At 54.8% G+C, this 57671-nt stretch carries 50 protein-coding genes and 1 riboswitch (1 of these 51 running past the window's edge); of the genes, 28 read left to right on the top strand and 22 right to left on the bottom strand.

The window, feature by feature from the left end; all coding sequences use genetic code 11:
- From CX651_RS01035 to CX651_RS01005, 7 genes are all read right to left on the bottom strand, one after another.
- A protein-coding gene (locus tag CX651_RS01035) for a cobyric acid synthase (protein ID WP_101052903.1) crosses the window boundary here: on the bottom strand, positions 1-546 show its beginning. 1128 nt of this gene lie to the left of the window's left edge; only the first 546 of its 1674 coding nucleotides appear in the window; its start codon is at positions 544-546; its stop codon lies off the left edge, out of view.
- A gap of 74 nt (positions 547-620) precedes the next feature.
- Positions 621-1217 carry a bifunctional adenosylcobinamide kinase/adenosylcobinamide-phosphate guanylyltransferase gene (cobU, locus tag CX651_RS01030; RefSeq protein WP_101052785.1) on the bottom strand — a complete coding sequence of 199 codons (597 nt, stop codon included), beginning with the start codon at positions 1215-1217 and terminating at the stop codon, positions 621-623.
- The gene (locus CX651_RS01025) at positions 1214-1990 is read right to left on the bottom strand and encodes an adenosylcobinamide-GDP ribazoletransferase (RefSeq protein WP_101052783.1); all 777 of its coding nucleotides are present in this window, start codon (positions 1988-1990) and stop codon (positions 1214-1216) included. The genes cobU and CX651_RS01025 overlap by 4 nt, the downstream gene beginning before the upstream one ends.
- Positions 1990-3054, bottom strand: coding sequence for a nicotinate-nucleotide--dimethylbenzimidazole phosphoribosyltransferase (gene cobT / locus CX651_RS01020; protein WP_101052781.1), 1065 nt, complete (start codon positions 3052-3054; stop codon positions 1990-1992). The genes CX651_RS01025 and cobT overlap by 1 nt, the downstream gene beginning before the upstream one ends.
- 17 nt (positions 3055-3071) lie before the next feature.
- Positions 3072-4142 carry a FecCD family ABC transporter permease gene (locus CX651_RS01015; protein WP_101052779.1) on the bottom strand — a complete coding sequence of 357 codons (1071 nt, stop codon included), beginning with the start codon at positions 4140-4142 and terminating at the stop codon, positions 3072-3074.
- Positions 4139-5080, bottom strand: a complete 942-nt coding sequence (locus CX651_RS01010) for an ABC transporter ATP-binding protein (RefSeq protein WP_101052777.1) — start codon at positions 5078-5080, stop codon at positions 4139-4141. The genes CX651_RS01015 and CX651_RS01010 overlap by 4 nt, the downstream gene beginning before the upstream one ends.
- 99 nt (positions 5081-5179) lie before the next feature.
- Positions 5180-5316: riboswitch (cobalamin riboswitch) on the bottom strand.
- A 95-nt stretch (positions 5317-5411) separates the two neighbouring features.
- Entirely contained in the window at positions 5412-6140 is a 729-nt protein-coding gene (locus tag CX651_RS01005) for a histidine phosphatase family protein (RefSeq protein WP_101052775.1), read from the bottom strand.
- A gap of 241 nt (positions 6141-6381) precedes the next feature.
- On the opposite strand from CX651_RS01005, the gene metH reads away from it, so the two are divergent.
- Both metH and CX651_RS00995 read left to right on the top strand, forming a co-directional pair.
- The gene (gene metH / locus CX651_RS01000; protein ID WP_101052901.1) at positions 6382-10101 is read left to right on the top strand and encodes a methionine synthase; all 3720 of its coding nucleotides are present in this window, start codon (positions 6382-6384) and stop codon (positions 10099-10101) included.
- A gap of 678 nt (positions 10102-10779) precedes the next feature.
- Positions 10780-11322: an outer membrane beta-barrel protein gene (locus CX651_RS00995; protein WP_224866062.1), complete on the top strand. Its 543-nt coding sequence runs from the start codon at positions 10780-10782 to the stop codon at positions 11320-11322.
- A gap of 396 nt (positions 11323-11718) precedes the next feature.
- On the opposite strand, the gene CX651_RS00990 is transcribed toward CX651_RS00995, so the two are convergent.
- Positions 11719-16272 (bottom strand): ATP-binding protein, encoded by a 4554-nt coding sequence (locus CX651_RS00990; RefSeq protein ID WP_101052773.1) that lies wholly within the window; start codon positions 16270-16272, stop codon positions 11719-11721.
- A gap of 121 nt (positions 16273-16393) precedes the next feature.
- Here CX651_RS00990 and CX651_RS00985 point away from each other — a divergent pair, with 121 nt between their 5' ends.
- Entirely contained in the window at positions 16394-17305 is a 912-nt protein-coding gene (locus tag CX651_RS00985; protein ID WP_025008920.1) for a LysR family transcriptional regulator, read from the top strand.
- Positions 17306-17409: 104 nt separating this feature from the next.
- Here the strand turns inward: CX651_RS00985 and blaOXA are convergent, their stop codons facing one another.
- A complete protein-coding gene (blaOXA, locus tag CX651_RS00980) occupies positions 17410-18279 on the bottom strand; it encodes an OXA-55 family carbapenem-hydrolyzing class D beta-lactamase (RefSeq protein ID WP_146225971.1) in 870 nt (289 codons plus the stop codon).
- Positions 18280-18469: 190 nt separating this feature from the next.
- Here blaOXA and CX651_RS00975 point away from each other — a divergent pair, with 190 nt between their 5' ends.
- The 10 genes from CX651_RS00975 to CX651_RS00930 all read left to right on the top strand — a co-directional run bounded on the left by CX651_RS00975 (position 18470) and on the right by CX651_RS00930 (position 28936).
- Positions 18470-19618, top strand: coding sequence for a pyroglutamyl-peptidase I family protein (locus tag CX651_RS00975; RefSeq protein ID WP_101052771.1), 1149 nt, complete (start codon positions 18470-18472; stop codon positions 19616-19618).
- Between the two features lie 71 nt (positions 19619-19689).
- On the top strand, positions 19690-20259 hold the full coding sequence (locus CX651_RS00970) for a SprT family zinc-dependent metalloprotease (RefSeq protein WP_101052768.1): 570 nt from the start codon (positions 19690-19692) through the stop codon (positions 20257-20259).
- A 95-nt stretch (positions 20260-20354) separates the two neighbouring features.
- Positions 20355-21110 (top strand): endonuclease, encoded by a 756-nt coding sequence (locus CX651_RS00965; protein ID WP_373296779.1) that lies wholly within the window; start codon positions 20355-20357, stop codon positions 21108-21110.
- A gap of 18 nt (positions 21111-21128) precedes the next feature.
- Positions 21129-21860, top strand: coding sequence for a 16S rRNA (uracil(1498)-N(3))-methyltransferase (gene rsmE / locus CX651_RS00960; RefSeq protein WP_101052764.1), 732 nt, complete (start codon positions 21129-21131; stop codon positions 21858-21860).
- A gap of 43 nt (positions 21861-21903) precedes the next feature.
- Positions 21904-22863, top strand: a complete 960-nt coding sequence (gene gshB, locus CX651_RS00955; protein ID WP_101052762.1) for a glutathione synthase — start codon at positions 21904-21906, stop codon at positions 22861-22863.
- 7 nt (positions 22864-22870) lie between these two features.
- The gene (locus CX651_RS00950) at positions 22871-24187 is read left to right on the top strand and encodes an alkaline phosphatase (protein WP_101052898.1); all 1317 of its coding nucleotides are present in this window, start codon (positions 22871-22873) and stop codon (positions 24185-24187) included.
- A gap of 123 nt (positions 24188-24310) precedes the next feature.
- On the top strand, positions 24311-25345 hold the full coding sequence (locus CX651_RS00945) for a class I SAM-dependent methyltransferase (protein ID WP_101052897.1): 1035 nt from the start codon (positions 24311-24313) through the stop codon (positions 25343-25345).
- A gap of 311 nt (positions 25346-25656) precedes the next feature.
- Positions 25657-27327, top strand: a complete 1671-nt coding sequence (locus CX651_RS00940) for a DUF342 domain-containing protein (protein WP_101052760.1) — start codon at positions 25657-25659, stop codon at positions 27325-27327.
- A gap of 103 nt (positions 27328-27430) precedes the next feature.
- Positions 27431-27793 carry a DUF4144 domain-containing protein gene (locus CX651_RS00935; protein WP_224866057.1) on the top strand — a complete coding sequence of 121 codons (363 nt, stop codon included), beginning with the start codon at positions 27431-27433 and terminating at the stop codon, positions 27791-27793.
- A gap of 111 nt (positions 27794-27904) precedes the next feature.
- Positions 27905-28936 carry a site-2 protease family protein gene (locus CX651_RS00930; RefSeq protein WP_224866056.1) on the top strand — a complete coding sequence of 344 codons (1032 nt, stop codon included), beginning with the start codon at positions 27905-27907 and terminating at the stop codon, positions 28934-28936.
- A gap of 51 nt (positions 28937-28987) precedes the next feature.
- Here the strand turns inward: CX651_RS00930 and CX651_RS00925 are convergent, their stop codons facing one another.
- The 7 genes from CX651_RS00925 to CX651_RS00895 form a co-directional block, all read right to left on the bottom strand.
- Complete coding sequence (locus tag CX651_RS00925; RefSeq protein ID WP_101052754.1) at positions 28988-29845, bottom strand: pirin family protein; 858 nt, start codon at positions 29843-29845, stop codon at positions 28988-28990.
- 99 nt (positions 29846-29944) lie between these two features.
- Positions 29945-30868, bottom strand: coding sequence for a phosphatidate cytidylyltransferase (locus tag CX651_RS00920; protein ID WP_101052752.1), 924 nt, complete (start codon positions 30866-30868; stop codon positions 29945-29947).
- Entirely contained in the window at positions 30865-31503 is a 639-nt protein-coding gene (locus CX651_RS00915; RefSeq protein WP_025889733.1) for a lysophospholipid acyltransferase family protein, read from the bottom strand. The genes CX651_RS00920 and CX651_RS00915 overlap by 4 nt, the downstream gene beginning before the upstream one ends.
- 19 nt (positions 31504-31522) lie before the next feature.
- Positions 31523-31951: a hypothetical protein gene (locus tag CX651_RS00910; RefSeq protein ID WP_101052750.1), complete on the bottom strand. Its 429-nt coding sequence runs from the start codon at positions 31949-31951 to the stop codon at positions 31523-31525.
- Positions 31944-33329, bottom strand: coding sequence for a phosphatase PAP2/dual specificity phosphatase family protein (locus tag CX651_RS00905; RefSeq protein ID WP_101052748.1), 1386 nt, complete (start codon positions 33327-33329; stop codon positions 31944-31946). The genes CX651_RS00910 and CX651_RS00905 overlap by 8 nt, the downstream gene beginning before the upstream one ends.
- Positions 33329-35098, bottom strand: coding sequence for a bifunctional alpha/beta hydrolase/class I SAM-dependent methyltransferase (locus tag CX651_RS00900; protein ID WP_101052746.1), 1770 nt, complete (start codon positions 35096-35098; stop codon positions 33329-33331). The genes CX651_RS00905 and CX651_RS00900 overlap by 1 nt, the downstream gene beginning before the upstream one ends.
- A 25-nt stretch (positions 35099-35123) precedes the next feature.
- Positions 35124-35738, bottom strand: coding sequence for a CDP-alcohol phosphatidyltransferase family protein (locus tag CX651_RS00895; RefSeq protein ID WP_101052744.1), 615 nt, complete (start codon positions 35736-35738; stop codon positions 35124-35126).
- Between the two features lie 546 nt (positions 35739-36284).
- On the opposite strand from CX651_RS00895, the gene CX651_RS00890 reads away from it, so the two are divergent.
- Both CX651_RS00890 and CX651_RS00885 read left to right on the top strand, forming a co-directional pair.
- The gene (locus CX651_RS00890; RefSeq protein WP_101052742.1) at positions 36285-37883 is read left to right on the top strand and encodes a TerC family protein; all 1599 of its coding nucleotides are present in this window, start codon (positions 36285-36287) and stop codon (positions 37881-37883) included.
- Between the two features lie 273 nt (positions 37884-38156).
- Positions 38157-40100 (top strand): GGDEF domain-containing protein, encoded by a 1944-nt coding sequence (locus CX651_RS00885; RefSeq protein ID WP_157822653.1) that lies wholly within the window; start codon positions 38157-38159, stop codon positions 40098-40100.
- A gap of 2 nt (positions 40101-40102) precedes the next feature.
- On the opposite strand, the gene CX651_RS00880 is transcribed toward CX651_RS00885, so the two are convergent.
- On the bottom strand, positions 40103-40834 hold the full coding sequence (locus CX651_RS00880) for a DUF3581 domain-containing protein (protein WP_101052737.1): 732 nt from the start codon (positions 40832-40834) through the stop codon (positions 40103-40105).
- 400 nt (positions 40835-41234) lie between these two features.
- Between CX651_RS00880 and CX651_RS00875 the strand changes: the two genes are divergently transcribed.
- From CX651_RS00875 to CX651_RS00865, 3 genes are read left to right on the top strand one after another with little or no spacing between them, the layout of a single operon-like run.
- Positions 41235-42455, top strand: a complete 1221-nt coding sequence (locus CX651_RS00875; RefSeq protein WP_101052735.1) for a porin — start codon at positions 41235-41237, stop codon at positions 42453-42455.
- A gap of 42 nt (positions 42456-42497) precedes the next feature.
- Complete coding sequence (locus CX651_RS00870) at positions 42498-43049, top strand: FMN-binding protein (RefSeq protein ID WP_101052733.1); 552 nt, start codon at positions 42498-42500, stop codon at positions 43047-43049.
- Positions 43039-43788, top strand: a complete 750-nt coding sequence (locus CX651_RS00865) for a PepSY-associated TM helix domain-containing protein (RefSeq protein ID WP_101052731.1) — start codon at positions 43039-43041, stop codon at positions 43786-43788. The genes CX651_RS00870 and CX651_RS00865 overlap by 11 nt, the downstream gene beginning before the upstream one ends.
- 11 nt (positions 43789-43799) lie before the next feature.
- Here the strand turns inward: CX651_RS00865 and CX651_RS00860 are convergent, their stop codons facing one another.
- The 4 genes from CX651_RS00860 to CX651_RS00845 form a co-directional block, all read right to left on the bottom strand.
- Positions 43800-45593, bottom strand: a complete 1794-nt coding sequence (locus tag CX651_RS00860; RefSeq protein ID WP_373296777.1) for an ABC transporter transmembrane domain-containing protein — start codon at positions 45591-45593, stop codon at positions 43800-43802.
- A gap of 62 nt (positions 45594-45655) precedes the next feature.
- Positions 45656-46189: a heme utilization protein HutZ gene (gene hutZ / locus CX651_RS00855; protein WP_101052727.1), complete on the bottom strand. Its 534-nt coding sequence runs from the start codon at positions 46187-46189 to the stop codon at positions 45656-45658.
- A complete protein-coding gene (hutX, locus tag CX651_RS00850) occupies positions 46186-46734 on the bottom strand; it encodes a heme utilization cystosolic carrier protein HutX (protein ID WP_373296776.1) in 549 nt (182 codons plus the stop codon). The genes hutZ and hutX overlap by 4 nt, the downstream gene beginning before the upstream one ends.
- An 11-nt stretch (positions 46735-46745) precedes the next feature.
- A complete protein-coding gene (locus CX651_RS00845; protein ID WP_101052895.1) occupies positions 46746-48797 on the bottom strand; it encodes a TonB-dependent hemoglobin/transferrin/lactoferrin family receptor in 2052 nt (683 codons plus the stop codon).
- 451 nt (positions 48798-49248) lie between these two features.
- Here CX651_RS00845 and CX651_RS00840 point away from each other — a divergent pair, with 451 nt between their 5' ends.
- The 7 genes from CX651_RS00840 to CX651_RS00810 all read left to right on the top strand — a co-directional run bounded on the left by CX651_RS00840 (position 49249) and on the right by CX651_RS00810 (position 54490).
- Entirely contained in the window at positions 49249-50070 is an 822-nt protein-coding gene (locus CX651_RS00840) for an energy transducer TonB (RefSeq protein ID WP_101052723.1), read from the top strand.
- A gap of 14 nt (positions 50071-50084) precedes the next feature.
- Positions 50085-50801, top strand: coding sequence for a MotA/TolQ/ExbB proton channel family protein (locus CX651_RS00835; protein WP_101052721.1), 717 nt, complete (start codon positions 50085-50087; stop codon positions 50799-50801).
- Positions 50798-51205 (top strand): ExbD/TolR family protein, encoded by a 408-nt coding sequence (locus tag CX651_RS00830; protein WP_101052719.1) that lies wholly within the window; start codon positions 50798-50800, stop codon positions 51203-51205. The genes CX651_RS00835 and CX651_RS00830 overlap by 4 nt, the downstream gene beginning before the upstream one ends.
- A gap of 64 nt (positions 51206-51269) precedes the next feature.
- Positions 51270-52109, top strand: coding sequence for a heme/hemin ABC transporter substrate-binding protein (locus CX651_RS00825; RefSeq protein ID WP_157822652.1), 840 nt, complete (start codon positions 51270-51272; stop codon positions 52107-52109).
- 2 nt (positions 52110-52111) lie between these two features.
- Positions 52112-53131 carry a FecCD family ABC transporter permease gene (locus CX651_RS00820; protein ID WP_283103214.1) on the top strand — a complete coding sequence of 340 codons (1020 nt, stop codon included), beginning with the start codon at positions 52112-52114 and terminating at the stop codon, positions 53129-53131.
- A gap of 8 nt (positions 53132-53139) precedes the next feature.
- The gene (locus CX651_RS00815) at positions 53140-53985 is read left to right on the top strand and encodes a heme ABC transporter ATP-binding protein (protein WP_101052715.1); all 846 of its coding nucleotides are present in this window, start codon (positions 53140-53142) and stop codon (positions 53983-53985) included.
- Positions 53986-54154: 169 nt separating this feature from the next.
- Complete coding sequence (locus tag CX651_RS00810) at positions 54155-54490, top strand: DUF2956 domain-containing protein (RefSeq protein ID WP_101052713.1); 336 nt, start codon at positions 54155-54157, stop codon at positions 54488-54490.
- A gap of 151 nt (positions 54491-54641) precedes the next feature.
- Here CX651_RS00810 and CX651_RS00805 read toward each other — a convergent pair whose 3' ends face one another.
- Entirely contained in the window at positions 54642-54947 is a 306-nt protein-coding gene (locus CX651_RS00805) for a winged helix-turn-helix domain-containing protein (protein WP_039034136.1), read from the bottom strand.
- Between the two features lie 226 nt (positions 54948-55173).
- Here CX651_RS00805 and CX651_RS00800 point away from each other — a divergent pair, with 226 nt between their 5' ends.
- From CX651_RS00800 to CX651_RS00790, 3 genes are all read left to right on the top strand, one after another.
- Positions 55174-55722, top strand: coding sequence for a PH domain-containing protein (locus tag CX651_RS00800; protein WP_101052709.1), 549 nt, complete (start codon positions 55174-55176; stop codon positions 55720-55722).
- A 5-nt stretch (positions 55723-55727) separates the two neighbouring features.
- Positions 55728-57206 (top strand): PH domain-containing protein, encoded by a 1479-nt coding sequence (locus CX651_RS00795; protein WP_229839732.1) that lies wholly within the window; start codon positions 55728-55730, stop codon positions 57204-57206.
- 25 nt (positions 57207-57231) lie between these two features.
- The coding region (locus CX651_RS00790; protein ID WP_101052891.1) for a DUF924 family protein at positions 57232-57671 on the top strand (440 nt) is incomplete at its 3' end.

Here is a 57671-nt window from a genome sequence, read left to right as displayed (position 1 = left end):
CAGCAGGGCCAAGGTACCGACCAGGTGGGCAAATACCCCGCCCTTGTCGATATCGGCGATGAGGATCACCGGGCAGTCCACCGTTTCGGCAAAGCCCATATTGGCAATATCGCCCTGGCGCAAGTTGATTTCGGCCGGGCTACCGGCGCCTTCTATCAGCAGCCAGTCAAACTCCTGCTGCAACCTGTGCCAGGATGCCAACACCGCCTGCATGGCAGCGGCTTTATAGTCACGACTCTCGGGGCCGAAAAAGGCGGCCGCTTCCAGGCTGGTCAGCGCCTTGCCCTGAATAATCACCTGCGCCTTGGTATCCGAGCTGGGTTTAAGCAATACCGGGTTGAAATCGATTCTCGGCTCAAGACCGGCGGCCACCGCCTGCAGCGCCTGGGCCCGGCCAATTTCACCGCCATCCCGGGTGACGGCGCTGTTGAGCGCCATATTTTGCGGCTTGAAGGGCGCCACCCGCTGACCATGACGATGAAACACCCGGCAGAGTCCGGCTACCAAGGTGCTCTTACCGGCATCCGAAGTGGTGCCCTGCACCATAAGGCTGCGGCCAGGCCGGGCCAGAGCCGAAAATTCAGCTTTAAGTTCTGCGCCATTATGGGGTACTGGATTACTCACACCTTACCCCGCTGATCCGGGCTTGTACCCGAAGCGCTCAAGCCCAGGGAGCCACTGCTATCAGAGTTCACAGGCTTTAACGCCAGCGGTAAACCGGCGACAACCAGAGTGACTCTGTCGGCCTTGGCGGCCAGCGCCTGATTGAGCCAACCGGCCTCATCGACAAAACGCCGACTCAGCTCCCCAAGCGGCACTATGCCGGAGCCGACTTCGTTGCTCACCAACAGCAGATCGCCGTCAAACTCGGCTACCGCCTGCAGCAAGGCCGCGCGTTCGCTAGCCATATCGGCACCAAAGCAGAGCTGGTTACTGAGCCAAAGCGTCAGGCAGTCTACCAATACCGGCGCTCCAGAGCCTGAGCGCTGCACAAGCGCCTTGGCCAAATCGAGCGGCACCTCGGCCAACTGCCATTCGAGGCTGCCGCCTTGGCGCGCAGTTTGATGGTGGGCGATACGCCGGGCCATCTCCTCATCGGCGGCCTCGGCCGTTGCCAGATACCAGGGGCGGACATTGGCCGGGCACAAGTCGGCCAGTTGCCGCTCGGCGTAACCACTCTTGCCGCTGCGGGCACCACCCAGAATAAGATGGATCATGCCGGGCTGCCCCCCAATGCCAGCAACAGCATATAAACCGCCAGCTCACTCACCTGCTGCGCCGCTCCCAGGGTATCGCCGGTGTAACCGCCAATCTGGCGCCGGAACCAGAACACCAGGGCCCAACGCAGTAACAACATGGTCGGCAGTAGCCAGAACAGCAGCGTGGTGGACAGCACTGCCGTCAGCACAATTCCAGTCAGCAGCAAAATACCCAGCTCATTGAGCCCCTGCTGCTGCGCCAGAGGTTTGCTCTTGCCCTCGTCGCGAACATAGGTTTCGCTGAAGATAATGCTGGCCGCCGTCACCCGGCTGACACAGTGCGCCAATACCAGGGCCAGCGCCGCCTGGTTGATGTCGTAAAGTGCCAACTCCAGCAGTAACTGGTACTTGAGCAGCAACACCAACACCAATGCCAAGGCGCCATAGCTGCCAAGGCGGCTGTCTTTCATGATTTTCAGTTTGTCTTCTACCCGCCAACCGCCGCCGAAACCATCTGCGGTATCGGCCAGGCCATCTTCATGAAAACCGCCGGTAACCAGCACACTGCTAATCATCGCCAGCACTATGGCGATAGAGCTTGGCAATATGCCGGCGGCCAGCAGTAACACCAAGGCGGAGATCAAGCCCACCACAACGCCCACCAGGCCAAAGTAGCGGCTAGCCTTGTTGAGGCTGTCGCTATCCACCGTCAGGGCGCTGGGTACAGGAATACGGGTGAAAAAACCTATTGCGATCAAAAACAGCCGCAGTTGCCCGAGCCAGAATCCCATCAGAACACCTCTTGGGTAGCTGGCCCTACCACCTTGTCGACCCCGGCTTCACCAAAGCTGGCCATCTGGTTGTAGAAGTTGGCCGCCGCCTGCACCAAGGGTAGCGCCAGCGCCGCGCCCGAGCCTTCACCCAATCTAAGCCCAAGCCGCAGCAAAGGCTTGGCGGACATGGCCTCGAGCAGCAACTTGTGGCCGCGCTCTTCAGACTCATGGGCAAAAATAAGATAATCCCTCACCCCCGGCGCCAAACGCACAGCCGCCAGCGCCGCTGTCGACGCGATAAAACCGTCCACCAGCACAGGCACGCCAAATTCGGCCGCCGCCAACATGGCCCCTGTCATCTGCACTATTTCAAAGCCTCCGAGGCAGGCGAGGATACTGAGCGGCTCGGTCAGCTCGCAGTGGTGCAGCAGCAGAGCCTGCTCTATCAGCAGGCATTTGCGCTTAAGCGTCGCGACATCTATGCCGGTGCCGCGGCCGACACATTCACTCACAGGAAGGCCGGTCAGGGCGGCCATCACGGCGGCGGCAGAAGAGGTGTTGCCTATTCCCATCTCCCCCAGCGCCAGCAGGTTGCTGCCGGCATCGATATGGCGTTTTACCAAGGTGCGCGCCATGGCAAACCCTTGATGCACAGCGCCCAGAGTCATGGCGGCGCGTTTGTGGATAGGCCCGGTACCGGCGCCCAGACGCTGCTCTGTAACCTCGGGGATCCCCAAGGGGCTGAGAATGCCGCAGTCAATCACCTCCAGCTCGAAGCCGGTCTGGCGACAAAACACATTGATGGCGGCGCCGCCGGCAACAAAGTTGAGCACCATTTGGGTGGTCACCTCGCTGGGAGCAATCGACACCCCGGCCGCGGCAATACCATGGTCGGCGGCAAACACCAGCATCACGGGGCGGCGGATGACCAACTCATCAGTGGCGGAACCGAGCTGAATGCGCCCCAATTGCAGCGCCAAAGCCTCCAGCTCACCCAAAGCGCCCAGGGGTTTGGTCTTGTTGTCTATGCGGGCCTGAATCGCGTCATCCAGCGCGTGATTGATTGCTGCAACCTGGTACATCCTTCCCTCTCTTATCGTTATTGGCCGCGTTTACGCAGCACCATCAGGAAAAACAGACTGCCGATGGCCGAGGTGATCACCCCCACCGGCAGCTCTTGGGTGGGCAGTATGCTGCGAGCCAGCACATCGACCCAAACCATAAACAGGCCGCCCGCCAGTGCCGTCAGCACCATGGGATGCTGCCCCGGCAGCAACAACCTGACAATATGAGGCACCATCAGCCCTACAAAACCTATCCCGCCGCAGTGGGCCACCAAAGTGGCGGTAATAAGCGAGCATAACAGCAGCATGGAAACCCTGAGCCTTTGCACCCTGATTCCCAGAGTGTGGGCGGTTTCATCACCGGCAAGCATCGCCAGCACCTGGCGCTTGAAGGCCAGGATCACCAGCAAGGCCGCCAGCACCACCAGAGTGGGCAGTGCTAGCCCATCCCAACTGGCACGGGCAAAACTGCCCAGGCTCCAAAACAGCAAGGAGGTAGTGGCCTGCGGGGTGGAAAAATACAAGATCAAGCTGGTGAGGGCGCTGAACATAAAGGAGATGGCAACCCCGGAGAGCAACATTCGCTCTATCTGGTTGCCGATATTCCTGCCCGCGAGCAGCAGTACCATAAGCACAGCCAAACTGGCACCGATAAAGGCTCCCAGCGGCAGCGATACCCCGGAGATGGCCGAACTCAGGCCAAGGCCGGTCGCCAGGGCGACCGAGACCACGGCGCCGAAGCTGGCGCCCGAGCTGATACCGAACAGGTAAGGATCGGCCAGCGGGTTGCGGGTCACCGCCTGCAATACATAACCCGACAGTGCCAGGCCGCTGCCGGCGATAAAGGCCAGCAAGATACGCGGCAGGCGCAGATCCCAGACGATACGCTCGCTGATGGCAGAAGGCTCCCCCACGCCCAGCAGGTGTTTGCCAATCACTCTTGCCACATCGAAGAGGCTGATATCGGCGGCGCCAAAACCGGCTGCGGCCAAGGGTGTCAACACAGTGCCGAGCAGCAACAGCAGCCAGCACCAGTAAAGTCTGGGCAAGGGCCTGAGAAACCAGCCGATAAGCGAGCGCCCCGGTGCGGCCACGGAAGTATTCATGCGCCACCTCCCACCGAGCCTGGGCGCCGATCAGTTTCCTTGTGGGCAACACAGGTTTCGGCCGAGGCAGGCCCTGCCATTGGCTCGACTATCGCAGCGCCGTGAACCTTACCACTGGCGAGCGCCGCCGAGCTTAGAGCCTTGCCGTGACCAGGCTCTGGCGACTGATAGCCGTAAAAGTAGTGGATCAGCGGCCGTCCCAACTGCGGATGCGTCCCCACCTGACAGCAAACACCGAAGACACCGGCAATTCTGTCTTCGGTCAATACGCTCTGGGGCGAGCCGTGGGCAATACGGCGGCCGTTATCCAGCAGCAAGAGTTCGTCACACAGGGCCGAGGCCAGATTGAGATCGTGAATCGAGGCGATCACCGTGACCCCCAGGCTGCGCACCAGCTCGAGGATCTGGATCTGATAGCGGATATCCAGATGATTGGTGGGCTCGTCCAGGATCAAAAGCTTGGGGCGCTGCACTATGGCGCGGGCAATCAAGGCCCTTTGCTTCTCACCGCCGGAAAGCTGCGCGAAAGGCTCTGCGGCCTTGTGCTGCAACCCGACCTGCGCCAATGCCGCCTGCACCTGGGCCTTGTCGGTCGCCGATGGCATATCAAACAACCCCTTGTGGGGAGTCAGTCCCATGGCCACTAATTGAGTCAGATCCAGTGCCAGTTGGGCCGGGGTATCCTGCAGCACCACGGCCACCTCTTTGGCGAAGGCTTTGGCTGACAAACTATTGATATCCTGCCCAAACAGCTGGATCTGGCCGCTATCCGGGCGGATATAACGATAGAGGCAGCGCAGCAGGCTCGACTTACCGGCACCATTGGGGCCTATGAGCCCGAGCATCTTGCCACTTGGCAGCTCAAAACCCACATCGGCCAATACGCTGTGACCACCGGGAAGCCAGCTAAGCTGTTGCACCTTGAGTGCCAGGCTCATAACCGCCCCCCGACATTGAGCCTGTGACCGGCAGAAGGCTCAGGCTGCAGTGGAAGAATCATCTATTCGCTCCCCCGGTTTACCCGCCCGGGTTTCTGGTTTGGTTTATCAGCCTGGGCAGGTCTCCTGACTCGTCGCCAACGGCGACTCACAGTTGCGGGCACAGTCCGGGCTTTCCCGGTTCCCTGGGTTGGTTCACCTGCAAAGGTGCCAACACCCTGGCTGCTGCCGCACTTGGCGGCCATTTGGGGTTATTATCCCGGTTTTATCGCCCGGCACAATTGCCTGGCGCAATAGCGCAGCACAATCACCACCGGACGCTTGGTCCGCACTATTGCGGCCAGTGGAGCTTGCTGAAACACTGCCATTCCTGGTCACTTTCACCGCTGGTATCACGGCTGGCATAGAGGGTTATTCTGACCCAGGCCGCATAAGGTAGCTCCAAGGCGTTGAACACTGCCGCAGGCGGCATTTGCCCCGGCAGCAAAATCTCGGCCAACAGCAGCCGGATAACCCCGCTGTGAGTCAGGATCAGCGCTGCATCGGCGCTTGCTGAAGAACCAGAGCCTTCGGAAGAACTAACCTCTCTCGCAAGCCAGCGCTGCACCATAGTCTGCCAGCCATCCAACACCCGGCTACGAAAGGCTGGCAGCGATTCCCCGCCCGGCGGAGTATTGGCCACAGGGTCACGCCAGAAGGCTTCGGCCGCCTCGCTATGCTGCTGATAGACACTCGCCACCTTCATGCCGTCCCAGTCACCGAAGTCCAGCTCCCAGAGCCAGTCATGCTGCTGCAGCGGCGCCGGGAAATAGTCAGGCATATCGGCCTTGAGCTCGGCGGCAAAGGCCTGGCAACGCTGGGCCGGAGAGCTCAGCAGCGCCAGGCTTTCGGGCGCTTTCGGCAACTGTTCCAACGCACTACTGATAGCCCGCCAGCTACGCCACATTTGCGCTTTGCCCTCATCGCTCAGGGCCACATCACTGCGGCCGCGGATAATCTCGCCGCCTTCACATTCGCCGTGCCGCAGCAGATAGATATTCAGTTGCCTATGTTCAGTCACACACTTCTCCCATCAGAGTCCGGTGGTTACCGGACCAATTTAACCTTGCCGCAGGCCGCCGGAATCCGTATATTATGGACGTCTATACGTATAAATGTCCAAAATAACTTTCCGCGCCCACACACGCCTTTGGCTATCATGCCAGATAGTGCCCCGGGCGTCAGGTCGGCAGAGATGATGTCGCGGATGCCAAGCGCCGCGAATGTAAAACAGCAATAAGACAGGTATGAAAGGTAACCCTATGGCGACTTCACAGCACTCCCAAAGCCAGACAGAGCTCAAGCTCAAACAGACCCTCAAAGAGCGGATCCTGATTTTAGATGGCGCCATGGGCACCATGATCCAGGACTACAAGCTGGAAGAAGCCGATTACCGCGGCGAGCGCTTCAAAGATTGGCATTGCGATGTCAAAGGCAACAATGATCTGCTGGTACTGACCCAGAGCGAGATCATCAAGACCATTCACAGGGAATACCTGCTGGCCGGTGCCGACATCATAGAAACCAACACCTTCAACGCCACCACCATTGCCATGGCCGACTACGAGATGCAGAGCCTGGCGGCGGAGATCAATTACCAAGGCGCCAGAATCGCCCGAGAAGTGGCCGATGAAGTGGCCGCCGCCAGCGGTATTCCCCGCTATGTGGCCGGGGTGCTCGGCCCCACCAACCGCACCTGTTCCATCAGCCCGGATGTGAATGACCCCGGTTTTCGCAACATACATTTCGACGATCTTGTGTTGGCCTACAGCGAATCCACCGAGGCGCTGATCGCCGGTGGCGCCGACATCATTCTGGTGGAAACCATCTTCGATACCCTCAATGCCAAGGCGGCGCTGTTTGCCATCGAAAATGTGTTCGAGAAACTGGACCAAAGGTTGCCGGTGATGATTTCCGGCACCATTACCGATGCCTCGGGCCGCACCCTGACAGGGCAAACCACAGAGGCCTTTTACCATTCACTCAGACATATCAAGCCGCTGAGCATAGGCCTCAACTGCGCCCTGGGCCCGAAAGAACTGCGGCCCTATGTCGAGGAGCTTTCCCGTATCAGCGAGTGCTTTGTCTCGGCGCACCCCAATGCCGGTCTGCCCAATGAATTCGGCGGCTATGACGAGACTCCGGCGGAGATGGCAAGCGTGATAGGCCCCTGGGCCGAAGAGGGGCTGCTCAATATTGTCGGCGGCTGCTGCGGCACCACGCCTGCGCATATCAAGGCGATTTCTGAAGCCGTTAGTCTTCATGCACCAAGGCCGCTGCCTGAGCTGCCGGTGGCATGTCGCCTCTCCGGACTGGAACCCCTGACCATAGATGCAAGCAGCCTGTTTGTGAATGTGGGCGAGCGCACCAATGTCACCGGCTCGGCCCGGTTTCTCAAGTTAATCAAAGAAGGCCAGTACGAAACCGCGCTGGAGGTGGCCCGTGACCAGGTGGAAAACGGCGCCCAGATCATAGATATCAACATGGATGAGGGCATGCTCGACGGGGTCGAGATGATGCAGAAATTCCTCAACCTTATCGCCTCCGAGCCGGATATCAGCAAGGTGCCTGTGATGATCGACTCCTCCAAGTGGGAGGTGATTGAGGCCGGGCTCAAGTGCATTCAGGGCAAGGGAATAGTCAACTCCATCTCCCTCAAAGAGGGCGAGGCCAAGTTTATTGAACAGGCCAAACTGGTGAAGCGCTACGGCGCCGCCGCCATCATCATGGCCTTTGATGAACAAGGCCAGGCCGACACCCGGGAGCGCAAAACCGAAATCTGTACCCGCGCCTACCGGGTGCTGGTGGATAAGGTGGGCTTCCCGCCGGAAGATATTATCTTCGACCCCAATATCTTCGCCATCGCCACCGGCATAGAGGAGCACGATAACTATGCGGTGGACTTTATCGGCGCCATTGAAGATATCAAGGCCAACCTGCCCCATGCGATGATTTCCGGCGGGGTGTCCAACGTTTCTTTCTCCTTCCGCGGCAACAACCCGGTGCGGGAAGCCATTCATGCCGTATTCCTCTATCACGCCATCAAGGCGGGTATGGATATGGGCATAGTCAACGCCGGTCAGTTGGCCATCTATGATGATATCGACCCTGAGCTGAAGCAGAAGGTAGAGGCCGTGGTGCTCAACCTGCCGTGCCCGGTTGCCGACTCCAGTAACACAGAGCAGCTGCTCGAAGTCGCCGAGAAGTATCGCGGTGGCCCGGGCGGCGCAGGCAAGAAAGAAGATCTCGAATGGCGCAAGTTGCCGGTCAACAAACGCCTGGAACACGCGCTGGTGAAAGGGATCACCGAATACATAGATGTCGACACAGAAGAAGCGCGCCTGCAGGCCAGGCGGCCGCTGGATGTGATTGAAGGCCCGCTGATGGACGGCATGAACGTGGTGGGCGATCTCTTTGGCGCCGGTAAGATGTTTCTGCCGCAGGTGGTCAAGTCCGCCCGGGTGATGAAAAAGGCGGTCGCCTATCTCAACCCCTATATCGAAGCCGAAAAAGTAGAAGGCCAGAGCAACGGCAAGGTGCTGATGGTCACGGTCAAGGGCGATGTTCACGACATAGGCAAGAACATAGTCGGGGTGGTGCTGGCCTGTAACGGCTACGAAGTGATAGATCTCGGTGTCATGGTGCCGGTGGAGAAAATCATCGAAGTCGCCAAGGCCGAGAAGGTCGACATCATAGGCATGTCCGGGCTCATTACCCCGAGCCTGGATGAGATGGTGCACAACGTTAAAACCTTCGAGCGCGAAGGTCTGACCCTGCCGGCGGTTATCGGTGGTGCCACCTGCTCCAAGATCCATACCGCTGTGAAGATAGCGCCTCATTACCCCCACGGCGCCATCTATATCGCCGATGCCTCGCGCGCCGTGCCCATGGTCAGCAAGCTCATCAACAATGAAACCCGCCAGGCCACCATAGACGAAACCTATCGCGAATATGAAATGATGCGCCAAAAGCGCCTGTCGCAGACCAAGCGCAAGCAGATAGTGCCCTTGCAGGTAGCACGGGATAACCGCTGCAGCCACGACTGGGCCAACTACCAAGCAGTGAAGCCCAACACCCCGGGGATCCAGGTGTTTGACGACTATCCGCTGGAGGACTTACTCGAGCGCATCGACTGGACGCCGTTTTTCCGCGCCTGGGAGTTGCACGGTCATTTCCCGCAAATACTGGATGATGAAGTCGTCGGTACTGAGGCTCGTAAAGTCTATGCCGACGGCAAGGCGATGCTGGAGCAAATCATCCAAGAGAAGTGGCTCACCGCCAAGGGCGTTATCGGCCTCTTTCCCGCCAACAGCGTCAACTTCGATGATATCGAGATCTACACAGATGACTCTCGCAACCAAGTGTTGTTGACCACCCATCATCTACGGATGCAGCTGGAGCGGGTGGGCAACCACAACTTCTGTCTCTCTGACTTTGTTGCTCCCAAAGAGAGCGGCGTGGCCGACTATATGGGGGGATTTGCGGTCACCGCCGGCCATGGCATCGATGCCCATATTGCCCGTTTCGAGGCGGCCCACGATGACTACAGCGCCATCATGCTCAAGTGTCTGGCCGACCGCCTGGCCGAAGCCTTCGCCGAGCGGATGCACGAGCGGGTGCGTAAGGAGTTCTGGGGTTATGCCAGCGAAGAAAACCTGGATAACGAGGCGCTTATTCGTGAAAAGTACAAGGGCATACGCCCGGCTCCTGGCTACCCTGCCTGCCCGGACCACACGGAAAAAGGTCTGCTTTGGCAGCTTCTTAAGCCAGATGAGTGTATCGACCTCGAGATCACCGAAAGCTTTGCCATGTACCCCACGGCGGCGGTCAGCGGCTGGTACTTTGCGCACCCGCAATCACGCTATTTTGGGGTAAGCAACATAGGCCGAGATCAGGTGGAAGACTACGCCCGCCGCAAAGGGATGACTGTGGCCGAAGCCGAGAAGTGGCTGGCGCCTGTGTTGGATTATGATCCTGAGTGATCTGACAGGCTCTTAAGCGAACAACTGAGCCGTTCAGGGGCTCTCATCTTTTCCCATCAGAGCCCCTGATTGCTGACCATTGTTCCGCTTTAAAACAAGCGCTCCCCAAAACCCGTTATTGTCTCCAATCACAGCCCTCTGGGCTTTCGTCCTGATGACTGGTGTAAAGGCGGCAAAAACATCAGCATCTATATCAGCGGTGTTGGATATCCCGAAGGATAATTGGCAATGAGTCAGCTTAGGTTCAGGAAGGATAAAAACATGCACTCCCCAACCAGCCAAACAAAACCTAACCAGCTGTTAAATAATAAAATTATAGAGATATGCTTGGGCCATCAACGGCTAGTAACGCCTTACATCCAAGCCGGTAAACTGACGCGGTGCACATATAGGACTTGTTCACAACTTGCCTAATAATTCCAACTTAGCCATTTTTAAATATATAGCATAATCAATCAGATATAGGCTTTTATAACGGTAATTCCTGCATCTTCCCCTCCCCTCATAGTTATCACACAAGATCTGAAGCTATCTCTGTGACAAGGCTCTTATTGTTCTATTTTTTGAGACAAAGAGACACACAGTTGCAGGCTTCTGCAAGCGCTTAACTTACCTTAAAGTATGACTCATCAACCCGATAAACATTCTGATAAAACGACTTAGCAGTCTTAGGAGTCTATGATGAAACTGAACAAAATAATGATGATGGCTGCAGGAGCAGCATTGGTATGTAGCAGTGCACAAGCAGTCGAAATAGAGTACTTCGCCGGGGCAGGCCTGGGCTACCAGGCTGATGAAATTGAGGGCGTAGTCAATAAAGACACCGAAGATATGAGCTATCAGGCACGTATAGGTATGCTGATTGAACAGCAACACCGTATTACCGGTACTTTTGGTTACATGGAAGATAAGTTCAGCGTTGCCGCCAACAACTACAAACAGGAGCAGTACAGCTGGCTGGTATCCTATGATTACCTGTTACCGGTACATAAAGATGTCAATCTGTTCGCCGGTGTCAGTATGGGCGCCAATGACAACAAGATTGCCGGCAAATCTTCAACTGATTTCGTCTGGGGTGGTCAAGTCGGTGTCCAGTACAAATGGAGTGAACATTTCTCCTCAGACCTTGGCTATCGTTACCTGGCCCAGGACTATGAAAAGAACGGCATCGAAATTAATGACAGCCAGCAAGTGTATTTGACCTTGGATTACAAGTTCTAAACTTTATTGACATGGTTTTCAAAGGGTACTGATAGTTTAAGTACCCGGGAATTTTAAACTCATTCTTCTTCATTCATCAATTATTGACCATTTGGCAAGTGCCAGTCAGCTTTAGGGCGACTGGCATTTTTTTTATCATGTTGATTTTTATCACATTGGTTGTTACTTAATGCCTATGCCCCACAGATAGGAGCTTAAACCAGCAGCAAATAGATTGATGGAAAGCAAGCGGATGGAAACAAGCTTTCAACAAGGCCGGATGCGATTATGTATATCGCTGAAAATTAAATAAAAAAATCCGATGACTGTTAGCCACCGGATTTTTAACTTTATAAATAAAACTGCAAACGCTCAGGCTAATAATTCACGCTTTACCTGAGCTGACTATCAGTAACCTCAGTCTTCCACTGGGGAAACTACAAACAGCAGATCGCCTTGGGAGACCTGTTGGCCATTGCTGTTGAGGATCCGCTCAATGCGATATTTCTTATCCTCTGGATACAGCTCGGCACCCTTGCGGTTGAAGCCTGCCAGTGTCACCTGAGAGAACATCTTCATCGCTTCGGTCAGTGCCAACGTCTGATCGACAGTCACTATGTCGCCTTCCTTGACGAAGTCGGCTTCGCCCGGTGCCGGAGAGGTATAGAAGATACCCGCGCCCTGAGCCAACACCTTGAGCTCGTTGGACTCACCCACACGCAGCGATTCAGTATCCACACCTTGAGTTTCGGCGGCGGCTTCCATTTCGGCGATCAGGGCTGGGATATCCAGCTCAGCCATCAGACGCGGCAGATAGTTGGTGTCATACACGCCTTCACGGAAGGTCTCGTCGGCCAGGATCCGCTTCAGCAGCGGGATGTTGGTGGCGATACCCTTGATGACCACCTGATCCAGATAGTCATACATCTTGGCAATCACATCGTCCCGGCTGTCACCGCGGATGATGATCTGGGCAATCAGGCTGTCGTAGTATGGCGATACTTCTTTGCCATCGGCCGCGATAGAGATGATTTCCACATCATCGCGCTCTGGCATCACGCACTCAGTGATAAGACCCGGGTTTGGCACCAGCTGCAGTATGCCCTGGCTGTCCAGAGCTGCCTTCTCGGCTGTCACCCGCACTTCCATCGCATAGCCGATTTCCTGCGGTTGCAGATCTTCAATGGAGCGACCGGCTGCCACATCGAATTGCGCGCTGACGATATCAATACCGGAAGTCGCTTCGGTTACCGGGTGCTCTACCTGCAGACGGGTATTCATCTCCATAAAGTAGACTTCGTTGGCATCCAGGTTATAGATGAACTCAACGGTACCTGCGCCCATATAGTCGGTGGCATCACCCAGAGCACGGGTGTATTCCATCACCTTCTGCTTGAGTTCTTCAGGCAGCATGGTGGAACCGGACTCTTCAATCACCTTCTGGTTGTTACGCTGCACCGAGCAGTCACGCAGACCCAGTACCTTGGTGTTGCCGAACTTGTCACGCAGCAGCTGAACTTCAATGTGACGCAGGGAAGTCACATATTTTTCCAGGTACAGATCACCGTTACCAAAGGCGGCAGCCGCTTCCGTGGAGGTTTTCTGGAACAGGCCAATCATATCCTCAGGGCGCTTAACCACTTGGATACCCTTACCGCCACCACCTTGTACCGCTTTGAGCAGTACTGGGTAGCCAATTTCATTGGCCACGTTCACCGCTTGTTCGGCGTTGGTCAAAATACCGTGAGAGCCAGGTACCACGGGCACATTCTGTGCCTGAGAGGTCTTGATGGCGTTGGACTTGTTACCCATGGTTGTCATCGAATGCACACTTGGGCCAACAAAGTTCACGCCGTTGTTCACACACAAGGCGGCGAATTGTGGGCTTTCCGACAGGAAGCCAATCCCGGGGTGCAACGCGTCTACCTGCTCATACTCGGCCACTTTCAGCACTGAGTAAGCGTTCAGGTAGGACTCGTCGGAAGTGTTACCACCGAGACAAACCAGCTTGTCGTTTTCCTTGAGCATGTCGGCAGGAACCGACGTCATATCAGGATCGGACGCCACCAGTACCACATTGATGCCATTGTCGTGCGCCTTGCGGATCAGTTTCACCGCTGTACAGCCTCGGGCGTGTACCAGCACCTTGTCGATAGGCTTCATCAGGGCACGAGGATCGTCCTGAACTATCTCTTCGCTGACCTCTTCTACTTCAACCACCAGAGTCGACAGCGCATTGGTCAGCACATCACTTATCTCGGCGCTTGGCATAGGCATCAGAGGATCTATGCTCTTGAGCTGTTCATCAAGTTGAGTGCTGAATGGGTTGTTGACCAGGCCATTCATCGCTCCGGGCACCTTGGACAGGTAGTTGGACAGAGTCGAAGTGGATGGCAGGTACGCTGGTACCACCATCTGACCGGCAAACGGCATATTGGTACCGGACAGATAATAAGTTTGCACCAGAGGGTGGGTCACGAAGGATGCCTGGGCTCCACCGGTACAGTCACCGAAACCAAACATCAGCACTGGCAGTTCGTTGTCACGCACGAAACGGGTAATACGGTCGTTCACCACAGCCATGGAGAACAGTGCAGCAGCCCCTTCTTTGGTCTGCATACCGCCGGAACTGATAAAGCAGATCACCGGCAGCCTGCGCTTGGCACACTCAATAAGCAGCGCAGAGAACTTCTCGGCGCTGGCCATATCGAAGGCACCGGCCTGGAAGGCGGTGTTGGATACGGCAACCCCGACACGCAGCGCCTTGCCGCCATGTTCAAAGTCCGCCAGACCCGTGATCAAACCACAGGGGCGAATGCCCTTGTCGAGAGCATCTTCAATAGAGAGACGGAAGCCAGGGAAATTAAGCAGGTTGGCCGACATCTTGTCGCCATTGATCTCATCGAAGTTCTTGAAGAACTTGGCGATGATATTTTCCCAGGTCATATTGCCGGCTTTCTTCTCGTCACGCAGCACCTTCTGGATCAGCAGATCCTGGTAACCCATGGTCAAACGGTTCCAGAAGTCCTTACGACGACCGATACGCACCGGGTTGATGGCACCTGTGTACTTGCCCTTATCCTCTTCGCTGTCGAAGTATTCCGGCAGCAGACGTTCAAAGAAGTAAGTCAGGATAACGAACAATGAATCGTTCAGCTGTGGGAAACCTACACTCTTCCACTGCTCTGTCTTGGTCAGCAGTTCGGCGCGGTTGGACTGTGACATGAAATACTTCAGCCACTTGTAGAACTTGCTCTTGTCGTTGGCGGTATCCTGAGTGGAAATCGCCCGGTCGATAGACTTGTGCAGCAAGCCATCAACAGACTGACGCGACAGGCTCTTGGCCATCATGGCTTCCTTGGCGATAGAGGCCAGGTTACCCACGACATTGTCGTACAGCGCGTTAAAGATCAGGATGTTGTAGCACTGCCAAATAAAGTCTTCACGCAGTTCTTCATTGACCACGACATCCAGTACTGTCAGTTGGTTCAGTTCAGGCCAAGGCGCCTGAGTCACTTCTGCCGGCAGAGTTTCCAGATAGTGGATAAGCCCCTTGAAGTTGTTGGCCGCATTACTCTTCCAACGGTGATACAAAGACCAACCAATGTTGAACAGCAGCGCCTTACGGGCCTTCTTGTAGTTCTCTTTCGGCTCACCCAGGATCAGACGGGTCAGCATGTTGCGCTCGGTGGAAACATCATCACGCTTGGAGATGAAGTTACTCCACAGCTTGTTGAGTTCTTCGTCGTAAACCAGCTTGTCCGGGCTGGACAGCCAAGCCTGGAACACCTTCTCCTGCTCCTTCTGGATCCTGGCCAACAGATCCCCTTCCGGCACACTCACCTTGGACAGGCGACCATACTGATCCATGGAGATGGAGTGAATACGGCTACGCAGAGTCAAATAACGCAGATAACGGTAGGCGCTGCCGAACAGGTTAAGGTGCATGGTCGGGCTGATGGCAACCGACATTTCCGAGTTGGATTCCAACGCCTTGAGGCTTTTGGAAGGCTCGAGGAAACGCTTGAGGCTGCGATCATAGTGTTCGCGCAGGTCATCGGATTCTTTTACAAACTGCACTGCGGCGCGTTCAATGGCTTCGATGGCGCTGATGATGGCGCGGCGCAGATTGTGCTGACGCTCGTCGCGATCATAAGGAGAGAAATCCACAATGCCGTCGATACAACCTGAGGTGTAGAGCTCTTCCGGGGACACGCCAACAGACTTGGCACACTCCTGCCATGAAAGGTTGTACTTGCGGGCAATGCTCTGCAGGCCCTGAGGCTGAATGGTGTTGAAAATACCATCGCGCAGCGACAACAGTATATTGGCCGCCGCCAGTGGAATAGCCCCGCCCGAATAACCGGCGCCAATCACTATCCCCAAAGTCGGTACATCGACGTTGGCACTTTCAGCAATCGCCTTGGAAATAGAATGCGCCTGGTTATGGCTATTGGCCACCTCACCAGCATCGGCTCCTGGGGTATCAATCAGGTAAACTATGGGCATGGACAATTCGGCAAAATGACGAATCGCCTCACAGGCCTGCAGGTGGTGCTCTGGCATCCAGGCACCGTTGGCCGTGGTGCGCTCCTGGGCAATAAAACCGATTCGGCGATTACGACCACCAAAGTTCAGCTCGATTTCGGCGCTGTAGAATGGGCCGTTGTGGCTCTCGGCGATCATCTTGCCTTTCAGATCAGCAATGATTCGCTTGGCACCTGGGCGGTTCTTGTCCTGGGTAGGCTGGATAACTTTGGCAACATAGCCATCCACATCCAACTGCGCCAATGACTTTAAGTTACTCTGGATGGCATCGTCATCCAACAGACCCTTTATCTCTTCTGAAAGGCTCTGTTTGCTGTGCTCTGGGAACAGCGAAAAATCCTTAGCCAAATGCTCCGCCTGCAAAAACAGGGGATCCGGAGTCTGGGCTTGAGTCGTGTTTGCGGGCTGCTTCTTGCTGGTCATCTATCGATCCTCTGCTAAGCCTCTGAAATTTTTTAGCCAGTAAATATACCTTTGTTATCCCGTCAAATGCCATTAAACTGCCTTAGACGCTATGTTCCATTTTTGAGACAGTAATAAAAACATGCCAGATTTGAATGGGATGCTCCTATTTGCAGCAGTGGTCAGAGCAGAAGGCTTCTCTCAGGCAGCCCGTGAAACCGGCCTGCCAAAGTCTACCATTAGCCGAAAAATCGCCCAACTGGAACAACAGCTTGGGGTCCGTCTGCTGCAACGAAATACCCGCTCAATAAGCCTCACTCAGGTGGGCGCGCTCTTTTATCAACACTGTGACAGCATCTGCAACGAAGTGGAAGCGGCAAAAGCCACAATCGAGAATACCCATAACGATGTTTCCGGTTCATTGCGGATTGCGATCCCGGTTTCATTCAGCCAAGAGTTAATCGCCAATCTCTGCAGCGGCTTTATGCGTCTCTATCCGGGGGTCGAACTGGATGTACAGTTTACCGATGCCGATGTGGGCTTGGTAGGCGAAGGCTATGATATCGCCATCAAGTATGGCCCACTGCAGCCTTCGGATCTTGTCGCCAGGCTCCTGTTTGAACGTCAGCCGATTCTGGTGGCAGGCCCCGGCTATCTCAAGTCCAAAGGAACGCCGGCAACCCCGAGAGATCTGGCCCGCCACGATGGTATCTTGCTGGGTACCTCCCGTTCGGCCCCCATCTGGCCGCTGGGCAAGGGTAGCCGCAAAACCATGGCCAGCTTCAGGCGCCGCACTCGGGTAAACAGTGCCATCATGGTCAAGCAACTGGCGCTGGATGACTTTGGCATCGCCATGTTGTCCCATTCGGTATGCAAGAACGAACTGGCCAGTGGCGCCCTGGTGCCGCTGCTGCAGGAGTGGCCCATAGAGCCCTTCAAGGTCTATGGCGTCTATTCCTCCCGTCGACAACTGGCGACCAATATCAGTGTATTTCTGGACTTCTTTACCAAGCGCTTCAACAGTCAGGAATCGCTGCAATCTTTGATGATGTAGCCAATCTTTGCAGATGAAAATAGGGCGAGGAATCAATAATACAGCACACAAGTTGGCCTTCTCTGACTTATTTTTTGGCTCTCTATATTCCAAGCCTGCCAAACTCAAGGCAGTAGCAGTTCCTGCTTGAGCACCTGTTTCACCAGTTGTTGGCGCAACGGTAACTGGCTTGCGGAGGTCAGATCCAGATTAATGGCGAAATAGACAGTATTGTCGTCCAACTCCAACCAACCGACCCACCAACCTATGGCCGGCGTTTGCTGTACACCATAGCCTGTCTTGGCGCGAATGATATAGTCAGTACTCGCTTCGGTCAGCATCATCTGTTTGACAATTCGCTGGCTGCGCTCAGACACAGGCAACTTGTTGTCATGCAGTTGCTGCAGAAAATCCACTTGTTGGAACGCCGTTATCCTAAGTTGACCGTCGAGCCAGAAGCTGTCCGCTTGGCCACCGATATTCTGATTACCATATTCCAGTTGCCGCACCATAGCTGCCATCACTTTGGGGCCTATCTCCCTGGCCAGCTGCTGATACACAGGCACCACGGAGTACTTCATTGCGGTGCGAAAACTCTGATCCCGGTTCCAGGCAGCAATTTCCCGAACTTTTCCGTCCCAGCTAAAACGACTGGTTTCATCGCGCACCGCCCCGGTTTGCAACGCAATCAGGCTAGAGGGGATCTTGAAGGTAGAAGCAGGAATAAAGCCTTCGGCGGCGCGACTTAGATTGTTGGATAGCCCCAAAGAACGCTTTTGATCCCAAAGCAGCAAACAGCCTTTAACACCTGCAGATTCAAACAACTTGTCCCAGCGGCGTACCTCTTGCCAACCCTCGACCGTGACCTCAGAGCCGACTTCACTGACCTTGGTCTGCGCCGCTGCCACTGCCTGCGTTTGCTGAGCCAATAAACACAGCAACATGGGCAGCAGCAAACGCTTACTCAGGCGCTTTCTGTGCAAACCTTTATTCATCTCATTCCCCTTTAATTCCCGGCGGTCAAAGCAACAAGCATACAATCCTGGAATGAATAATTATCTGGCAAAGCCCTGCTCAATTGTGGCAACAATCTGGCAAGGCAACAGATAGCTTTCCTGTTGCTGGCGAGTGTTGCATACTTAACAAACGCATTACTTTACAACTCTATAAGCGAAAGGAACTGCCATGTTTAAGCCCAGCCTGGCCATAACCCTGCTATCGGGTACTCTGGTTTCTCTGTCGGCTCAGGCCGGTGTCGAAGAGGATCGCCTGCCTGCCGCCAACGAAAAAATGCCTCAAGTGGTCCAGCGCTATCAGGCATTAACAGATGATTTGGTAACCAAATACCGCCAACATACCGATGAGCTCAAGGTGACCCAGATGGTGGCGCACCAGGGGCAACGCCTGTGGCAACAGGCGGTCAGAGATGTGCAGTCGGGTCACAGCGACGACCGCTCCCTTTACTGGAGCCGGTTGCAGATGCGAGCAGAGCTGGGCAAACAGTCGCCCAAGTTCAATATCGCCTCCTGGCAAAGAGAAATACTGACCAAGGCGGTGGAAAAGTCATCCCGAGGTTTCAGCGATATCGACTTTAAGGATGATGCCAGCATCAAGATACTGCTAACCGGATTCGACCCCTTCTTTCTCGATCGCAATATAGAGCAGAGCAACCCTTCAGGTCTGGTCGCCCTGGCATTGGATGGTTACCGCTTTTCGGTTAACGGCCGTCAGGCACAGATAGAGACAGTGATGATCCCGGTACGTTTCGCCGACTTTGATGAGGGCATCATAGAGTCGCTGTTGACCCCGGTTTACCGCGACAATAGTGTCGACATGGTGGTCACTGTCAGTATGGGGCGCAGCGACTTCGATCTGGAACGCTTTCCGGGCCGCAACCGCAGCGCCGAAGCTCCGGACAACCGCAATATTTTCACCGGCGCCAGTAAGCAGCGACCTCTGCCACCCAAACTGGAAAACGATACCCTCAATGGCCCAGCGTTTGTCGAATTCTCCCTGCCGGTAGCGGCCATGCAGAGTATAAACGACCGCTGGAAGGTCAACGACAACCATACTGTCAGCACCCTTTCCCGTGGCGAGTTTCAGGCAAGCAGCCTGAGCGAACTGCAAAACAGCACTTCGGTGGAGGGGTCTGGCGGCGGTTACCTGTCCAATGAGATCTCCTACCGGGCTATCCTGCTGCAAAACCAACTCGGCAGCCGTATTCCCACCGGGCATATTCATACCCCGAGCATTGCCGGTTTTGAAGCCGATACCGAAGCGGCAATTGTCGAGCAGGTCAAAGCCATGCTGACAGCGGCGGCCAAAAGTTTATAATCCCTGATTCAACAGAGGCGCAGTTGCGCCTCTGTCTATTCGCCGTCAATTCATGCCAATTCGAGTTTCTCATGCTGAGTCAGTTGTTCAGATCCCTTAAAAGCGCCAGCACTTCTGAATACCATCAAGTGTCTGAGCCGCAACCTCAACCGGCCGACAGTGAAGCGCAGCTAGCTGTGCTCGATGCAGTTGAGCTTTGCTATCTCAAGGCGGAGGCCGCGCTGGGGCATGCACTAAAGCGCCCTTCGGTCAGTTTTACCCTGCGAGGCCGCAGCGCCGGTACCGCTCATCCAACCGAGAACCGCTTGCGCTTCAATCCAGTGCTACTGGAGCAAAACCTGCACACCTTCACCCATGAGGTGGTTCCACACGAGATCTGCCACCTGCTCTGTTTCCAACTGCATGGCAAGACCCGACCTCATGGCAAGGAGTGGCAGAGCCTGATGCGGCGGATTTATGGCCTGGCGCCGCGTACCACTCACTCGATGGATATCAGTTCGGTCAAACCCAGGACCCTACCCTATCAGTGTGGCTGCGGCGAGGTGGAACTAAGCATCCGCCGTCACAACAAGGTCATGCGGGGTCAGGCTAAATATCAATGCCGCCGCTGCGGCAAACTGCTAAGCCCTCAGCCATCCTGAGCCAAGTTGCCAAGCCTGGCGGCTTCTTTTACTATCTGCAGCAACAATTTTAAGTCTGACACCTGAAGTATCGGCTGTCGGCATCCTTAGTTATGATTTTAGGGAACAGCGTGATTTCATTCCTTCAGCGGCCGCTTGTGGCCCTGTCGCTGCTTTTGGCAGCCTCTTCTGTGCTGGCATCGCCCAGCCATCCCAGCAGTTTTTCCGAAGCCAAAAAACGCGCCAGGACTATCTACAGCCAAAACCTGCCGGCAGTCAGTTTCTACTGTGGCTGCGCCATCAAAATGGAAGGCAAGAAATGGCAGCCTGACTTGGAAAGCTGCGGCTATCAAATCCGCAAACAGCAAACCCGCGCCAACCGCATAGAATGGGAGCACATAGTACCTGCCTGGGAGTTTGGCCATCAGTTGCTGTGCTGGCAAAACGGCGGTCGCAAGAACTGCAGCCGTAACGATGAAACCTTTAAGCGCATGGAGGCCGACCTGCACAATCTGGTGCCTGCCGTGGGTGAGGTCAATGGCGACAGATCCAACTTCAGATTCAGTCAGTGGAACGCCAAGCCAAACCAATATGGCCAGTGTCAGATGACCATCGACTTCAAGGGCCGTAAGGCAGAACCACCGGCGCAGGCAAGGGGCCGCATCGCCCGAACCTACCTTTATATGCAGCAAACCTATGGGCTCAAGATAGCCTCCAGCCAATTAAAGTTATTCAAGGCTTGGGACAAAAGCTATCCAGTTGATACTATTGAATGCCAACGAGATCAGGCGATTGCCGCCTCTCAGGGCAATCACAACCCATGGGTGCAGGCTGCCTGCAGCCAAAGTGCCTTCAGTGGCAGAACACATTAAGCCTAAGGAACACAGAGCATGAGAGTGCCGAGAATTTATCACCCAGGCCCGATAACCGCGGGGCAAGTCCTGTCATTGGATGATGATGCCAGCGCCCATGTCGGCCGAGTGCTGCGGATGTCCAGCGGCGAGCAGATAAGCCTGTTCAACGGTGATGGCAAAGACTATCCGGCCACTATCATCAGCGCCGGAAAGAAAGCCGTGGATGTACACGTGCTGTCTGCCATGGACAATCCCTCTGAGTCCCCCCTGGATCTGCACCTAGGGCAAGTGATCTCCCGCGGCGATCGCATGGACTTCACTTTACAAAAATCGGTAGAGTTGGGGGTTAACACCATCACACCACTGTTTTCAAAGCGTTGCGGCGTTAAACTCAGCGGCGACAGGTTGGAAAAGAAACTGCAGCAGTGGCAAAAAATTGTTATTAGCGCCTGTGAGCAATCCGGCCGTAGCCGGGTTCCTGAAGTGAGACCCGTCATGGAGCTGGCCGCTTGGTGCGCCGAGCCGACGACGGCATTAAAACTCAATCTGCATCCCAGAGCCGCTCACGGCATCAATGGCCTTGAGCTGCCAAACAACAAGGTGCGTCTCTTGATAGGTCCGGAAGGCGGCCTGTCGGAGCAGGAAATTACCATGACAGAAACCCAGGCATTTACCGAAGTTCTGCTCGGCCCCAGAGTACTGCGCACCGAAACCGCGGCACTAACCGCCATTACCGCATTGCAGCTCAGATTCGGCGATCTGGGTTAACCATTTTCCGCCCGGTGGGCGTAACGAATAAAGGAAAGGCATCATGATCAAGCTCGGCATAGTGATGGACCCCATCAAAGATATCAACATCAAGAAAGACTCCAGCTTCGCCATGTTGTTGGCGGCGCAGTCCCGCGGCTATGAGATCTTCTATATGGAGATGCAGGATCTGGCGCTGCTGCAGGGTGAAGCCTGGGCCAAGATGCGGCCACTCAAGGTTCAGGAAGATCCCACTGATTGGTATCAGTTGGGTGAAGCAACCGACACGCCGCTCAAGGAGCTGGATGTAATTCTGATGCGTAAGGACCCACCGTTCGATACCGAATATATCTATGCCACTTACATGCTGGAGCGCGCCGAAGAAGCCGGGGTATTAATAGTCAACAAGCCACAGAGCCTGCGTGATGCCAATGAAAAGCTGTTTACCGCCTGGTTCAGCCAATTTACCCCCACCACACTGGTCAGTAGCGACCCGCAGCGGTTACGCGCTTTCCATGCCCAGCATGGCGATGTGATCCTCAAGCCGCTTGACGGCATGGGCGGCACATCCATATTCAGGGTTAAGCAGGACGACCCCAACCTGGGGGTTATCATAGAAACCCTGACAGATTACGGCCAAAACTATGCCATGGCGCAGGTGTTTATTCCCGAAATCACCAAGGGCGATAAGCGGATTCTGGTCATCGACGGCGAGCCTGTGCCCTACTGTTTGGCGCGGATCCCCAAGAAAGGCGAAACCCGCGGCAACCTGGCGGCCGGTGGCAGCGGTGTTGCCCAGCCTCTGTCAGAAAGTGACTGGGCCATCGCCAGAGCCCTGGGCCCAGAGCTTAAAAAGCGCGGCCTGATCTTCGTCGGTCTGGATGTGATCGGGGATAAGCTCACCGAAATCAATGTCACCAGCCCCACTTGCATCAAAGAGATTGAAGCGGCTTTCGATGTCAATATCACCGGCATGCTGATGAATGCCATTGAGCAAAGACTGCAACAAAAACAACAAGGATGAGACTCTGATGAAACTGAGCCAACTCACGGGCGCATTGCTGGGTCTGGCATTGCTGCTGCCACTGGCAGCCGATGCCAATCAGTTGCCCAATCCCGCCCCTTCCAGACCCCAAAATATCGTGATCATGGTCGGTGATGGCATGGGGCCGGCTTATACCAGCGCCTACCGGTATTTCAATGACAACCCGGATACCGAAGAGATAGAACAGACGGTATTCGATCGCCTGTTGGTCGGTATGGCCAGTACCTACCCCGCCAGAGTCAGCGGCTATGTCACCGACTCGGCCGCCGCGGCAACTGCGCTGGCAACCGGGGTGAAAAGCTATAACGGCGCTATCTCGGTCGACACCCAAAAGCAACCCATCCCGACCATAATGGAAAAGGCCAAGCAGCGGGGAATGAGCACAGGAGTGGCGGTCACTTCCCAGATAAATCACGCCACGCCGGCGGCCTTTCTGTCTCACAGCGAAAGTCGAAAAAACTATGTCGAGCTGGCCAACAAGTATCTGGAGACGGATGCCGATGTGATGCTGGGGGGCGGCCAGAAATACTTCGATCAGGAGCTGCTGGCCAAGTTTGATGCCAAGGGCTATCAAATTTTGCAGGAGTTCAGCGCGCTTGAAAGTATCACACAGCCCAAGGTAATGGGCCTGTTTGCCGAAGTGCAATTGCCCTGGGTGCTGGATGACAAGAACGGCCATCGCCTCAGCGCCATGACAGGCAAGGCGCTGGAGCTCTTGTCACAAAACAACAACGGCTTTGTATTGCTGGTCGAAGGCAGCCTGATCGACTGGGCCGGTCACAATAACGACATCGCCGCTGCCATGGCGGAGATGGATGAATTTGCCCGTACCATGGAAGTGGTCGAGCAGTTCGTGCGCCAAAACCCCAATACCCTGATGGTGGCCACCGCAGATCACAATACCGGCGGTCTCTCCATCGGCAGCAAGGGCAAATATGCCTGGAATCCAGAGGTGCTCAAGGGGCTGTCTGCCAGTATTGATACCCTGGCCGCCGCGGCGTTGACCGCAGAAGACTGGCAAGCACCGCTGGCTCAAGGCCTGGGCTTTGAGCTGGAACCGGCGTTGCTGGAGCAGTTGACCAAGGCCAGAATGCAAGGCAAAGAGACGCTGGCCAGCGCTATCAAACAGGAAGTAGATCGCCGCTCCAATACAGGCTGGACCACTGGCGGCCATACCGGCACAGATGTGCAGGTGTTTGCCACAGGCCCGGGCGCCGAACTGTTTATCGGCAACCAGGACAACACGGATATCGCCTCCAAACTGATAAGCCTACTGCCCAAGGGGCAAAGGGCTGCTCAATAATGCTTAACCATAAAAAAGCGGCTGCGGCCGCTTTTTTATGTTTGCTGACTATAACGCTTGCCCGCTGCCACCACTGATTGGCTATAATGCGCAGCAGATTTTATCCTTGGAAGTTCTCCTATGTTGCTGACACCGCCATCGCAATTACTGCTGCGCAACAGTGCGCTTTTTGAAGGCCAAAGCCTGCTGCTGCTCAACCATGAAAGCGACAGCTGCGCCAGAGAGCTTTTGAACCTGTGCCCCAGAGTCGATGCCCTGGCGCTGGATTTCAATCACTTCCAACAGCTTAAGTCGCAAGCCAAGGCCGAGCTTCATTGTTACTTTGGCCACCAGTTGCCCCATACTGACAGGTTCGAGACAGTTGTGGTCTACTACCCTAAGGCCAAGCCGCTGCTTGCTTATCTGCTGGAACTGGCAGCGCTGCACCTGCAACCGGGAGGCCAGCTGCTGGTCATAGGGGAAAACAAAGGTGGGATAAAGTCGTTTGCCAAGCAGCAAAGTCACTGGTTCAGCAATCCGATCAAACTGGACAACGCCCGTCACTGCCTGCTGTTTGCCGCCGAGGCCATCGCCAGCCCAACTGCGCTGGATATTGAGACCTATGTCAGTCATTACAGCTTGCCCACTCCCCAAGGGGATGTGCAAATCTGCAATATGGCCGGAGTATTCAGTGAAAAACGTCTGGATCTGGGCACAGAGCTGTTGTTGTCCCATCTGCCCAAGCTTGAGGGCCGGGTATTGGACTTTGGCTGCGGCGCCGGAGTGATTGCGGCCGCCCTGCTCAAGGCCCAGCCGGAGCTGAGCCTGGAATGTGTCGACATCAATGCCATGGCGCTGCTGTCCTGTGAGCTGACCCTAAAGGCCAATGGCCTTAGCGCCAAGGTCTATCCATCAGATGGCTTGAGCGCCACCCAGGGCGAGTTCAATGCCATCATCTCCAACCCGCCGTTTCACGATGGTTTGGCGGCAACTACCCATATTGCCGAAAGCTTTATCACCGACAGCGCCAAAAAACTCACAGACAGAGGAGTATGGCAGATAGTGGCCAATCGTCACCTGCCATACAGCGACACAATAGCGGCCCATTTCGGCAAGGTGAATGTCATCGCCGAAAACAACAAATACAAGCTTTACCGGAATACCAGTGACAAAAAGTAACGCCGAAAAATTTTGGTAACTTTTCGCTAAGAGATCAAAGATTTTTATAAGTATTCAGGGCTATTATCTTTTGAATAACTGCTAATGGGATGTTAACAACAGGCTTCGTTTCGGCGAGCTTATGTTGTTATACTCAATAGCAGTCGGAAAAATAATAATAGTACCGTTCCGCACAGGAGTTGACTCAGTCGATAAGAGCCCCTGTTTTCCTGTTATGTCATGGCACACACCATGGACAAACAGTTTCTTACTCGAGTGGCAAACATATTCAAGCTCCAAAGGAAAGGTATAACTAACCTGGATACTCTAATATGCTGGCGCCGGATCTCGTTGAACTCAGCAGTAACATGCAATTTGCCGAGCTGAGGCTCATCCCCAAAACCCATGGTCCCGTTACCGAGGAAGCCATTCGTCATCTGCTGGCATTACCTGACTTTGCCAAGCTTTACCCCCTGGACAGTCAAATTGTTAAAGCCGTCAAAGAGATCAACAAGCTCTATGCCGAAGAAGATGGCCAATTCGAGCAATTTTTCCAGATAGCCGAGCGTCGTGACGGCCAGATATCACTCCAGCCGAGCAAGGATAAGATGCAAGCCGCCATGACCCTTACCGCCGCCTGGGGCGGTAAAGAGATCACCCTGCCGGACATTCTTCGCCGTCTCAAGGAAGATAAGATCTGCATGGGACTATCGAAAATCAAGATAGAAACCATGCTCAAACGCCTGAAGCAGAGTAAACCCGGTGAAACCATAGAAGGCATAATTGCCTGTGGCAAGGCCGCAGTGAACGGTAGCCATGCCAAATTGGATCGCAAAGTCCCCCTGGCCCGTGAACGCCTGTTGCACCCTCAGGAGCGGGAGGATGGCACTGTGGATATGCGTAACTTGGGCGCCGTCATCATGGTCAATAGCGGCGATATTTTGATGGAGAAGATCCCCGCCACCCAAGGTACCCCAGGCTACAATGTCTTCGGTGAAGTACTGCCGGCCAAGCCAGGTAAAGAGTTGGAGATGGTGGTAGGTAAAGGTACAGAACTCAGCGCCAAAGACAGCAATAAGCTTATCGCCACTGTAGCCGGTCAGCCGGTGGAGATCCGCAACGGCATGCAGGTGGACGATGTGCTGCAGATAAAAGATGTCGACGTAGGCTATGGCAACGTCGACTTCAAGGGCAGTATCCTTATCAGTGGCGACATCCATGAAGGGATGCAGGTCAAGAGTAGTGGAGATATCACTGTGATGGGCTTTGTCGACTCGGCGTCCCTGACGGCAGAGGGAGATATCACCGTCAGCAAGGGGATTATAGGTCGGCAGATCCGCACCAATGAGCTATCGACCCAAATAAGAGCCAAAGGGCAGATTTCGGCCCAGTTTGTGCAATATTCTGATCTTCAGTGCCAAGGCGATATTCTGGTAACCAAGCAGCTATTGCACAGCTACAGTTGCACCGATGGCAAACTGATAGTCAGCGATGCCAACGGCCGTCGCGGAGACCTGGTGGGCGGAATAGCCAAGGCAGAAAAAGGTATCAAGGCCGTCGCCATAGGCGCCACAGCCGATACCAAGACAGATCTCTTCTGCGCCATGCGTTTGGGGGAATACCGCCAAAACCTCAAAGAACTCGAAGAGAGTGTTAGGGTTCTGGTAGTAGCCGGGCTGGAGATGGAAGCCCGGCTGAGAAAACTGCCGCCCAAGAGTGAATGGCAAACAGATCCTACCATGGTCGAACAGATCAAAATGATGCTGCAGGAGAAACATCGTGTCGATGATGAGCGGCTGCGGGAAGAAACCGAACTCGATCTTCTGAAGGCGGAAACTGAAGGTTACTATCGCCATTACTTTGTCGAAGCCCTGAAGCATGTCTACTCCAATGTGGAAATTCACATAGGCCCGGCACAGCAGCGCACTCAAAGGGAACACGGCCCCTGCGTGATTGAAAACCAAAATGGAGAAATCCACTTCGATTACAGCAATCGCGGTTAACCTCAAAGCCGTACGGCTATGGCTCAATCTGACCGGGAAGAAATCATAGCAACACCAAGTCACTGTGTTATGGTATCGGGAACAGCTTATGCGTGGAGCCCCTATGACACAGCCCACCTGGCCCGCCATTCTAAAACCGGCAGATTCAGACGAACTCCTGTTCCTCGAGAATGAAAGAGACTGGTTGGAGTATATCTGCCTGCATCAACACCTGAGTTGCCAGGGCGACCAACTGATAGATTCCGGCGGCTTATGCTATCCCATACTTCCAGCCACTCGCAGCAACGAACCTGTGCTGGCCTCATTGCCGCAAATAGGCCCTAGCCAGTCTCGACTCGAACTCAAAGATCTCAAGCTGTTGGTGCAAAAGCACGCCGCCGCGCTCGGCAGCTGCTGCGTGGCCAAATTGGCCTTTATCACTTTTCCACAAGGGCTGGAGATGGTGCGTTATCTCGACAATCTCTGACAAAGCCCTGCGCCCACAGGTATAATCGGCGCGTTTTCTCTCACCGGAGTCATAGATTTGCAACTTCTGAAAATAGATTGCTTAGGGAAGCCTCTGAGGCTGGAAGGTTCCATGGCAGGTTGGCAGCAACTCTTTTGGGATAACCAATTGGTATCACAACAAGCCGCCAGCGCCAATGACCAAGACTGCGGCCGCCATGAGTTCAGTCTTAGTCGCACCGATGGCAGCAGCATCAAGGTACGCCTGGAAACCCAGCTCAACTGGCAACCCTTTGAGCTGAGCTATCGTTTGCTCATCGATGAACAAGTCACAATTGAAGGCAGGCGCAACAGCAAAGATATTGAGCGGCAAACACCGGACATAGCGCCGGTGAAACAGCAGAAACTGAGTCTGGTGGGGCTGGTGTCTCTGGGCTTCAAACTGCTCAAGAGCGCCAAGGTGATCAAGGTCGTACTGGCCGGGGCCAGTATTGCCGCTTATTCTTGGCTGTTTTCACTGCAGTTTGCCCTTGCCCTTATTGCCTGTCTGGTGTTTCACGAATACGGCCATATCCGGGCGATGAAGTATTTTGGTATGAAAACCAAAGGTATCTACCTCATTCCCTTTATGGGCGGCCTGGCCTTGTCCGATGAGAAGATCAACACCCGCTGGCAAGATGTGGTGATCTCCATCATGGGGCCAACCTTTGGCCTGTTAATGTCCCTGGCGGCACTCGTGGCCTACTGGATCACGGGCAATCCCTTCTTTGCCGGATTGGCGGCCTTTAACGCCTTACTCAATCTGTTCAACCTGTTGCCAATTCTGCCGCTGGACGGCGGACATATTCTCAAGAGCATCAGCTTTTCAATGAACAGCGCCATCGGCCTTATCGCCTGTATTCTCGGTGCCGCCATCGGAGTATTTATCAGCTACAGCCTGGGGCTAGCGCTGCTGGGGTTCCTGTTGCTGATAGGCAGCGCCGAGATTCTGTTTGAGTGGAAACAGCGTCATCAAAGCCATCTGTTGCCGCTGGACAGGTATGGGCAAGTGTTTTCCCTTATCTGGTATCTGTTAACCGTGGCGGCCCTGGTAGGGGTTATCTGGCATCTGGCGGGTAGCGGAGATGATATGCTGGGATTGCCACTCAAAATATTGCAGAGCTGATGCAATATGGCAAACGGCTGCAACAAAGCAGCCGTCTGTTGCCTATATCAGTTAAACGGAACCGGATGGGATCTCACCGAAATCACCGTTTTGGTAGTCACGAATGGCCTGCAAGATTTCCGCCTGGGTATTCATCACAAAAGGCCCCATCTGCACCACGGCCTCACCAATAGGGTTACCGGCCAGAATGAGCAGGCCTGCGCCCTTGAAACCGGCTTGCAGCTCGAGAGGATAACGACTGTCGAGCAGCAACATATTACCGGCGGCCAGTTGTTTGCCATCCGGCAGTTGCAATTCACCACTGTGCAAATAGAGCGCCAGCCGCCCCAGATGACTGAGTTCCAACTCGGCTTGGGCATCAGGCGCCAGCGTCAAATCGGCAATCGCCGCATCGCCGGCCAACCCGGTCAAGGGAGCACTGGCTTCAGTACCGGCGAAACGCCAGTCACCGGCCAGCAGTCTCAGGCTGGCGCCTTCAGTTTCAAGCTGTTGGTGTTCATCGGCAGCGCTGTCCTGATACCTGGGCGGCCGCATCTTGTCCTTGGCCGGCATATTGAGCCAGATCTGAAAGCCATGCAGCCCCTCTTTGGCATCGGCCAGCGGCATTTCGGAGTGGACCACACCGCGGCCGGTACTCATCCACTGCACCTTGCCTTCGCGGATGGCGCGGACATTGCCCAGTTGATCCCTGTGCTCAAAGCCGCCCTTGCGGATATAGGTAAAAGTTTCCATACCGCGGTGGGGATGCGGCGGAAAACCGCCGAGATAATCGCGTTCATCGTCGGAGCGGATCTCATCCAGCATCAGATAGGGATCCAACGCCAGAGCCTGAAAATCGGCGACCCGGCTGATATTGACCCCATCGCCGTCAGAGGTGGGTTGCGCCGGCAGTATTTGCAATATTTTCATCATTGGGCTCCTTCACTTTGGAATAGCCCCAGCTTACTGCCGACAAATAACAACAAAAAGCGCATTTATCCGCTATGAGTCTTCGACTTTATAGAAAGGTCACCCCCACCAATAGCGCACCACATGGAAGAAAACCGGCGCGGCAAAACAGACAGAATCCATGCGATCCAGCATGCCGCCGTGGCCCTCTATCATATGGCCCCAATCCTTGACGCCGCGGTCACGCTTGATAGCCGACATCACCAGTCCCCCGGCAAAGCCGAGCAGGTTCACCAGTAAAGCTATGATTGCCGCCTGCCAGGGGGTGAATGGGGTGATCCAAAACAGCGAAGTACCCACCAGCGTCGCCAGCAACACCCCACCGACCAAGCCTTCGAGGGTCTTGGAGGGCGACAGCTTGGGTGCCACCTTGCGTTTGCCAAACAGCTTGCCACAGCAATACTGCAGCACATCGGAGAGTTGCACCACCAAAATGAGCCAGGCGATCAGCAGCAAGTTACGCCCTTCATAGCCCTCAATCTTCAAGGTCATCAGCGCCGGCACTGACGAGACACAATAGACGGCTATCATCAGCCCCCACTGCACCTTGGCGGTACGCTCAAGGTAACGTGTAGTATCGCCGCCAAGTGCTGCCAGAATCGGCATCAGCAGGAACAGATACACGGGAATAAAGATACTGAACATGCCGTACCAATGGATGGCGATCAGCAGATACTGCACCGGCAAGGCAAAATAGAAGGCGGCGACCAGGGCTGGATAATCGCTGGCCCGGGTCGGTGTCAGGGTTAAAAACTCCCTGAGCGCATAGAAAGATACCAGGGCAAACAGCAATATCACCCCATAGAGCCCGAACAGGAAGGCTATGCCTATGGCCAGCACCATCATCCACCAGGCATCGATTCTGGCATTGAGGTTGGCAATAACGGCGTTGTTGCCCTTACGCCTGGCCAGCAAACGACCTATCAGGGTCGCTACCACCAGCAGTAGGCCTATACCGGCAAACAACCACAGTGTCTGGTTCATACTTCCTCCCGTGACATCGCCAATAGTGCCAAACGCAAACGCTCGAGAAAGGCCACCTTGGTTTCCTGCGGCTGCAGCTTGATAGGCGTGCCAAAACTCAAAGTGCAGAGCAGCGGCAACGGCAGATAACGCCCCTTGGGCATGGCGCGATTGAGGTTGGCAATCCACACGGGGATCAGCTCCAGATCCGGGCGCGAGTGTGCCAGATGATAGATTCCACTCTTGAACGGCAACAATGGCGCCTCGCTCAGATTACGGGTTCCTTCCGGGAAGAAGATCAGCGAGTCGCCCTCGGCCAGCGCCTTTTCCACCGGCGCCAAGGGATTGCCCTCACCATGGCTCTCTCTTGGAATAAGCACGGCATTGAATACCCGCTGAATAATAAAGCGCCTCAGCGCCGTCTTCTGCCAATACTCGGCGCCGGCAACCGGACGAGTCTTGCGTCTCAGCAAGGCAGGCAGTGATGCCCACAGCAACACAAAGTCACCGTGACTGCTGTGATTGGCAAAGTAGAGCCGCTGATTGTGATTGGCGCGGCAGCCAAGCCACAGGGCACGGGCACCTGTGACCAACCTGGCGGCCGAGGTGATCCCAAAGGCGGTCAATCCCGCGAGCCAGCCGATTAGGGTATCCATAGATAAGGGTAAACTCCTCTTACAGGAAAAAGCGCCAGACGAGTAACAACATCAGCGCCGCGGCCTGCCCGGCAAAGCAGAGGAACAGACGCTTTAGCAGCGCCTGCGCCCCTTGGGCGCGCTGCAGCATACTGCGACCGGCCTGCTCTTCTTTAAGCCAGCCGAGCTGCTGCATGCTGTGATCCAGACGTTCGCAGGAATGCTCCCCTGCCAGGGCGGCAAACAGCTTGGCATCCAGCGCCACTCTAAGGCCAAAATACTGTCCGCCCAGCCCGAAAAGCACCATCAACAGGGCGCTGAGCAGTTCCGACCATCCTTGAAGCTTGCCGCCCCAGAGAAGCAGCAAAGGTGCCAACATCAAAACGGCACTGAACCAGCGCAGCGGCGCGGCATTGCCCAATAAAGTGGCCACCAATTTTGCCAGATCCCGCTGCTGCGACTCAGGCATGTTGCACCTCTGGCGGGCAAAAACCGGACTTGAGCCGCTCCAGGTAAGCCAGAGTCTCTGGCTTGAAAACCACCTTGGGTCTGACGGCGGCAATCATCCTTGCGGCATCCTGGGCACTGCCGGCCCGACCGCTCAGCAGCAACCAGGCCGCCAATACCAGGGCGCTACGGCCATAACCCAAGGCGCAACATACAAGTAGAGTACCTGAAGTGCGCAAACACTCGAGCCGCCTGACCGCTTCCAGGCACTCCTGTTCATCCGGCAAGCATAAATCCAGCATGGGCATGGGCTGATACCATTTGAGCTTGCCTTCGGTCATCCCCCGAACAGGTGTCAGCAAGGCCTTGCCCGAATAGGGGAAAGGTAACTCGGCGCAGAGATCCAATATGGCATCATATTGCTGCGCTTCACTCATGGTGGGCATGCGCCCAAGCCAAACCCCGGGCAGCACCTCTTGCGCCGCCACCTGGCCAGCGGTCCAGAAACGGATATTGAGCCAGGCAAACAAACGATAAGGCAACAACAGCCAGCGACTGGCGAAGCTGGGATGGCCCAGCTCACTCTTTTGAAAACCCGCGGCGGCAAACAGGAGATAATTGAGCGCCACCATGGCCAGCGCCAAGGCCAGCCAAAACAGCAGCATGCCAAGCAGACTCATGGGCCAGAGCAAGGCCGCGAGCAGCAGCAAGACGGCGCCGACGCCATAAGCCGCTGCCAGCTTGAGCCTGCAAGGTTCCCTCGCCAAACTCAAGCGGCTGAACGAATGTCGCGGCCACAGCCAGAGGCAGAACAGACCGGCCGCCAGCCCTGTGGGCAAGTCGATAAAATGATGTTGCCAGGTCGTCAGCACCGACAGGCCAATCAAGGCAAACCAGCCGTGGAGCAGATAACGCCAGGGGCCCTTGGCCCGCTGACTGTATTCACTCCAGAGCACCACCAAGAGGGCGATGTGCAAAGAGGGCGCCTGATTGAAAGGCTTATCAAACCCCATCAGGAGATCAAACAAACCACCAAAAACGCCGTCGAGCGGCGGGCGCTCAAAACTGAATTTAAGTGGCCAGATGAGAAAACAGCCGATACACAGAAGCTGTACGCTCAGCAGCCTGAGCCCCAGTCTGTCTATCCCCTTGCGGCTGAGGGGGAGCAGAAACGCCAGGCCGTAGAGAAGATCTATCGACCAGTAAGGCACTATGGTCCAGGGCCAAAGCGGAATGGCGTGCTCCCAGGAAAACACCAGACTGGGAACCTCACTTTGCTGCGAGGCATACCAATTGGCAAAACCATAGCTGGCAAAGAAAAACGGCGCCAACAAGGCCAGCCAAAGCAGGCCCCGGCGAATGGTACCGACCTCGCGTCGACGGGCGGGCAGCTCAGGCATCAGTCGGCCTTACGCGCCATGGACACGGTAAATATGCCCCACTCATCCACTCTTTGAGTCAACTTGTGAAAGCCGTTGGCTTTGGTCAGTTGATCCATCTCCTGCTGACTGCGGCGACGCATCACCCAAGGCTGACCGTCTCTGTGGCTGGTCAGGGCCCGGCCGATGAATTCCAGCTGTGGATGCCAGGGCTGGCCCGTGTAGATAAGCAGGCCTCCGGGCGCCAGCGCCGCGGCAATACCCGCCAGGGAGCGGGACACCATCTCATTGTCACCAAACAGCTCGTAGAGGCCGGAGACTACCGCCAGGGTTGGTTTGGGCTCGACCGCCGCCAGCGAATCAAAGTCGAAGGCATCGCCCTTTTCAAAGCGTACTATGTCACTGAGGCCAAGCTCATCGATGAGAGCGCGGCCGTCGCGGATATTGATATCACTGTAATCACGCAGCAGCACAGAATCGGGCTTGATATCGCTGTTCGCCAGGCTCTCCAGCAGATAGCGGCCATGCCCAGCGGCCACATCCATCAAATGCAGCGGCTTTTCTTCCTTTCTCAGCGTCGACAGCGCCTGCGCCAGCAGTTCTTCGATATGGCGTTTACGCTGACGTATGCCGCGCCAGCCAATGGCATTGAGATATTGTTTGTCGACAAAGCGGCCAAACTCCCCCTTGCCGGAGGGGGTGTTGCGATAGACATAGTCCAGGGTGCTGCCCGAGTCGAAGCCGCGCTCGAAACCCAGAGCGATGCCCTCTGAGTATTTCTCCCCCAGCTTCATCACTGCGCGGGTGGCTTGCCAGTACTTGGCCTGCCAGGAAGCCTCGGGCAGAGGGGCGGCGAGCGATTCACTCTCGGCGCAGCTCGGGCCGAATTTATCTTGCTGCAACAAATTCACAGTCGCCTGCGGCGAGGCGATATTGGCCCGCAGGAAGCGTCTGATCCTGGCTATCGGGTCGGCCCGATCCAGCTCTCCCAGGGTGTCATGATAAAAACCGGGCAGCAGGTGCAATTCTTTACGCTGGGAACCCAAACGCTCAAAAAACTGCTGCTGCGGCTGGCGCCGAACCACATAGTCGGCGCCCGAGATCAGTACCTGAGTCGGTACAGTAATCGCCTGGGCATTGGCCACCACTCTTTCGGCGGCATCATAGAGTCCCAACAACACATTGACCGAGATCGGCCTGGCGATCAGTGGATCTGTCTCAAAGCTGTATTGTCTGGCTGGGTCATGGGTCAACAGCTTGGCCTTAACATAGCTGTTGACGAAAAAGTTGCCCTTGAGGCTCCTCAGCAGCTTGAGCCCAGGGATAGCAAAAGGCACATAGAGTTTGACGCTGAAGGCCGGCGACGCCAGCACCAGCGCACGAATAGAAGGCGCATAGTCATGCACCCAGGTGCTGGCCAGCACGGCGCCGACACTTTGGGCCACCACACACAGCTGCTCTTGGCTGAAACCATGTTTGCGCTCTATGTGTTCCACAAAGGTCTGAATGTCGCGGACACTGGTACCGAAGGAGGGGCTGTCGCCTCTGGCGCCCGGTGATTGCCCATGACCACGGGCGTCCCAAGCGAAAAAAGCCTGCTCAGGCAGCGCCAATTCATCCAACAGGTGCGCCATTCGACCACCGTGTTCATGACCACGGTGAAACAGCAACACGGCCCCGGGATCCTCTTGTTCATTGGTTTCCAGCGCCGGCCAGAAACGATAAAACAGCTGGAATCCATCATGGGTAGTAAAAAAGTGTTCCTCGGGTACCCTTGCGGCATTATCCATATAATTCATTCCTTTGATAAACAACTTAACTTGCGCTCTCACCCTGCTTCAAACCGGATTTTACCCGATTGAATATGGTCAGGCAGAGTAACAGGATAACCAATGACAAGATCAAATTGAGCCAGAATGGTGTCAACCAACCCAAGGCGACGGCCAGCCCCAGAATACCGAAGACAAACGCGCGATCGCTCTTGCCCATGGGGCCATCATAGCGGCGCTCAGCCCCCACCATCAGGCCTAGCACCCCGGCATATTCACTGGCTATGGCCAGTAAGGTCAGGGCGATCACCAGTGCAGGTTCCACACCACCTAGCAAGGCAAAAGGCAGATAGAGTATCGCATCCGAAACAATATCGGCGAGCTCATTGAGGTAGGCGCCGAGACGGGATTGCTGCCCAAACTCGCGGGCCAACATGCCATCTATGGCATTGAGCGCCATTCTTTTCAGCATCCAAATCGGGATGAGGGCAAAGAGCCAAGGATGAGGCCAGATAAGCAACAGGGTTCCCAGCAGTATAGAACCCAGCGCCGCCAATACCGTGACTTGATTGGCGCTGACGCCGCGCTGATACAGACGGGTAACCAGTGGCCTCAGTAGGTCCTGAAAGCGGGATTTCAACTGATAAACAGACAAACTCATTGGCTACAACATCCTAATCGAGAAAGAAAAGTTCTCACAGTCATCCTTGAATCTCGCGCAAATGACCAAAGTGCACTATGCCTGATTTTTAATATGCTTCAAAGTGCTTGAGGGAAAAAGCCGCGGCTGAATCACGACTCAACCGCAACGCCTCCGACAAGGGGAAAATGCCACTGCACCTCTCTGTATCCAGTCTATTGATTCTCTGCTTCGATTGGCTTTAGGGTTAAAGCCAAATGTTCCAGCTGATAGATAGCCATGAATGGCTCAATCAAGTTGCCAAGCCCCAATAGGCATTTGGAATAGCCAGCGCTGACGTTCATTCAACCAAAATAAATACAACAAATTGATACTTTTAATAATTTAAGCAGACTAGCGTTTCAGAAAACCAAACACAGCCCCGCGCCCAGGATGGTGTAGACATAGTGTTGCACTCACCTTCTATTATGCTCAAAAAGGATTAACCAAAATTAATTCAGCATTCCACCCAAGTTATGCTGCAATAGGCCCAAGTTAAACCCACTTTGAGGCCCTTGGTTCACCACTATGGAACTTTTGCTCGACCCACACATATGGATCGGACTCTTTACCCTTATCATCCTCGAGATAGTTCTCGGCATAGACAACCTGGTATTTATTGCCATTCTGGTTAAAAAACTCCCTCAACATCAAAGAGACAAAGCCCGGGTCATAGGCCTGTCGCTGGCTCTGTTGATGCGCCTTGGCCTGTTGGCCGTGGTGTCCTGGCTGGTCACCCTCAACCAACCTTTATTCAGCCTTGCCAATTTCAGTTTTTCCGGACGGGATCTGATCCTGATTTCCGGGGGGCTGTTCCTGCTGTTCAAGGCCACCAGTGAACTGCATGAACGGCTGGAGTCCAAAGAGCCGGAAATTGGCCAGAAAGTCGCCTACGCCGGCTTTGGCATAGTTGTGACCCAGATACTGGTGCTGGATGCGGTATTTTCCATCGACTCTATCATTACCGCGGTCGGTATGGTGGATGAGCTCTGGGTAATGATGACAGCCGTAGTGGTGGCCATGACTGTGATGTTGCTGGCTTCCAAACCGCTGACTCGCTTTGTCAACGCACACCCAACCGTGGTGGTGCTCTGTCTCAGTTTCCTGCTGATGATAGGTTTCAGCTTGGTGGCCGAAGGCTTTGGTTTCCATATTCCCAAAGGTTATCTGTATGCCGCCATAGGTTTCTCCATCATGATCGAGTTCTTCAACCAGTTGGGGCAACGCAGGTTCGAACAACGTGAGGCCCGTAAACCCTTGAGGGACAGGACAGCCAACGCCATCTTCAAGTTGATGGGCGGCAAGAAGCAGTTTGAAGAAATTGAAGAAGATGAAGAGTTGCCCGAAGACGAGCGCGCCCTGAGCAAGTGCTTTGGTGAAGATGAACGCAACATGGTCGGTGAAGTGCTGACTCTGGCCGAGCGCAGCATCAAGAGCATTATGACGCCGCGTGCCGAAATAAGCTGGGTTAACCTCAGCCACAGCCCCGAGCAGATAAAACAGCAACTGCTTAGCGACAGTTTCAGCCAGTATCCCCTGTGTGACGGCGACATAGACAAGGTCGTGGCGCTGGTCAGTGCCAAGGAGTTGCTGGCAGTCATAGAACAACAACGGCCGCTGCAGAGTCTGCGCCCCGGCCACAAGCCGGTAATAGTGCCGAAAAGCATCAGTGTGTTCCGTTTGTTGGAAGAGCTGAAACGCGCCAAGGCCGACATGGCACTGGTCACCGACGAATTCGGAGCGCTATTGGGACTGGTCACAGGCCACGACATTCTCGAAGCCATAGTCGGCGAACTGCCTCAGGAAGATGAGGCCGAAGAGATCCGCATCGATGGTGATGGTTGGCGCGCTCGCGGCAGTATAAATTTGCATCAGTTGGAGAAGCTACTGGGCTGCGACGAACTCGAGAGCCATAATCACGAGTACGTCACCCTGGCGGGCATGTTGCTGGCGCGCTTTGGCCGGATCCCGGAAGCAGGTTGCGTGCTGACTATAGAGCCCTGGCGCTTTGAGGTAACGGCGATGAATCAACACCAGATAGCCGAAGTCAAAATAAGCCATCTAGAGCAGCAAACTGACAACAGCCCTGCCAGCGAAGGCCCCTATCCAACACTGGCAGAAACCTGATCCACAAGCGCCGATAGCCAAGCCAAATCTGCGGCTATCGGCGCTGTTTTACTACAACCAGCCTATCCCCCTCACTTGTTGATCACCTAACTCTTTCAGGCGCTGCGGCTCTATCAGACAATTCCCAAACTTAAGTAGTCGTCCGTGAATAATTAGACAAACCCAAGCCGTGAACGCGATAATCCCTCCCCAATATCACTTTTATCAGACATTTTCGGTTCAAAGAGCACTAAGAGTATGAAGAAACGCTTCTGCCTTCCATGGATAGCAATAATGATGATACTGGCCAGCCCTGCTCTGTCAGCGGCCAATGCAGAGCAATTCTCCCGCTTACTTAAAGGAGCCGAAAGCCAGCTCTATTCACTGCCGCAAAGGTCGCAGGCTCAACTGTACGAAATGGAAAGCGGACAACTCAAAGACCTGCCCAAGCCCCTGCTGACCCGTTTTTACCTGACCAAGGCGACAGTATCTCTACTGCTGCATGAGATCCCCGCTGCCGAGCAAGCAGCCCAAGAGGGCCTGAAACTGGCAGTTCCGGGAACCAGCGAACATACCCTGCTGGAGCTAAGACTGGTACAGGTGATGTTGCAAACCGGCAAGGTCACCCAGGCCATCAGCGAGTTGCAAAAGATTATAGATAGTCAGCAAAATTCCGCCGATAAGGCGGTGCAGGCCGAAGCCCTGCTGCTGAAGAGCAAGGCGCTTGAACAACAAGGCAAGCTGGATGCGTCCTACGCCAGCCTGATGCTGTCATTGGACGCCGCCGAACAAAGCCGGGACAAGGAGTTGCTGGAGCGGATCTCCTTTGGCATCGGCCACCTCCTGGTGCGCCTTAACGGCTTTGAGCGCTCGGAAAAACTGCTTAACAACGCATTCAAATTCTTCAAGGACAGAAGGATGTCCTACAACCAGATGCTGGTGCAATTAGAATTGGCTCAGTTGGCCGAGCAGCAGGGACAGACTGAAATAGCCATAGATAGATACCAAGCAGCGCTGGAACTGGCCAGAGTATTGGGATACGGCCTGTATCGCTTTCGTATCAATGTGGAACTGGCGCTGAAATATCGGGATTCCGGGGATGTGTCGTCCATGGCAAAGCACCTGCAACTGGCCGACAAGCTGCAATATCGCGAGACTTCAACCCTCTATACCAGTCGCTTTCAACTGCTCAAGGCCCAAGAGTTACTCAACAAGCATAAGTACGCCGAAATGGCCGTCTATGTAGACCCTCTGCTTATCAGCCTAGCGAAGGAAAAAGCCTTGTTGCGCTCTCAGATAGAGCTGTTAAAGGTCAGTGCCGAAGGTTTTGCCGGATTAGGTAATTTCAAGCGCGCTTACGAAGTATTGGAGCAATACCAACAGCGTTTCGCCGCATACAGCTCCAAGGAGTTGGTCAGCAATCTGGATCGCCAACAGTTACTATTTAACTTAGAGCGCCTCGAATTTGAAAATCAGGATCTCAACTGGAACAATGTGCTGCAAAAGCTGGAGCTGGAAACCAACCGCACTACCTTGAATCAGCTCAATATCATAAGCAGCATCATCCTGTTGCTGCTGTTGCTGGCCACTATCATTATTCTCTGGCTCAATCGCTCACGCTTGAAGTGGGGCCTGCTGGCCAAGACAGACAGTCTCACCGGCCTCTATAACCGCCGTTATCTGGCTGGTTGGTTGCTGTACCATCAGGCCTTAGAGGAGCAAAACCAGGAGTCGCAACCTAAGTGGCGCACACTGCTTGCTCGGCTGAAATCACTGTTGTTGCCGGCCAAAGTCCAGCGCAACCATGGCCCACTGGCGTTAATCACACTCGACATAGATAGCTTCAAAAAGGTCAATGACACTCATGGCCACAATAACGGCGACCGGGTGCTGATTGAACTGGCCAAGGTCATGAAAGCCTTGCTGCGGAAGGATGATCTACTGGCACGGGTTGGCGGTGAAGAGTTTATGTTATTGCTGCCCAATACCGGCTTGAATGACGCTGTGACTGTTGCCGAAACCCTGAGGCAAAGCGTGGCCGAGCACATATTCACCCTGGAAAATGGCGAGCCACTGAGGCTCACCGTCAGCCAGGGGGTGGCTTTGGACGCCGACGGTTGCCAAAGCTTCAGTCAACTGGCTGATATTGCGGATAAACTTCTTTATCAAGCCAAGCAGCTTGGGCGTAATCGAGTCGAAAGTGAGCTGGCACAGGACTCAGAAGCCAACGCAGTTTGAATTCAGGCGTTTGTCTGCGAGCCGCCGCCATTCCAGCTGCCATCGCGGCGCGCCTGATACTCACTGACCATGGCCTCCACTGCCGCCTCGTCGAAAGGACGTAAACCACTGAGTACCAAGGTTTTACGTCCGGTTCCTACCTGCTTATCATCACTGATAAGCGCGAAATCCAGCGTCACATCACCGCGCTTGCCATCGACTTTGAGATTGCTGTTAATCAGCTCCAGTTTAACCTGCTCAAACTCCAGGGTATCCAGCTCAAACCCCATGCTTTCATAGATAACCAAGGGCCGCGCCGGATTGATGGTGACCTGATGCTCACGCATCAAAGGCACCAAAACATGGGTAAAGTTGAGGCCGGAAAAAGCCACATAACTGCGGATAAAGGATTCCAACTGCCGTTCGCAGTGGCGCGTTTCACCATCGCGATGGACATTCAGGTAGCGTTTGCCGCGCTCATCTTCTATCGCCAGCTCGGCCCCCTGATTGCCGGGAAAATGCAGACATACGCCGTCCCCGACCATGCCTTCAAACTTGAACAGCATCCGGCGGCTGAGGCCATAATCGTTCAACACCAAGGCAAACAGCAGATCGCCGGGAACGCAAAATCGTTTGGCATCTTCATCATGGATAGGATTAAAATCCCCTGCTACTCCCTTGGCAAAATCACTGGCCTGCTTACGGCCTATGGTTATTTGGTTATTTTCTCTTTTAAAATAATCAACTAGAAACATCTTGTTCAAACACTCACAAAGCCAAGGCTAACCGGAATAAAAAGGCCTACCAGTTTAACCGCCTTTTGACAAATAACTCACCCGATCTGTTGGCCTTGGCTTCCGGCCAAGGTTAGCCGCTCAAAAATCAAGCAATCGCACTTCAGCGAGTTTGTCTGAAAATGATCCCAAGCTCTCCTGGACAACTCAAATACAGCCTTACTACTTTACTTAAAAGATCAAAAGCTTACTTTGTAAAGCCAGTTTTTCAAGCAAAACCTCAACAATAACAACTCGGTTTACAGATGCTGACATTTGTTAATTTTGATCACAACAATAAATGCAAATCGTTTGCATTTATTAAATCAATTGCTAGAATTCGCCCGATTTCAACAACAGTAACATCACAACGGGAACCAAGATGATCAAGAAAACTCTCATTGCCAGTGCGCTACTGACTGCCCTGTGCGGCCCACAGGCATTCGCCTCGGACGAGACTCAGGAGCTGCGCAAAATCATCGAACAGCAACAAAAGGTCCTCAAGGATCTGGAGCGTCGTCTGGCAGAAACCGAAAAGCGTCAGCAACAAACTGCCGAGCGTGTCGAACAAACCGCTGAGCGGGTTGAACAGACCGCCGAGGTGGTAGATGCCACCCCGCAAAAAACCGCCACCACTATCGGCGGCTATGGTGAGCTGCACTACAACAACATAGACAACAAGCTGGGCGAGGATAAGAAAGAGTTCGACTTCCACCGTTTCGTGCTCTTCTTCGGCCATGAGTTTACCGAAGACACCCGTTTCTTCTCCGAGCTGGAAGTGGAGCACTCCATCTCAGGCGATGGTCAAAATGGCGAAGTCGAGCTGGAGCAGGCCTACATAGAGCACGACTTCAATGAAGCCCTGACTGCCAAGGCGGGTCTGTTCCTGATGCCGGTTGGCATCATCAATGAAACCCACGAGCCACCGGCATTTTATGGTGTCGAGCGTAACCCGGTTGAGAAAGACATACTCCCGGCTACCTGGTGGGAAGCGGGTTTGGCAATGAATATCCAGGCAGCTCCCGGCCTGGCCTTCGATGCGGCCGTGACCTCGGGCCTGAATGTCCCTACCACAGGTAAAAATGCCTATAAGCCAAGAAGCGGTCGCCAAAAGGTTTCCGAGGCCAAGGCTGACGATCTGGCCTATACCGGCCGGGTGAAATACACAGCCGTTCCCGGTCTGGAGCTGGCTGCCACGGTTCAGTACCAATCTGATCTGACTCAAGGCGAAGCCAATGTAGACACTGCCTCAGCCCTGATGTGGTCGGCGCACGCCATCTACAACATAGAAAACTTCAGCATCAGAGCCCTCTACGCCGAGTGGGACATAGATGGATTTGAAGCCGAAGCCCTGGGCCGCGACAAGCAAAATGGCTGGTATATAGAGCCGTCCTACCGCTTTAACGAGCAGTTCGGTATCTTCGCCCGCTACAACGAATGGGACAACAATGCCGGTGACAATCAAGATACCAAAGAAACTCAAACCAATGTGGGTATCAACTACTGGTTGCACGAGAATGTGGTGTTCAAGGCCGACTACGAAAAACGTGGCGGCAAATCTGACTCAGATGGTTTCAATCTGGGTGTAGGTTATCAGTTCTGATGATCTTTGGGTGCCCTCTGGGGCACCCTCATTGAGGCACTTATGAAGATCCTTATTGCATTACTCTCACTGTTTTTGCTGCCACTCACTCAATCCCAGGCGGCGCAAAGCGTTTACCAAAGCCCGGCAGACTTTGTCACCCAGGCCTTGGGAAACCAAAGTAAAGGTCAAGCAAAAGCCAAAGTTTTTTGGTTCAGCGCCGAGCAACGCCAGGTCATAGAAGAGATACTGGCCCACGATTTTCGGCCGCTGCGTACCCGCTATTGGCAGCAGGGAGACGACACTGTCTGGATTCTGGAGGAAATTGGCAAAGAAGCGCCAATCACTGTGGGCATTCATGTGCGCCATGGGCAGATTTATCGCACCAAGGTGCTTATCTACCGCGAGAGCCGCGGCGATGAGGTCAGGCACGACTTCTTTACCGATCAATTTAAATCGGCGACACTCACAAAAGATAAACAGCTGGACAAACATATAGATGGCATTACCGGGGCAACACTGTCCGTCAGGGCCCTGACCAAACTGGCCCGTATCGCCCTATATCTTGATCGGCAACTCAGCCTGCAAAACACAGTGAGCCCAGATGACACGTAAACATCCGGACTTTCGAGTCCGTCTCCTGCGCACCCTGCGCCCCTGGCACAAACGTATTGGCATCAGCAGCAGTGTGCTTGTGTTGCTGCTGACACTGACCGGCCTGGCCTTGAATCACAGCCGTGAGCTGAACCTATCCCAAGGCGTGCACTGGCAATGGCTGCAAGACTATTACGGCATTGGCGCCCCGGAAGATTTCAAAATCTGGCAAGCCCAGCCGCTGGCGGGCAGCAGTCAGGGGCAGGCCTGGATAGGCGGCACACCGCTAGCCGAGCAAACAGATGAAATACTGGCCATGGCTCCCTTTGAAGACAAGTGGCTGCTGCTGACCCAAAACAGTTTGACGATTTTGAGCCAGGATCTTGCTGTGCTGGAAACCCAAACCGAGCTGACAGGTTTGCCGCCGCAGATAAACGCCTTGGCGGTCGAGCCCGGCAATGTCTGGCTAAAAACACCACTGGGCCAATATCGCAGCGACAGCGAACTGCTGGACTGGCAAGCGGCCACCAGCCTGGTGACCCTCCCCTGGATAAAACCACTCGAAGGGGCAAAGATACAAACGCAGCAATTGCTCGGAGATATTCGCGCCAGCCGCCTGTCCTGGCACAGGGTTCTTCAGGATCTGCACAGCGGCCGGATCTTCGGCGCTGCCGGCAGTTATCTGATGGATCTGGCGGCGATCGCCTTATTATTACTGTCTGTGAGCGGCCTGATCATTTATTTAAAACAGAAGCGCTGAAATCAAGCCAGCTATGATGCCTGCCCGGGCTCGTGTGAGCTCCCGGCCAGAGTATCGGGCGCGAGCAACTGCAGACTGGCAAACTCACGGTACAGCGGGCTGGTTTGCATCAACTCGCTGTGGCTGCCACTGGCCAATAATCGCCCCCGCTCCAGCACCAGAATACGGTCGGCATTGAGCACTGTCGCCAACCTGTGGGCTATGATGAGAGTGGTTCGTCCCGCCATCAACTCATCCAAAGCCTGCTTGACCTTGACTTCACTGACCGCATCCAGGGCACTGGTGGCTTCATCGAGCAGCAGTAAAGGCCTGCGGGCCAAGATGGCGCGGGCAATGGCAATTCGCTGCTTTTGACCACCGGAAAGGCACACGCCACGCTCACCCAAATAGGTATCATACCCCTGGGCAAACTCACTGATAAATTCATGAGCTCTGGCGCCTTTGCAGGCGGCAACCACCTCTTCCAGGCTGGCCTCCGGGCGGCCATAACGCACATTTTCCAGCACACTGGTGGCAAAGATCACCGACTCCTGGGGCACCAGGGCAAACTGTGCCCTCAGGCTCGCCAATGATACAGAAGCGATATCGACGCCATCGAGCAGAATGCGGCCGCAACTCGGCTGATAGAAACGCTGCAGCAACTGAAACAACGTACTCTTGCCGGCGCCGCTGGGCCCAACCAGAGCCACCCGTTCACCGGGTTGAATATGGATATTGAGATCCTCAAGCACTGCTGCACCCTCATCATAGGCAAAACTCAGCTGCTCTATTCTGAGTTCTCCCTTAAGCGGACTGGGCAGCGCCAGCGGCTTGGCCGGCTCGGCAATATTTGCCTTGGACTCGGCCAGCTCCATCAAGCGTTCACTGGCACCGGCAGCCCGCTGAATATCCCCTATCACTTCGCTTATGGTGGCCACGGCGCCAGCCACCATCATGGCGTAAAACATGAATGCCGACAGCTCACCGGCGCTGACCGCACCGGCCATTACGTCTCTGGCCCCCACCCAGGTCACAGCCACTATGGCACCGATAGTCAGCAACATGACAGAGGAGATCAACGCCGAGCGATAACGGATGCGGCCACTGGCAGCACGCATCACCGCCGCCAGGTAGCCGTCAAAATTGTCGCGATCGCGAGCCTCGTGACCATAGGATTGTACCGTGTGGATCTCATGCAAGGTTTCATCCACATAGGCACCGAGATCGGCGACACTGTCCTGACTGGTGCGCGCAAGCTTGCGTACCCGCCGCCCAAGCAAACCTACAGGCACCAACACCAGCGGTACGGCCAGCAGCACCAAGGCCGTGAGCTTGATGCTGGTAAAAGCCATCATCACCAAGCCACCTATAGTGGTCACTGAAGATCGCAGTGCCATCGACAGGCTAGAACCGATAACTGTCTGCAACAGAGTACTGTCGGCGGTGAAACGGGAGATGATTTCCCCGGTGCGCAAGCGGGCGAAAAACACCGGGCTTTGTTCCAGTAACCTGTGATACACCAAGCGGCGAATATCGTTGCTGACTTTCTCACCGAGCCAGGTCATCAGATAAAAGCGGCAGAACACGGCCACGGCACTGACCAGGGTGATCCCCAGAATAAACAACACAATTTCGTTGAGGCGGCCCGAGTTGTCGGCCATAAAGCCCTCATCCACTATCAAGCGAACCCCTTGCCCCAGAGCCAGCCAGGCCAATGACCCCAGCAGCAAAAACAGCAGCGCCAGGGCAACCCGCAAACGATAAGGCTTAAGAAAGCTCAGGATCCAGGGCAGGATCCGAGCCGAAGCGATTTGAGGAGCAGACAATAGAAAATCCAGACAGTGACTATTAATCAGGATTGTGGCGCCAAAGCGCCGATGAGTCCAGTTCAGGCAGACACAGCCTTGGGCGTTCCATGGTGACCATCACGCATCCAGTTGACATCCAACAACTCGGCACCGCTGAGACTGAACGCCTGGCCAAAACCTTTGACATAGAGACCGCGCTCGGGCACCAGCTTAAACAGGTTGAAATCGGTCAATGCCGCCAGGTTATCTATCATCTCACCGAAGCGCCCGGACAGCACCTGTACCCCTTTGGCAAAGCTTGGGCTGTCTCTTGCTATCAGTTCGGCAGCGGCATCAAAGGTCAAGCGACGGCGGGCAAACACGCTGCGCGCCTCGGCTTCGTCTTCCACCAGCATCACAGATACCCGCGGTGACTGTTTGAGATTAATACCGTGACGCGCCAGATCGCTTACCAGAATATAGAAGCCATCATCGGCTAGCGCGAACGGCGCATAGCTGGCATTGGGGACCCCGTTGGCATCCTGGGTCGCCAACTGCAAGGTAGTGCGCCCCTGTTTAAACTCTTCAATTTCCGGCAGCAGTTTTTCCTGCAGGCGTTGGTTCTCACTGGTCATATTTCCCCCTTTTTTGCTGTCACTTCACCACGGTGACGCCAGTCGGCAAACAGTGCCAACTGTGGCGGCAGCAGCTTGCGTTGTTGATCCCGGCCCAGATAGACCTTAAAAACGATGGCGCCATCAGGGCCAAAGAAGTTAATCGAATGGCTTTCAGTGCCCCGAAATGGACGACTTATCAAAGCGATGGCACTGAAATTCTCCAATTTCAGATGGCCATGCAGGCCATCTCCCTTGCTGTAGAGGTTAAAGTAGCCATGAGCCGTCTTTCCCTTGGGGAAGTCGCCTTTAAATTCAAATATCTGCCCGGCAACTGTGACTATGGTGGTCAACTTGCCCCACTCAGGCAGTGCCTGCAACAGGGCTTCCAACCATTCCAGCGGCAAGAATTGCTGCTGCTCGGCCGGTAATGCCTGCACCACCTCAAGCTCAGAAATCCCAAGATTGGCGGCGGCATCGGCCGGCAACCATTCAGGGTGTTCCAGCATGGCGGCGGCTATCTGCAGGCGGCCAGCGGCCGCCCTTGTTGTATCGCTTATCTGCATCTGTTGCTCCATCAGAAACGGTAACGGGCCGAGAGCTTGAAGTTGCGCCCTTGATCCATCAGGGTTTGCCAGGCTTGGATGTATTCTTCATCGCCAATGTTTTCAATGGCAAAGTCGACTCGCAGTCCTTCGAAGGCCCCCATGGCAGGCTCCCAAGCCAGATACACATCCCATAGGGTGTAGTCCTGGTAGCGGTTAACCGGGTTGTTTTCAGGCACCCTGTCTTGACTGGCGTTATAGCTGACCCGGGTCCCCAGCTTCATATCGCCCGCCATGATCCCTTGCGATAAGTCGAGCACCAGCTTGTTGGCCGGAATATTGGCCAGATAACCTCCGTCATGCCTGTCCTTGCCTTCAGTCTGACCATAGCTGAGTGATAAGCGGGTCTGATTGATACGATACTTCCCCGTCAGTTCGAAACCGGTCAGCCTGGCCTTGTCGACGTTATCCCAACGGGTATTCTGCTCAAGCCTGGGAATACCATGCAATGGATTGGTCACCCGCTGCTCAATAAAGTCATCGACATCGTTTCTGAATACACTCAAGCTCAGCGCCAACTCATCGTTGCCCGCCAGCTCAGCAAAGCGCATATCGGCCTTCAGTTCCTTGTTCTTGGCCTTTTCAGCCTTGAGGCTTTCATTGACCTCGAAGGTATTACACAGGCCGTTGGGCAAGAAATTGGGGATGGATGGAATACAATAGTGAGTGCCGCTGGAGTACATCTCCTCCACTGATGGCGCGCGGAAGGCTTCATCGTAACGGGCACTGAGTGTCAGCCATGGCGCTGTCTTCCACACCAGTGCCAACGAGGGAGACAAAGCATCGTCATCACTGGAATGACCCAGGTTATTGCTTTCGTTTTCAAAGCTGTCGTAACGCAGCGCCGGATCCAATGACCAGTTTTCCCCCAGGGCGATATTGGCGGCCACGAAAGCGCCCCACACCCGAGACTCACCATCTATGTTGCCGGGACGCTGACCGCTCTGGCCGCTGTCATCACGGAAGGTTTCTATCTGGTCGCGGTAGCCATCCAGACCATAGGTTAATTTGAGCCCCTGCCATTGACTGCGATTGGCGATACTGAACCCCAGGGTTTCATATTCTGTGGTGTCGAACTGGCCCTTGGTCAGGCGATTCTCATCATAATCTGTCTTGTTCCAGTAGAACTTGGCATCCAGATCCAGCAAGGCATTGCCCCTTGGTGCCAGGCTGTAGTCCAGGGTCAGGTTGGAATCTTTGCTGTCACGGCGCACCAGAGGCACACTATTGCTGACACCTGTGGCCGGATTGCTGGGCACGGCCTCGGAGATCTCATTGATCCTGCCGGAAAGCTGCAGCCTTTGTGCCTCGTCCAACTGCCAACCAAACTTGGCCAAACCACTGCGGCTGCGGCTGGCGCTGTTTTCCAGGGTATTGTCATTACCGGCCTTGATATTGTCGCCGTCGCTGTAGCTGCCGTTCAGCAACCAGTCGATACTGCCCTTGGCACCATAAATGGCACCACTGCTCTTGCTGCGCTGGCCATTGGCTTCATAACCTTGCTTGAGATAACCACCAAAGCTCTGGCCTTCGTCGAGCATCTCTCTTGCCGACTTGGTATTTTGTGATACCACGCCACCTATGGCGCCACTGCCCCAAAGGCTGGAAGCCGGGCCGCGTACCACCTCGATAGAACTGAGCAGCTCAGGATCCATAAAGAAGGTGCCTCTATGGCCAGCGCTGGTGTTTTGCCTGGCACCATCTATGGTCTGCAATACTCTCTGGCCACTGAGGCCACGAATTTCCACCTGTTGGGCAGACGCCCTGGGGCCATTGGCGATATTGATGTTGGCTTCCGTTTTGAGCACTTCGGCCACCGAGTCGCCCTGCTTCTCAGCCAACTGCTCTTCGCCGACAACCACTGCACTGCGGCTGGACTCAGAGACTTTCTCCTGAATGCGGGTAGCACTTACCAGCACTTCATCAAATTCAGCTGTTTTTACCTGCTCGGCAACAGCGGCCAAACTCAGGAGGGGAGTCCCCAATGCCAGAGTAATAGCCATAACCAGCGGCTTTCTATTCATCATCTTTGATCCTCAAACAGATTATCAGGCTGTATCTCCAGCCTTTCTCATGGGAGTGGCATTACTGAAAATAAATTGAGCCCAGGGGCAAACAGCAAGCCCGGGATAACACCACTTACGCCGGCACTCTAGCTTAACTTTAGAAGATGATCAAATAGTAATTATTATCATTTGCAATATTATTTACTCTAATATATTTTAATCTGAAGAAAGGGAAAGTTACTCGGGAAGCTAAGCCATTTGTCGGTACGAAATGCGGTGCTATTCAAACGGTAAAAGCTAGCCAAGCGGTAAAAACTGGTTAGGCAGTAAAAGTAGGAACCATGGAATGGTGGCGGCTCAGGGACAGAGCCGACCCAAAACAGAACAGCATTGAGCCTTACGGGTCCTTGCTTAGTTGAATTTGAACATTCACCCGCAGCAACAAGCGGTTGTAAACAGGAGTAACGGCGTGACCCCCAAGCGTTATTGTGGTTTTGCGCTCATGGCATTGTCACTTCAGAGTGCGGTATTGGCCTCTCAGACAGCCACCCCAGATCCTTTGGTAATGCCCACCAAGGGCGGTTTGCAGCTGAGTTTCAGCGCAGCCCCTGCTGCAGCGCCCCAAACTGCCTCTGCCCAGACTCAAAACCAGGCTGCTACCGCCGAAAGCCACCCCGCGGCAAAGGCCCCATCCGCTAAGCATAAAGAAGCTGAACATAGCGAACCTCAATATAAAAAACCGCTGAAACAGAATGTGGCAAACCCTGAGTCGCCAAAGTCTGAGCAACCAAAGTCTGAGCAGCTAAATGCCAAACCTGCCAAAGCGAGTCAGAAACAAGCCTCAAAGATGAGTAAGCCACAACCGACTCAGGAAAAACCGCGAGAGAGAGAAGATAAATCTGAACCGAAACACGCCTCAACAACTCAGCAAGAAGAGCCTGTGCCCCATGAGGAAAAGCCGGGCATTCCTTCGTCGCCGGTTCTAACAGCCACCACCTCAGGGCTGAATCACACAATAGAGCTGGCTGAGCCTGTTTTTGCCAGCCCGCCGACGCCACCGAACTACCCCAGACTCGCCCGCAAGCGGGGCTTTGAGGGCACGGCTCTGGTAGACATCTTCTTTGATCATCAAGGCAAAACCCAAAATGCCCTGCTCGTCAGCAGCTCAGGTTATGCCATTCTGGATGAAGCGGCATTGACCGCCGTACACCACTGGCAGTTCAGCATTCCTTCCCAAGCCTCAGCCACCCGTTTCAAAGTCAGGGTGCCGGTTCGCTTCGCCCTAAACTAACAGTTGGAGACACGATGGAATTAAGTTTGTATCAAAGCCTGTACCAGCAACTTGGTGCTCTTACCTGGCCTTTGTTCATCTGCGCCTTTCTGACCCTGATGATATTGCTGGAGCGCTTTGCCATCTTGTTGCCGAGCCTGTTCAGGCGCCAATCCTGGCTCGGCGAATTGCGCAGCGGCACACTGGATGAAAGCTGTGACAGCCTGCTTGAACGCCTGAAAGATAACCGGGGACTGATTTCCTGCGGTGCCCGCCATTTGCTGAGGCAGGCCGCACAACCCAAGGCGCTGCGGGAAGAGTTGTTGTCACTTTGGCTGGCAAGGGAGAAACGCAAACTCCACGCCGGGCTCAAGTTGCTGCAATACATAGGTGCCATCAGCCCGCTTCTGGGTTTGCTCGGCACTGTGCTGGGGCTTATGGAGATGTTCAACGATATTGGCGCCAATCAGAGTGACAGTATCACTCCGGCCTTGTTGGCCTCAGGCTTGGGATTAGCCATGTACACCACAGCCGCCGGCTTGTTGATCGCCGTACCCGCACTGTTGGGCGCGCAGCTGTTCGGACTCTGGGCCGAGCGCTCAGTGGCCTCCTGCGCCCATGTACTGAATCATCTCAACCTTTGGCTGGAAGGGGTTCCACTGCAGGGCGAAGACAATGATTACGCTGCTTTTAACCTGAGCAAACTCAGTCAAATCAACGACAAGCGCCGCCTTCCGGAGCCGCTGTCATGATTGAAATTAAGAAAGAGCATGGCCTGGATAGCGGCCTGGATCTAACCCCCTTGATAGACATCATCTTCATTGTGCTGGTGTTTTTGCTGCTCACAGCCAACCCCAAGTTATTGAGCCTGCCGATTGAAGTGCCGGATAACAGCGCCACCACTTTGAGCCCGCAAGCGCAGACTCAGTTGACGGTAAGCGTGTTACCCCAGGCGCCGTTCTGGGCGCTCAACGAACAAAAATTTGCCCGGTTCGACGCGTTCGAGCAGGCACTGACTCAGGCGCTGGCCGACAATCCCGAACTGACCTTGGTGGTAGCCGCCGACAAGGAGGCAAGAGTCCAGCCGCTGATGCAACTGCTGAGTCTGCTGCAGCGGCTGCAGATCAGCCAGACCCGGGTCCTGATGGAACCCTAAACAACTGATGAAACCTCAGACACAAGTCTGTGGCGATGAGTCCCTGAATTATTTTGGAGCTAGAATGAAAAACTCTCTTATCTTCCTCTGTGGCCTGCTCGCCATGCCGCTTTTCGCCGCTGAAGAGCCTCCCAAGCGAGTGATCAGTGCCGGTGCCGGTGTCACTGAATTGGTGCTGGCATTGGATGCCGCCCCGCAACTGGTGGCAGTTGACGCCAGCAGCGCCCTGCCAAAGACGCTGAAACTGCCAAGACTCGGCTACCACAGAATGCTTTCAGCCGAGGGCATATTGGCGCAAAAACCGGATCTCCTGATTGGCACCTCTGTGATGGGACCGGCCAGCAGCATAGATCTGGTAAAACAGGCCGGTGTACCGGTTATCACCCTGAAGGCGGCCGATACCACCGAGCAACTACAGCAAAATATCCTCATTCTGGGAAAGGCCCTGAATAAGGAGAAAGCCGCCACCGAACTGGCCGATACCCTGGGTGGCAGGTTACAGCAGCTGGCGCAATCTGCGGCCAAATTCGAACATCCACCCAGAGTCATGTTTATGTTGTTGCAGTCAGAGCGTCCCGCCAGGGTCGGCGGTGCTGATACGGCCGCCGATATCATTATCCAGCTGGCCGGTGCCACCAACGCCGCCGACTTCAGCGGCTATCGAAGCCTGTCTCAGGAAGGCATTCTGGCGCTCAAGCCTGAGCTGATTTTACTCTCAAGCGCCAGCGAGCAACCCGAGCCTCAAGCCGATAAGCTACTGAAGAGTATGCCGCTACTGGCCCATACTCCGGCCGGAAAAGCCGGTTTGATCCGGGATCTTCAACCTCAGGCATTACTCGGGGGATTGGGTATCTCCGCCATTGAAGCAGCCGAGTCCCTGAATCAGGAACTGCTGGAGCAATAATCATGGCTGCCGTGCTGCCCATCCACCGCCATCCCTGGCTCTGGCCTGGACTCGCCAGCCTGCTGCTGTTTTCCGCATTGCTCTCGATAGCAACCGGACCTGTGACCATAGGCTTGAGCGATATAATCGACTCCCTGTTTGGCTCAGTAGCCGCCGGGCAGGAAGCCAATGCCCTGATAGTGCAAAATGTCCGTCTGCCGAGAACCTTGCTGGCACTGATTGTCGGCGCCTTGTTGGCACAGTGCGGCGCAGTAATGCAAGGCCTGTTTCGTAACCCTCTGGCTGACCCAGGCATCATAGGTGTGTCCTCGGGCGCGGCGCTGGGAGCCGCCATCTGCATAGTGCTACTGCCGCACCTCGGCAGCTATGCCGTCCCCCTTGGTGCTTTTCTCTGCGGTCTGGCAACCAGTTTACTGGTTTACCGGCTCGCCACTTCAGGTGGCAGCACCTCAGTGGTGTTACTCTTGCTGGCCGGGGTGGCTATTACCGCCCTGGCCGGTGCCGGAATTGGCATGCTGACTTTCCTTGCCAACGACATGGCACTGCGGGATCTTAGCCTGTGGCAGTTGGGGGCCATCGCCGGTGCCAGTTGGCAATCTGTATTTATCTGTCTGCCGGTACTGGCCTTGGTGAGTTGGCAGTTCAACAAACAGGCATTGGCGCTCAACGCCCTGTTGCTTGGCGAATCCGAGGCGCGTCATTTGGGCATAGAGGTAGACAGGCTCAAGCTGAAGTTGATCTTACTCTGCTCTTTGGGTGTCGGTGTTGCCGTGGCGGCCACCGGCATCATAGGTTTTATCGGACTGGTGGTACCACATCTGGTGCGGCTGCTCAAGGGGCCGGATCATCGGCAACTGCTGCCGCTGAGTGCCATTCTCGGCGCCGTGCTGCTGGCCTTGGCCGACTCAGGGGCCCGCACCTTGATGTCACCGGCCGAGATCCCTGTCGGCCTGATGACGGCTCTGCTCGGCGCTCCCTTCTTCCTCTATCTGCTGCTAAGTCAGCGACGTAAGCTTTATTGAGGTACTCCATGCCTTCACTCGAATCCGTGACCACAACAACTGCCGCACAGACACCGGCTATATCATTTGAGTCCACCGTAGTTACTGAGCAAGTACTGGAGCTCAAACATCTCCATGCCAGAGTCGACAACAAGCCCTTGCTGACCGATGTCAGTTGCCGACTGCAAAGCGGCCAATTTTACGCTCTATTGGGGCCCAATGGCGCTGGCAAGTCCAGTCTGCTGCGGCTGTTAACTCAGGAGCTCAAGGCCGATGCCGGGCGGATAAGCTTTCACGGCTCGCCTCTTGGGCAGTGGCCGAAACAAGCCTTGGCCAGGCATCTGGCCATGTTGCCGCAACACTCGAGTCTCAGCTTTCCCTTCAGCGTTCGTGAAGTGGTAGCCATGGGCCTGTATCCTCTCAGTCTCAGTGCCAGAGATGCCGCCCAACTGGTTGAGCAGCAACTGTGGCGTCTGGATCTGGCTCACCTGAGTGAGCGCAGCTATCCGGCACTGTCCGGCGGTGAACGCCAGCGGGTTCAGTTGGCCAGGGTTTTGACTCAATTGGCCCAGGCCGAGCACTCGCCTGTACTCTTGTTGGATGAACCCACTTCGGCGCTGGATTTGGCCCAGCAACACAGAGTACTGCGGCTCGCCAGAGAGCTGGCACATGAGCAGGGCTACACTGTATTGGCCGTGCTGCACGACCTCAACCAGGCCAGTCACTATGCCGATCAGTTGCTGGTTTTGGACAAAGGAAAACTCCTGGTTCAGGGCGAGCCTCAACAGGCTTTGACGCCTGAACTGATTTCCAGGGTCTGGCACTATCAACCGGGTACCTTCGCCGACGCGCAGGGGCAGAGACTCTATTTTTGAAGCGATCAAAATCTTGCCAATAAAGGCCCTTGCAATATGGCCCTGCCATAAGAGCATTTGCCCCCGAACAAGTTCAGCACCGACAAGCGCCTTTGATGTGAAGCCGTCTGTGGTCAGAACGCTAAGCAGGCAGGTATAATTCTTGGGTCAGCCATCAACCCCATCAGAGATGAACAAGAAGCCAGCGATTTCCAACGAAACCCAAACCGAAGCCATGCGCGTGGCCAAAGCCACTCAAAAGGCGGGGCAGACCAAGGAGCAAACCCGCCTCATTGCCCAGGGCATAGAGAAAGGCATTGCTGAATACAAGAAGCAACAAAAGGCCAAGGCCAGGGAAAGAGACAAGGCGCGCAAACAAGAGCTGAGGCAGAAAAAGAAACTTCAGTCCGGCGAAGATGACGGCGTCGCGGCAAGCGAAATACCTTCAAGCTACATCCCCAAGTGGCAACTCTTGTTACCTTGGACACTGCTCATTTTAAGCTGGATTTGGTTTGTATTTATATAACTTTATCAATTGCTTAAATTTTATTTGAGAGCAAGTAAGGCTATAAAAATAACTTCCTCACCGCGAGTTCAGCCACACACGAACAAGTTACGGCATGATTTAAGATACAATAATCCGTAAACTTTCTGCCGGTTAATGGCAACAGAGAGGCTCAGATGTCGCTAAACAGCAGAGTGCGGATCTGCTCCAGGTGAGTGCCAACCCAGGCACTGTTAATCGGGCCCCAGGTGCGGATGTGGTAGTGCCCTGAATTATTCCTGCGGCCATCCTGAATAAAGTCCACCTGAATACCTATATCGCCGAAGGCGGCAATGGCATCTTGCAAAGTGCGGCGCGGCATGCCGGTTTCCTTCTGTAAGGACAGCAGGTTATGTTGGCTATCGTCTATCAGGTGGGCCAGATAGAGCTTACGTAAAAAGGCAGTTTGCTGTTTGGATACCTTATCGGCTTGGAACATACTCATCGTCCTGATGGTTTACAGCCAGTAGCGGCGCGTTTGAGAAAACGAGCGCCACATAGGCAACAAAGTCTTGCAACCAAACTACTTGATATCCAGTTGTTAACACAAGTGCAATCGCTCAGGATCCGGAACTGCATCAAGTCTCTGCCATCCGAGTTAGCGGCTTGAAGCGACAAACTCTCTATTGCTATAGTCAGGTCAATGCCTCAAGGACTCAAAGCACATGGATATCCGCTCGCCCCACTCGCCCCTGCCTCAGCAGCAGTGGTTGGGCTTTGACAGCCAACCCTTGGCCCCCTTGTCTCCCCGCTACCGTCAACAATTGCTGTGGCAAAACCTGTTGCTGATGGCGCTGGTCATACTGCTACTAGTGCCTGCTTTACTGCTCAGCGCCAAGCTGAGTGGTCTTGGAGTCATCATCTCGGTCACACTGGCACTGCTGCTTTTGGGATTCAAGACCTGGCTCAATCTAAAACAAGCCGAAGCCATGGCTTATGGCGTTTGTGAATACGGCATTTTGCTGCGTGAAGGGCTTTGGTGGCAGAGCCATACCGCCATGCCGGCCAGCAGGCTGCAACATGTGAGCCTGTCTCAGGGGCCATTGCAGCGCCATTTCGGACTGACAAGTTTGCGCTGCTACAGTGCCGGCAGTTCGGCGGCCGAGGTGAGTCTGCCCGGGCTGGATATTGAAGTCGCCGAAGCGCTGCGCCAACATCTGCTGTCTCTGGCAAGTAAAAATGTTAGTGGCACCTTGATGGAGACGCCGAATTGAGCCAGGTGCAGCAAGCCAATTGGCACTCACTCTCGCCTTGGGCAATCATCAGTTTCAGCCTCTCCAGCCTAAAGCACTTCCTCAGCAACGGCTATGCCCTGGTGCCTATTCTCTATACCGGCTGGCAGCAGGGATTTGACTCCGTCTGGCTGCCACTGGTACTGGCATTGACCCTGATAGTGATTTTTGCCCATGGGCTGTTGAGCTGGCGTAAATTCCGTTATCGCTTGACTCGAGGGCAACTCGAGGTCCACAGCGGCGCCCTGTTCAAACGTAAAGTCGAGCTGCCGATAGACAGAATTCAGAATGTGCGTCTGGAACAGCCTTTTTACTTTAAGCCTTTGCGACTGGGTAACTTGATAGTGGAAACTGCGGGTTCAGCCAAGGATGAAGCCTGCTTGAGCGCAGTCACTCAAGCTCAGGCCGAGTCACTGAGGCGGCAATTGATGAAACGGGCCGACACAGACGAAAGCGCCCCCGCCTCTGCACCACCAAACTCCCGCTTACTGGTGAAGAAGTCCCTGGCAGAGCTGGCACTCTTTGGCCTGTATCAAAATAATTTTGTTTGGTTTGCCGTCATCGCAGGCCCGGTACTCAGCCAGCTCGAAGGCAGTCAACTGATGGAGCTGGGGCTGACACAAGTCTTCGACTGGCATCAGCAGCAGCTCAGTGGCAACCTGCTGCTGGAGCTGGGGTTCCTTGTCGGCCTTCTGCTCCTTGGCTATCTGTTGTTTTCCTTGATCTCAATAGTCGCGGCGCTGCTGAAATATGTCCCCTATCGCCTGACCCAGGAGTCGGAGACCTTACAGCGTAGCGGCGGCCTGCTGTCCCACCAGCAAGACATACTCAAGCAGCACAGAATTCAACTCATCAGTTTGCAGCAGCCGTTGCTGGCCCGCTGGCTGAAACGCTGGACTCTGAGCTTCAAGCAGATAAAAGGCAATGAAGTGGAAGGCGGCAGCAACAATCACATGTTGGTTCCATCGCTCGGTAGAGGCGAAGTGCATCGCCTGCTGAAAAGGCTCAACCAAAGAAGCAGCAAGGCCGACGGTATTCCCAATCGTTGGCACCCCATTCACCCGAGCTGGTTTTACTATAGGGCGCTGTGGTGCTTAACGCCGGCGCCGCTGGCGTGGGCATTTATCGGCTCGGCAGTAGAGACCTGGTTGCTGTTGCTGGTCGGAGTGTTGGCTGTCCTGGCGCTTTATCTACGCTATCGTCAATGGGGTTTTTGGCGGGTTGAAAACGATCTCTGGATCCACAAAGGGCTCCTAGGTCACAGTTGGCAGTTGGTGCCGCTGGGCAAGGTGCAACATCTGCAGTTGATCCAAAGCAGGGGCCAAAAACGCCGAGGCCTCGCGAGCCTCAAACTTGGGCTCGCCAGCGGCGAACTGACACTACCAGCCATCCCGCTGGCCAAGGCGCAGGATATCGCGGCGCAAACCCTTGGGCTTATCGCCCATGATTACAGCAACTGGATTTAATCCTATTCAAATAGAAGGAATTGTCATGCCAGCTCAAATCGCTTCCGAGTACAGGCCACAACGGGTAATCCATTTTTGGTTTGAAGAGATAAGCCCCAAAGCTTGGTGGGACAAGGATCCTGAGTTTGACAACACAATTGATCGCCGTTTCGGCGCCTTGCTAAATGCGGCCCGTCAGGGCGAATTATGGCATTGGCGGCAAACGCCACAAGGGCGCCTGGCGGAAATTTTGCTGCTGGATCAGTTCTCGCGCAACATTCACCGCGATACTCCCGATGCCTTCAGTGCCGATCCCATGGCATTGGCTTTAGCGCAGGAGGCGATCAGCATTGGCGCCGACAAACAGCTGCAAGCCCCTATGCTGGCATTTCTTTATATGCCCTTTATGCACAGCGAGTCGGCGGTTATTCATCAAAAAGCCCTGGAACTGTTCGCCTCGGAACAAACCAGGGACAACTATGACTT

This window comes from Shewanella chilikensis, assembly GCF_002836945.1.
Classification (GTDB): domain Bacteria; phylum Pseudomonadota; class Gammaproteobacteria; order Enterobacterales; family Shewanellaceae; genus Shewanella; species Shewanella chilikensis.
The sequence above is the reverse complement of the archived record's forward strand: the minus strand, read 5'-3'. Positions and strand labels throughout refer to the sequence as shown.

What these genes read in the sequence shown, in the direction of transcription:
- cobU (WP_101052785.1), bottom strand. Translation starts at nt 1,217, where the DNA reads ATGATCCATCTTATTCTGGGTGGTGCCCGCAGCGGCAAGAGTGGTTAC.
- CX651_RS01025 (WP_101052783.1), bottom strand. Translation starts at nt 1,990, where the DNA reads ATGGGATTCTGGCTCGGGCAACTGCGGCTGTTTTTGATCGCAATAGGT.
- cobT (WP_101052781.1), bottom strand. Translation starts at nt 3,054, where the DNA reads ATGTACCAGGTTGCAGCAATCAATCACGCGCTGGATGACGCGATTCAG.
- CX651_RS01015 (WP_101052779.1), bottom strand. Translation starts at nt 4,142, where the DNA reads ATGAATACTTCCGTGGCCGCACCGGGGCGCTCGCTTATCGGCTGGTTT.
- CX651_RS01010 (WP_101052777.1), bottom strand. Translation starts at nt 5,080, where the DNA reads ATGAGCCTGGCACTCAAGGTGCAACAGCTTAGCTGGCTTCCCGGTGGT.
- metH (WP_101052901.1), top strand. Translation starts at nt 6,382, where the DNA reads ATGGCGACTTCACAGCACTCCCAAAGCCAGACAGAGCTCAAGCTCAAA.
- CX651_RS00995 (WP_224866062.1), top strand. Translation starts at nt 10,780, where the DNA reads ATGATGAAACTGAACAAAATAATGATGATGGCTGCAGGAGCAGCATTG.
- CX651_RS00990 (WP_101052773.1), bottom strand. Translation starts at nt 16,272, where the DNA reads ATGACCAGCAAGAAGCAGCCCGCAAACACGACTCAAGCCCAGACTCCG.
- CX651_RS00985 (WP_025008920.1), top strand. Translation starts at nt 16,394, where the DNA reads ATGCCAGATTTGAATGGGATGCTCCTATTTGCAGCAGTGGTCAGAGCA.
- blaOXA (WP_146225971.1), bottom strand. Translation starts at nt 18,279, where the DNA reads ATGAATAAAGGTTTGCACAGAAAGCGCCTGAGTAAGCGTTTGCTGCTG.
- CX651_RS00975 (WP_101052771.1), top strand. Translation starts at nt 18,470, where the DNA reads ATGTTTAAGCCCAGCCTGGCCATAACCCTGCTATCGGGTACTCTGGTT.
- CX651_RS00970 (WP_101052768.1), top strand. Translation starts at nt 19,690, where the DNA reads ATGCTGAGTCAGTTGTTCAGATCCCTTAAAAGCGCCAGCACTTCTGAA.
- rsmE (WP_101052764.1), top strand. Translation starts at nt 21,129, where the DNA reads ATGAGAGTGCCGAGAATTTATCACCCAGGCCCGATAACCGCGGGGCAA.
- gshB (WP_101052762.1), top strand. Translation starts at nt 21,904, where the DNA reads ATGATCAAGCTCGGCATAGTGATGGACCCCATCAAAGATATCAACATC.
- CX651_RS00950 (WP_101052898.1), top strand. Translation starts at nt 22,871, where the DNA reads ATGAAACTGAGCCAACTCACGGGCGCATTGCTGGGTCTGGCATTGCTG.
- CX651_RS00940 (WP_101052760.1), top strand. Translation starts at nt 25,657, where the DNA reads ATGCTGGCGCCGGATCTCGTTGAACTCAGCAGTAACATGCAATTTGCC.
- CX651_RS00935 (WP_224866057.1), top strand. Translation starts at nt 27,431, where the DNA reads ATGACACAGCCCACCTGGCCCGCCATTCTAAAACCGGCAGATTCAGAC.
- CX651_RS00930 (WP_224866056.1), top strand. Translation starts at nt 27,905, where the DNA reads ATGGCAGGTTGGCAGCAACTCTTTTGGGATAACCAATTGGTATCACAA.
- CX651_RS00925 (WP_101052754.1), bottom strand. Translation starts at nt 29,845, where the DNA reads ATGAAAATATTGCAAATACTGCCGGCGCAACCCACCTCTGACGGCGAT.
- CX651_RS00920 (WP_101052752.1), bottom strand. Translation starts at nt 30,868, where the DNA reads ATGAACCAGACACTGTGGTTGTTTGCCGGTATAGGCCTACTGCTGGTG.
- CX651_RS00915 (WP_025889733.1), bottom strand. Translation starts at nt 31,503, where the DNA reads ATGGATACCCTAATCGGCTGGCTCGCGGGATTGACCGCCTTTGGGATC.
- CX651_RS00910 (WP_101052750.1), bottom strand. Translation starts at nt 31,951, where the DNA reads ATGCCTGAGTCGCAGCAGCGGGATCTGGCAAAATTGGTGGCCACTTTA.
- CX651_RS00905 (WP_101052748.1), bottom strand. Translation starts at nt 33,329, where the DNA reads ATGCCTGAGCTGCCCGCCCGTCGACGCGAGGTCGGTACCATTCGCCGG.
- CX651_RS00900 (WP_101052746.1), bottom strand. Translation starts at nt 35,098, where the DNA reads ATGGATAATGCCGCAAGGGTACCCGAGGAACACTTTTTTACTACCCAT.
- CX651_RS00895 (WP_101052744.1), bottom strand. Translation starts at nt 35,738, where the DNA reads ATGAGTTTGTCTGTTTATCAGTTGAAATCCCGCTTTCAGGACCTACTG.
- CX651_RS00890 (WP_101052742.1), top strand. Translation starts at nt 36,285, where the DNA reads ATGGAACTTTTGCTCGACCCACACATATGGATCGGACTCTTTACCCTT.
- CX651_RS00885 (WP_157822653.1), top strand. Translation starts at nt 38,157, where the DNA reads ATGATGATACTGGCCAGCCCTGCTCTGTCAGCGGCCAATGCAGAGCAA.
- CX651_RS00880 (WP_101052737.1), bottom strand. Translation starts at nt 40,834, where the DNA reads ATGTTTCTAGTTGATTATTTTAAAAGAGAAAATAACCAAATAACCATA.
- CX651_RS00875 (WP_101052735.1), top strand. Translation starts at nt 41,235, where the DNA reads ATGATCAAGAAAACTCTCATTGCCAGTGCGCTACTGACTGCCCTGTGC.
- CX651_RS00870 (WP_101052733.1), top strand. Translation starts at nt 42,498, where the DNA reads ATGAAGATCCTTATTGCATTACTCTCACTGTTTTTGCTGCCACTCACT.
- CX651_RS00865 (WP_101052731.1), top strand. Translation starts at nt 43,039, where the DNA reads ATGACACGTAAACATCCGGACTTTCGAGTCCGTCTCCTGCGCACCCTG.
- hutZ (WP_101052727.1), bottom strand. Translation starts at nt 46,189, where the DNA reads ATGACCAGTGAGAACCAACGCCTGCAGGAAAAACTGCTGCCGGAAATT.
- hutX (WP_373296776.1), bottom strand. Translation starts at nt 46,734, where the DNA reads ATGCAGATAAGCGATACAACAAGGGCGGCCGCTGGCCGCCTGCAGATA.
- CX651_RS00845 (WP_101052895.1), bottom strand. Translation starts at nt 48,797, where the DNA reads ATGAATAGAAAGCCGCTGGTTATGGCTATTACTCTGGCATTGGGGACT.
- CX651_RS00835 (WP_101052721.1), top strand. Translation starts at nt 50,085, where the DNA reads ATGGAATTAAGTTTGTATCAAAGCCTGTACCAGCAACTTGGTGCTCTT.
- CX651_RS00830 (WP_101052719.1), top strand. Translation starts at nt 50,798, where the DNA reads ATGATTGAAATTAAGAAAGAGCATGGCCTGGATAGCGGCCTGGATCTA.
- CX651_RS00825 (WP_157822652.1), top strand. Translation starts at nt 51,270, where the DNA reads ATGAAAAACTCTCTTATCTTCCTCTGTGGCCTGCTCGCCATGCCGCTT.
- CX651_RS00820 (WP_283103214.1), top strand. Translation starts at nt 52,112, where the DNA reads ATGGCTGCCGTGCTGCCCATCCACCGCCATCCCTGGCTCTGGCCTGGA.
- CX651_RS00815 (WP_101052715.1), top strand. Translation starts at nt 53,140, where the DNA reads ATGCCTTCACTCGAATCCGTGACCACAACAACTGCCGCACAGACACCG.
- CX651_RS00810 (WP_101052713.1), top strand. Translation starts at nt 54,155, where the DNA reads ATGAACAAGAAGCCAGCGATTTCCAACGAAACCCAAACCGAAGCCATG.
- CX651_RS00805 (WP_039034136.1), bottom strand. Translation starts at nt 54,947, where the DNA reads ATGTTCCAAGCCGATAAGGTATCCAAACAGCAAACTGCCTTTTTACGT.
- CX651_RS00800 (WP_101052709.1), top strand. Translation starts at nt 55,174, where the DNA reads ATGGATATCCGCTCGCCCCACTCGCCCCTGCCTCAGCAGCAGTGGTTG.